We start from the raw sequence: 57,671 nt of genomic DNA on the forward strand, positions 1-57,671 counted from the left end.
CTTCGCCCTGCCGATTGACCGCCTGACAGGCAAACGCAAACTCAGCCAGAACCGCAGCGCGGCTGACATGGCCGGCGTTCGCGAAGGCCTGGCCGCAAGCCTGGACGTGCGCGACCAGACGCTCGCACGCTTTATTCCCCAAGGAGTTTCAGAATGAGCACGATCGACATCCGCCAGGTAACTGCCGCCGACCACGCCGCGTGGCTGCCGCTGTGGCAAGCGTATTTGAAGTTCTACAACACCGAACTGCCGGACCGGGTGAGCCAAAGCACCTGGCAACGCTTGATCGATGCCAATGAGCCAACCCACTCGGCGCTGGCCTGGCAGGACGGCAAGCCGGTGGGCATGGTCAACTTCATCTACCACCGCTCCAACTGGAGCATTGAAAACTCCTGCTACTTGCAGGACCTGCTGGTAGACCCCGCTCAGCGCGGTACCGGCATCGGCCGCCAGTTGATCGAATTCGTCTACACCACCGCCAAGGCCGATGGCTGCTGCAAGGTGCATTGGCTGACCCACGAAACCAACGCCACAGCGATCAAGCTGTACGAGCGCATCGCCGAACGCCCGGGTTTCATTCAATTTCGCAAAGGTCTTTAAGGAGCGCAGCATGTCTATTTCCCCCGCCGACTGGAAAGGCGTCCCGGCACCTACCGTGCAACGGCTTGAAGGGCGCTTCATCCGCCTGGAAAAGCTCGACCCGGCGCGTCACGGCGCTGACCTGTTCCAAGCACTTCAAGGCCCCGGGGCCGACCCGAAACTGTGGGACTACCTGCCTTATGGCCCCTTCCCTGAGCGCAGCGCCTTCAATGACTGGCTGAACAACCACGCGTCCCACAGTGACCCGTACTTTTTCAGCGTGATCGACCGCCTGTCAGGCCAGGTCCAAGGCATCCTCAGCTTGATGTCCATCGTCCCGGCCCAGGGCCGTATCGAGATCGGGCACGTCACCTTCGGCGCACCGATGCAGCGCTCGCCGAAAAGCACCGAGGCGGTGTACCTGCTGGCCAAGCATGCCTTCGAACAGGGCTATCGCCGCCTGGAATGGAAGTGCAACAACGCCAACGCCCGCTCCAAATACGCGGCCGAACGCCTGGGCTTCAGTTTTGAAGGCGTGTTCCGCCAGCACATGGTGGTCAAGGGGCAGAACCGGGACACGGCGTGGTATTCGATTCTGGACGGGGAATGGCCAAGCGTGGCCGCGGCATTTGAGCAATGGCTGTCAGAAGCGAATCAGAGTGGCTCGGGGCAGCTGAAAACGCTGGCCGAGTGCCGAGCGTAGACCGCACGACCGGTACTTGAGCCATGGAGGAACAGGCAAGCCCGCTCCCCCGTGTTTGATCGGCGGTGGCTCAGTCACCCAGTGCCTGGGCCAGCACCGCAATATGCTCAGGCCCGATCCCGCAGCAACCACCCAGATGACTGGCGCCGCGCTTGTGCCAATCAGCAGCCCAGTGCAGGTAGCCGGGCGGGTCCAGGTCGTCGCGCAACGGGTCGAGACCATCGTTGGCCGTGGCTTCCTTGGGCTGCGGAGGGAAGGCATTGGCGTAGGCGCCGATCTGGATCACTACGCCCAGTCGTTCAAAGGTCTGGCGCGCCGCATCAATGGCCGCGCCGATCACTTCCGGCTGGCTGCAATTGAACAGCAGCACTTGCACGCCCAATTGTGCAGCCGCCTCGGCCGCGTCCGCCACCGGCTCGCCGGAGCGCAGCCGTGGTACTTCGTCGGTGTCTTCATCCTTCAACGTAAACGACAACCAGAACGGCTTGCCATCCTGAGGCAGGCCCGCCTTGATCGCCCGCGCTTCGACGATTGAGCTCTGGGTTTCCGCCAGCCACAGGTCGACGTGAGGCGCCAGGCCTTGCACCAGAGGTGTGAGTAACTCAGACACGCGCTGTGCTTCAAACAAATCGGGACGATAGGAGCCGAACAACGGCGGCAATGAACCGGCCACCCGCACATGTTTACCCGAAGCCGTTACCGCCCGGCGGGCCAACTCACCCGCCAGATCCGCCAAGGCTTGGCCTTCAGCGGCAAACCGCGCCTCACCGATATGAAACGGCACCACTGCATAGCTATTGCTGGTGATTACGTTCGCGCCGCTGTCGATATAGGCCGCATGCACCGCCTCCACCGCCTGCGGCGCCTCGCTCAACGCCAGAGCCGACCATTCCGGCTGGCGGAACGGCGCGCCACGGCGCTGCAGTTCACGGCCCATGCCGCCATCGAGAATCACTGTTGCTGTGCCCATATGCTTTTTACTCATAAGCTTATGAAAATAACTCACTATGAGAGTCGTTTTTATAACTATTTAATACGCTCAATTCGGTACATAACAACTCTTTTTTCTAAAGGTGTCACTCATGAAACTTAACCCCTTGCTGGCCTTGGGCCTGTTGACACTGGTTGCGTCCACCCAAGCCTTCGGTGGCGCCACGCTGGATCGAATCGAGCAGAAAAAAGAGCTGGTGGGCGTGCTGATGGAAAGCTACCCGCCCTTCTCGTTCCTCAATGACCAGAACCAGTTGAGCGGCTTCGACGTCGATGTGGCAAAGGCCGTGGCGCAAAAACTGGGCGTGAAGCTCCGCCTGGAAACGCCCTCATGGGACGTGATCGCCGCCGGCCGCTGGAGTGGGCGCTACGACATTTGCATCTGCTCGATGACGCCAAGCAAGGCCCGCGCCGAAGTGTTTGATTTCCCGGTGGAGTACTACGCCTCGCCGGCGGTAATCGTGGTCAATGCCAAGGACGAGCGCATCCACGAGGCCAAGGACCTGAGCGGCAAGAAAGTCGGCCTCACCAGCGCCTCCAGTTACGAAAGCTACCTGAACAAGAACCTGGTGATCGAAGGCGCCGAAGACACGCCGTTGCAGTACCCGTTCGAGAACGTGCAGATCGCCCCGTACGACACCGACAACGTGGCCTTCCAGGACCTTGGCCTGGGGGCCGGCGTACGCCTGGACGCGATCCTTACCAACCTGGTCACCGCCCAGCCGCGCCTGACGCAGGACAAGCGCTTCAAGCTGGCCGGCGAGCCGCTGTACTCGGAGCCCAACTCGGTGGCCATCGAGAAAGGCGACGCGGAGTGGGACAGCAAGGTGCGTGAGGTGTTTGCCCAGCTCAAACAGGACGGCACCTTGAGCGCCCTGTCGCAAAAATGGATTGGCGCCGATATCAGCCGATGACCCCTTCAAAACCACCCTTGCTGCAGCGCCTGCTGGGCTTTCGCACACGGCTGTACCTCACTTGGGCGGCGCTGTTCGCCCTGTTTGCCAGCTTCTTCCTGAGCTTTGACCTGAAGTTCTCGATCATCCTCGACAAGTTGCCCAACCTGGTCGGCCTGCACTTGGCGCCCAACGGCTTCCTGCAAGGTGCGGCACTGACGGTGTTCCTGTGCCTGTGCTCAATGGTGGCGTCATCGGTGCTGGGTTTTATCACCGCCCTGGGGCGCCTGTCGAAAAGTGCCGTGGCGTTTGGCATTGCCAGTTTCTACGCCTCGTTCTTTCGCGGCACGCCGCTGCTTATCCAGATCCTGCTGATCTATCTGGGCCTGCCACAACTGGGCCTGGTACCGGGCGCGATCGTCGCCGGGATCATCGCGCTGTCGCTGAACTATGGCGCCTACCTGAGCGAAATCTTCCGCGCCGGTATCCTGGGCGTGCCCCATGGCCAACGTGAAGCCGCCCTGGCCCTGGGCATGCGCGACAGTGCGATCTTCTGGCACGTCACCCTGCCCCAGGCCATGCGCACTATTATTCCGCCCGCCACCAGCCAGTTCATCTCCATGCTCAAGGACTCGTCCCTGATCTCGGTGATGGGCGTGTGGGAAGTGATGTTCCTGGCGCAGTCCTACGGTCGTTCGAGCTATCGCTATATCGAGATGCTCACCACGGCGGCGATCATCTACTGGGTCATGTCCCTGGGCCTGGAACTGATCCAGGCACGTATGGAGCGGCATTACGGCAAGGGCTACACTCGGCGCGGATGAAGGCCATAAAAGTGACATCCGGCCTGAGCCTTAGCGCGCTGCCGGGGCACCATTTTAATCGCAGCAGACTAAAGACATCTCCCGCAAACGAGGGGTAGCCGGCCTGACAGTTATCCCCACCGCCTGCCGCTAAATTCCACCGCCTCATACATGAAGAGGTGGGTTTAGATGCCGTTTTTTATACACAAGCAACTCGGGCTCGCTATCACCCTGATGCTGGGAGCCACCAGCGCCCAACACACTCAGGCACGTGGCGATATGCGGCCAAACAGCGAATGGTTTGAGCCGGTCGCATTGAGCACCAACACCCCTGTCAAGCCGGTGGCTCCGGCGCCTGCAGCGTTTCATTTTGCCGACCATGCCGGCAGTCGCAACAGCTTGAGCGTCGCCCGTGTGTTGGACTCCGCAGTAGATGCACTGCTGGCGTCGGACGAATTGAGCGAATGGGAAAAGTACCACCTCAAGGCCTATGGCCAATACCTGGGCAGCCTGGCGCCAGGGCGGCTAGCTGCCACGCTCGAGCAATTGGCCGGTAGCCAGAATGCCAACCTGGGCACCGCGACTCAAAACAGCATGAAACAACTGAGCGCCAGCCTGCTGTCGGCGATACGTCAGTTGGATAACGATACCCATGAGGCAGGCCGCTTTTGGCTCCAAGGTCTGGGAAGCGGCGGCCGGCTCGGTGCGCAACACGGCAGCGCCGGCTTGAACCAAAGCAATCAAGGCTTACTGCTGGGTGCCGACTGGGCGCTCGACCACGCATGGCGGATCGGTGTCGTGGGTGGCAAGTCTGGCAGCGACCTGAGCGCCAAGGGTTTCAAGGGTGAATTGGACAGCTGGCACCTGGGTGGATATGCCGTGCGCCAGGACGGGCCGCTGGCGTTGCGCCTGGGCGCGCTATACAGCCGTCATACCGGGCAAAACAGACGCACGGTGGATTTTGGCTTCGTCGGCTACCGCGAGCGCCTCGCGGGTACTTACACCGCTCAGAGCCAAAACGCTTTCGCCGAACTGGGCTATCAACTGGACACTGGCGGCTTACGTGTCGAACCCTCTGCCGGCATCGGTTTCCAGCGTTACCACCGCGGTCGCTTCCAGGAAAAAGGTGGTTATAGCGCGCTGAACGTCGGTACACAGACCCAGCAAAACCTCAGCAGCACCCTCGGTCTTCGCCTGAGCCATGAGATTGCGCTGAGCAACCGAATTGCCCTCAAACCGCACCTGAGTACCCATTGGAAACATTTATATGGCAACGTCGACAGTCGCGTACGCCAGTCCTTCGCCCAAGAAAAACGCGAGGACTTCAACAGTGAGTTCACCATCGCCGGCACGTCCCTGGACCGTGACAACCTGGCACTGCGCACCGGCCTGGACATGGCTCTGTCGGCAGAACACAGCGTAGGCCTGGCCTATACCGCCGAAATTGGCAGCCACAGTCGCCATCACGGATTGATGGGACAGTGGGCGATGACGTTCTAAGGCAGAACCACCTGATCGCCGGACAAAAAAAAGGGGGCACATGCCCCCCCGAGGTTTAAACGGTAGTGTCAAAGGCTGTGTATCAGCCTTCGACTTCGATCAGGATTTCACCCGGGTTGACCCGGTCGCCCTTGGCTACATGAACAGCGGTCACCTTGCCGGCAATGGCTGCCTGCACTTCGGTTTCCATCTTCATGGCTTCGGTGATCAGCACGGCCTGGCCGGCCTTGACCACGTCACCTTCCTTGACCAGCACGTCGACGATGTTGCCCGGCATTGCCGTGCTCACATGGCCCGGAGCGCTGGCGTGCTTGCGCTTGCTGCCACCGCTGCTGACAAACTCGTTGAGCGGTTCGAACACCACTTCTTCCGGCATGCCATCAATGGACAGGTAGAAATGACGTTTGCCTTCGGCCTTCACGCCAACACCGGTGATGTCGACGCGGTAACTTTCACCGTGCACGTCGATGACGAACTCGGTCGGCACCCCTTCGCCACTGGCACGGGCCACGCCGCCGGCTTCAGGGATCGGCAATAACACTTCCGGCGCCAAGGTGCCGGCCTCACGTTCTTCGAGGAACTTGCGCCCAATGTCCGGGAACATGGCGTAAGTCAGCACGTCTTCTTCGGACTTGGCCAGCGCACCGATCTCGCCACGCAGCTTGGTCATTTCCGGCTTGAGCAGGTCGGCCGGACGCACATCGATCACTTCTTCACTGCCGATGGCCTGGCGACGCAGCTTCTCGTTCACAGTGCCCGGCGCCTTGCCGTAGCCACCCTGCAGGTACAGCTTCACTTCGTTGGTGATGGTCTTGTAGCGCTCACCGGCCAACACGTTGAAGAACGCCTGGGTGCCGACGATCTGCGACGTCGGGGTAACGAGTGGCGGGAACCCGAGGTCTTCTCGTACGCGCGGGATTTCAGCCAGCACTTCGCCCATGCGGTTGAGGGCGCCCTGCTCCTTCAACTGGTTGGCCAGGTTGGAAATCATCCCGCCCGGTACCTGGTTGACTTGCACGCGGGTGTCGACAGCCGTGAATTCGCTTTCGAACTGGTGGTACTTCTTGCGCACGGCGTAGAAGTACAGGCCGATTTCCTGCAGCAGTTCCAAGTCGAGGCCGGTGTCGAACTCGCTGCCTTTAAGGGCCGCGACCATCGACTCGGTACCCGGATGGCTGGTGCCCCAGGCGAAGCTGGAAATCGCGGTATCGATATGATCGGCACCGTTTTCAATGGCCTTGAGTTGGCACATCGCGGCCAGGCCGGCGGTGTCGTGAGAGTGAATGAACACCGGCAGGCTCTGCTCGGCTTTCAAGGCCTTGACCAGTTCGCCAGTGGCATAGGGGGTCAGCAGGCCGGCCATGTCTTTGATCGCAACCGAGTCGCAGCCCATGGATTCCATCTGCTTGGCCTGGGCCACAAACGCGTCGATGGTGTGCACCGGGCTTGTGGTGTAGGCGATGGTGCCCTGGGCATGTTTGCCGGCGGCTTTCACCGCTTCGATGGCCACGCGCAGGTTACGCACGTCGTTCATGGCGTCGAAGATGCGGAACACGTCGATGCCATTCACGGCGGCCTTGGCGACGAAGGCTTTGACCACGTCGTCGCTGTAGTGGCGGTAGCCCAGCAGGTTCTGGCCACGCAGCAGCATTTGCAGCCGGGTGTTAGGCAACGCGGCGCGCAATTTGCGCAGGCGCTCCCACGGGTCTTCTTTCAGGAAGCGCACGCAAGCGTCAAACGTCGCGCCGCCCCAGACTTCCAGGGACCAGTAGCCGACCTTATCGAGCTTGTCGCAGATCGGCAGCATATCGTCGGTACGCATGCGAGTCGCGAGCAGCGATTGGTGGGCGTCGCGCAGAATGGTGTCAGTAACGAAGATCTTTTTAGTCATTGGTATCTCCTCATAGCGGCAAGTTTCAAGCTACAAGCCGCAAGAAAAAGCCAATCTGCCTTTACTTGCAGCTTGCCACTTACAACTTGCCGCTGTTTATTCATAAACCCGCGTGGGCGGCGATGGCGGCGGCGATGGCCAGGGCCAGCTCTTCGGGTTTGCGCTTGATCGAGTAGTTGGTCAGCTCAGGGTGACTTTCCACAAAGCTCGTATTGAACTGGCCGCTGCGGAATTCCGGGTTGCGCAGGATTTCCTGGTAATAGGCAGCGGTGGTCTTCACGCCTTGCAGGCGCATGTCGTCCAGGGCACGCAGGCCACGGTCCATGGCTTCTTCCCAGGTCAACGCCCACACCACCAGTTTCAGGCACATGGAGTCGTAGAACGGCGGGATGGTGTAGCCGGTGTAGATCGCCGTGTCGGTGCGCACGCCAGGACCGCCGGGCGCGTAGTATCGGGTGATCTTGCCGAAGCTGGGCAGGAAGTTGTTTTTCGGGTCTTCGGCGTTGATCCGAAATTGCAACGCGAAACCACGGTGGTGGATGTCTTCCTGTTTGACCGACAGCGGCAGGCCCGAGGCGATGCGGATCTGCTCACGGACAATATCGATCCCGGTGATTTCTTCGGTGATGGTGTGCTCCACCTGCACCCGGGTGTTCATTTCCATGAAGTACACCTCGCCCTCGGCGAGCAGGAACTCCACGGTACCGGCGTTCTCGTAGCCCACCGCCTTGGCCGCACGTACCGACAGGTCGCCGATGTAGGCGCGCTGTTCCGGTGTCAGCTGGGGGCTGGGGGCGATTTCGATGAGCTTCTGGTTACGGCGCTGGATCGAGCAATCCCGCTCGAACAGGTGCACCACGTTGCCAAAGCTGTCACCGAGAATCTGCGCCTCGATATGCTTGGGGTTGACGATGCATTTTTCGAGGAACACTTCCGCCGAACCAAACGCCTTGGTGGCTTCGGAAATCACCCGCGGGAAGGCTTGTTCGAGTTCTTCGCGGCTGTTGCAGCGACGGATACCACGACCACCACCACCGGAAGTGGCCTTGAGCATCACCGGGTAACCAATGCGGTCGCCTTCGCTGAGGGCTTCATGGATGTCGGCAACGTTGCCTTCGGTGCCCGGCGTGACCGGCACGCCCGCCTTGATCATGCTGCGGCGCGCTTCAGTCTTGTCGCCCATGCGGCGAATCACTTCAGCCGATGGCCCGATAAATTTGATCCCACGCTCGGCGCAGATATCCGCCAGTTCGGCGTTTTCCGACAGGAAACCATAGCCTGGGTGCAAGGCGTCACAGCCGGTTTCCACGGCCAGGTTCACCAGCTTGCGCGGGTTGAGGTAGCCGGCCAGAGGCTCGGCGCCAATGCTATGGGCTTCGTCGGCACGTTTGACGTGCAGCGCATGGCGGTCGGCATCGGAAAACACCGCAACCGAACGGATCCCCATCTCGGCGCAGGCACGCACGATGCGTACGGCAATTTCACCACGGTTGGCGATCAGGATCTTTTTTATCACTTGGAAATTCCCTTGAGCCGATTGCTGCGTTCTTCAACCCACCAGACCCGGGTCGACGCGTGACCAAATGTTTCAAGCCAGTCGCGAGACACACACTAAGCCGCTCAAGGAATTAACAAAAATCAATAATTATTGGGTCAAGCATAAGTAAAGACTTATAGTTGGCCCGACGGCCCGACTCAAAAGGAACGAACTAATGCGTAAGTCATTGATGCGTATGACATTACGTCAATTGCAGATTTTCAATGAAGTCTGTGATTTGCGTTCCTACAGTCGCGCCGCCGAGGAAATGTCCCTCACCCAGCCGGCAGTCAGCCTGCAAATCCGTCAGCTGGAAGAGTTGATCGGGCAGCCACTGTTCGATTACGTCGGCAAAAAGCTCTACATGACCGAGGCCGCCGAGGCCCTGCAAAGGGCCAGTCGCGATATTTTCGGACGCCTGGAAAACCTCGACATGCAGCTGTCGGACATGCAGGGCTCGCTGCAGGGCCAGTTGAAGCTGGCGGTGGAGTCCAGCGCCAAGTACTTCGTGCCGCACTTGTTTGCGGCCTTCAAGCGCCAGCACCCCGAAGTGCAACTGCACCTGACGGTGGTCAACCGCGCCCAGGTGATTCGCAGGCTGTCGGACAACCGTGACGACCTGGTGATCATGTCCATGGTGCCCCAGGAAATGGGCCTGGAATTCCTGCCGTTTCTCAACAACCCGATCGTCGCCGTGGCGCCTCTCGACCATCCCTTGAGCCTGCAAGGCCCGCTGCGCCTGCAGGACCTGGAACCTTACACGTTGCTGCTGCGCGAACCCGGTTCCGGCACGCGACTGGCCTGCGAGGAGTACTTCAAGGAGAAACGCGTGCACTTCACCCAGACGGTGGAAGTAGCCTCGGCCGAAGCCCAACGCGAGTGCGTGACCGCAGGGCTGGGCGTGGCCTTGCTCACGCGCCACGCCGTCAACCTGGAACTGGCCACCGGTGGGCTCAAGGAGTTGCCGGTGGAAGAACTGCCGCTGTACCGCAGTTGGTGCCTGGTGCAGGCCAAGGCCAAACGCCTGTCACCGGTGGCGCATGCGTTCCTGGGCTTTATCCGCAGCGAACGGGTGCAGATCAGCGCGTTGGCTGAGCGCTTCGCTGGGCGGCCACGGGTGCCTGCCAGTGCAGTTCCGGGTAGTCACTGATGCTCTGGAGCAGTTGGCGCTCCTCGCAACGGTCTTCGATTGCGCGACGGAACGCCATGCGGCGTTGGTCTTCCTGCTGACGACGGGTCTTGACGGTGCTGTTGCTGTCTTCGTAGTGCCGGGTCATTTGGAGTCTCCCAATGCGAGTACGGGGAGCTCAGAATGATCACGAGGGATGACGAGGCGATGACAGCCTGATGAAGATTCTGGACAGGCAGGAAAATGAATCATGGAAGGGGGCAAGCCCTAATGCCAGTCAGTTAAGCGATAGAGCGGACAACGAGTAACCTGTGGCGAGGGAGCTTGCTCCCGTTGGGTCGCGAAGCGGCCCCAGCTTTGGGCTTGAAAAGACTGGGCCTGCTACGCAGTCCAACGGGAGCAAGCTCCCTCGCCACAGTGACTATGCTCCGCCTTAAACTGGCATTCGGGGCAGACCCCTCCCAAATTGGCCGAGCAAGGCCGAGGGTCAGTCGTCGAGGGCTTTGACGGACTTGGGCGACAACCGCAGGCTGCGCAAACTGCGCTTCACACTCTTGAGGTGGTTGACCAGGCTCGGCCCACGCGCCATGGCTACGCCCATCGCCAGCACATCAATCACCACCAGGTGAGCAATACGCGAGGTCAGCGGGGTGTAGATTTCGGTGTCTTCGTGCACATCGATCGCCAGGTTGACCGTAGACAACTCCGCCAATGGCGTCTGGCTCGGGCACAGGGTGATCAGCGAAGCGCCGCTTTCGCGCACCAGGTTGGCGGTGATCAACAGGTCTTTGGAACGGCCTGACTGGGAAATGCAGATGGCCACGTCGGTAGGCTTCAACGTCACGGCCGACATGGCCTGCATATGCGGGTCGCTGTAGGCCGCGGCGGTGAGCAGCAGACGGAAGAATTTGTGCTGGGCGTCAGCGGCAACGGCACCGGAAGCACCAAAGCCATAGAACTCGACACGCTGGGCCTGGGACATGGCGGTCACCGCCTTTTGCAACTCCACCGGGTCGAGCTTCTCGCGCACCTCCATCAACGTGTGCAAGGTGGTGTCGAAAATCTTCAGGCTGTAGTCGGCGACGGAGTCATCTTCGTGGATCGCAAACTGCCCGAAGCTCGCGCCGGCCGCCAGGCTCTGGGCCAGCTTGAGTTTCAAGTCCTGGAACCCGGAGCAACCGATTGCGCGGCAGAAGCGCACGATGGTCGGCTCACTGATCCCCACACTGTGAGCCAGGTCGGCCATGGAACTGTGCATCACGGCCGCAGGGTCAAGCAGCACATGATCGGCAACCTTGAGTTCCGATTTGCGTAACAGGTGGCGCGACTGGGCGATATGTTGCAACAGGTTCAAAGGACAGGACTCTTGTTATTGGCAGACGCCAGGGATGTAGCAAGCTTGTAGTTATACTACAAGAATTGCCGTTTTGCCCGTCCGATGCATCACTAAATCGCCCTGCTGCCCTCTGAATCAAAGGGCAGGTATTTTGGTAGCCACAAAAACGCACTCGCTGTGGCTAAGGAAAATCTGCATTTTTCCGTAACAACTCTGCCAGCCCTTGCGCCTGCATCGGCCGACTGATCAGGTAGCCCTGCACTTCGTCGCAACGCTCCGCTCGCAGAAACTCGAGCTGCTGCTGGTCCTCCACACCCTCGGCCACCACTTTCAACGACAACCCATGTGCCATGGCGATGATTGCGCGGGTAATCGCGGCGTCTTCACGGCCTTGACCAAGGCCGCGAATAAACGCCTGGTCGATCTTCACATAGTCCACCGGGATACGCTTGAGGTAGCTGAGGGACGAGTAACCGGTACCGAAGTCATCGATGGCCAGCTTCACACCCAAGTCCCGCAGTTGCTGGAAGGTGGCGATGATGTGTTCGACGCTGTCGAGCAACTGGCTTTCGGTCAGTTCCAGTTCGAGGTATTGCGGGTCCAGACCGGTTTCCTCCAGCACCTGGCGTACCAGGCTGACCAGCTTGCCCTGGCGCAACTGGTGCACCGACAGGTTCACCGACACCCGAATCGGCGCCAGGCCCTGACGCTGCCACTCGCACGCTTGCCAGCACGCCTGGCGCAGTACGAATTCGCCCAGCGGTGTGATCAACCCCGTCTCTTCAGCCAAGCCGATAAAATCCGCTGGCGGCACCATGCCCCACTGCGGATGCTCCCAGCGAACCAGCGCTTCGGCAGCGTTCAGGTTGCCAGTGGCCAGGCACAGTTTCGGCTGGTAGAACACCGTGAGCTGACGCTCGTCGATGGCCTTGCGCAACTGGTTTTCCAGCTGCAATCGCTCCAGGGTGCTGGCTTGCAGGCTGTCGGTATAGAACTGGAAGTTATTGCCGCCCAAGTGCTTGGCGTGCTGCATGGCCATGTTCGATTGGCTGACCAACGCGGAAATTTCCCGTGCGCTATCCGGCAATAGGCTGACGCCCATCGAGGCACTGACCACCAACTCGTGCCCTTCCACCGTCACCGGCACGCGCAGCTTGGCCAGCAGACGGGTGGCCACCCGCGCCAGGCTCGACAGGTTGCCGTAGGCATCGAACAGCACCGCGAACTCGTCACCGGACAGGCGCGCAATGGTATCGGCCTCGGGCAAGGCGTTGATCAACCGACGCGCTATTTTTTGCAGCAATTGGTCGGCGACTTCATGGCCCAGGCTGTCGTTGAGCAGCTTGAAGCGATCCAGATTGATATGCAGCAGTGCCAGGCTGCGCCCGCCCTGGCGTACCCGCACATGGGCCTCGCGCAGGCGTTCGCGAAACAGCGAGCGGTTGGCCAGGCCGGTCAACTCATCGTAGTGGGTGAGGTAGCGCATACGCTCCTCGGATTCGCGACGCGCCGACAAATCGGCGAAGAAGCCAACGATATGACTGACTTTTCCACGAACATCACGTACGACGTTCAGCTGTAGCCATTGCGGATACAGCTCGCCGTTCTTGCGCGTTTCCACCAGTTCACCCTGCCAGGTGCCGTGACTGAGCAGAGCCTGGCGGATCACCGGGAAGTGACGGCGCACATCGCGGCTGCAGGGTAACTCCACGAAATTACGGCCGATCATGTCGTCGATTTCAAAGCCGGTGACTCGGCTGAACGCCTGGTTCACCGCGATCAACACATAGTCGGGGTCGAGAATCACAATGCCCTCGCTGGCGGCTTCGAATACGGTCGAAGCCAGGCGCTGCTGTTCTTCAAGCGCCTTGTCGGCACTGATATCGCGGCGAGTACCGAGCATGCGCGTCACCCGCCCGCTCAAAGCCCATTCCACGGCACGACCACGGTCTTCGATCCACACCCAATGGCCGTCGCCGTGACGCACACGGTATTGCACCTGATAGTCCTCGCTGCGGCCTTTCAGGTGTTCCACCAGGGCGCGCTTGAGCAGCGGCAAATCCTCGGGATGCAGGCGCGGCTTCAGGTGGCTGAGCATCGCCGTGACGTACTCGGGTTCCAGGCCGAACAGCTCTTTGAGTTGGGTGTGGTGGACTTCGTCGGTTTGCAGGTTCCAGTCCCAGAGGCCCAGCTCGCTGGCCTGCAAGGCCAAGGCCAGGCGCGCTTCGCTTTTGGTCAGGGCGAGGCTGGCAGCGCCCAGTTCCTGGCTGCGTTGTGCCACACGGTCTTGCAGGCCGGTCTGGGCTTCGCGCAGTTCCTGCTCAACCTGGCGGCGCTGCTCGACTTCGCGTACCAACTCCTGATTCAACTGCTCGCTGCGTTGCTGCGCCTGCTGCAGGTGCTCGATCAGGGCCTGGTTCTGGAAGCGTCGCAGCAACCCGTGCTGGATCAGGCGGTTGACCTGCCAGGCGACCAGGCTCAAGGACGCCAGCAGGATCAGGCCCAGCACACCCCAGCCTTGCTGTTGCGGACCGCCGCTCCAGAACAGGTAAAGGATGGGCGGCACCAGGCACGGCATGGCAAACGACAGAAACGCCGGCAGACTCACGGCATAGGCCACGCTGGCCGACAACGTCGCGGCACCAAGCAGGCCGAACACCCAGGCCTGTTGCACAAAGCTGTCCGTCGGCACCAGGGCAATGGCGGCAGTGGCCAGGGTCAGACCGCTCACCGCCGAGCCGAGCATGAACATGCGTCGCCAGATCGGCTGAGCCTGGCGGCTGGGCATGGCCGACTCAAAGGCCGCCACCTGGATTACGCGCAGCGCCACCAGGGCCAGCAGCCAGACCAGCCAGATGCTGTCCAACACGTATTGCTTGGGGCTCCATAACAGCCAGGCGCAGACCAGGCCGTTGACCAGCATCAACAAGGTGGGCAGCAGAGAGCCCTGATACAACAGACGCGTACGTTCGACCGCCATCTCGGTTGCATAGTGTTTACGGATAACCTGCGCGGGCGCCGCCGAGGTGCCGAGCAGGTCGGTGCTGAGAATCATAGGCAGTGTTCTTATAATGGTGAGCCCGAAACGTCGACGGAGCATACACAAGCAAACGCCTGGGCCAAACTGCTCCCTGTCATAAAAGTCGCTTGTTATTTATGCGCAAACATCCGGGCCAGACAGCTTGAGCGAGACGCTGCGCGGGTTGCGGCCCATGACCAACCGGTCATCCCCCACGACGGAATGCCGACCGGCCGTCGCTGCGCCCCAGGCTTTGCGTCGACCATCCGGCAATGGGATTTGCCCGTCTCCCCCCGGCACCCTAGAATGCGCCGATGCGCGATGATCTCTCTCTTTTGCTGAACTCCCTCAACGATGCCCAACGCCAGGCCGTAGCGGCCCCCGTTGGCCGTCAGTTGGTCCTGGCCGGGGCTGGCTCCGGTAAAACCCGAGTGCTGGTGCACCGTATCGCCTGGTTGATCCAGGTCGAGAACGCGTCCCCGCATTCCATCCTGTCGGTGACGTTCACCAACAAGGCCGCTGCCGAAATGCGCCACCGCATCGAGCAGTTGATGGGGATCAGCCCGGCGGGCATGTGGGTGGGCACGTTCCACGGCCTGGCGCACCGCCTGTTGCGGGCACACTGGCAGGAGGCGGGCCTGAGCCAGACCTTCCAGATCCTCGACAGCGACGACCAGCAACGCCTGGTCAAGCGGGTGATCCGTGAGCTGGGCCTCGACGAACAGCGTTGGCCGGCGCGACAGGCGCAATGGTTCATCAACGGCCAGAAAGACGAGGGCTTGCGCCCGCAACATATCCAGGCCAGCGGCGATTTGTTCCTGGCCACCATGCGCAGTATTTATGAAGCCTATGAGGCGGCCTGTGTACGCGCCGGTGTTATCGACTTCTCCGAGCTGCTGCTGCGCGCCCTCGACCTGTGGCGTGACAACCCGGGGTTGCTGGCACATTACCAGAAACGCTTCCGTCACATCCTGGTGGACGAGTTCCAGGACACCAACGCCGTGCAGTACGCCTGGTTGCGCCTGTTGGCCAAAGGTGGCGACAGCCTGATGGTGGTAGGTGACGACGACCAGTCCATCTACGGTTGGCGTGGCGCGAAAATCGAGAATATCTACCAGTATTCCGAAGACTTCCCGGACGCAGTCACCATCCGCCTGGAGCAGAACTACCGCTCTACCGCCGGTATCCTCAAGGCCGCCAACGCCTTGATTGCCAACAACACCGGACGCCTGGGCAAAGAGCTGTGGACCGATGGCGGCGAAGGCGAGGCAATCAACCTGTACGCTGCGTTCAACGAGCACGATGAAGCGCGTTACGTGGTGGAAACTATCGAAAGTGCGCTGAAAACCGGCCTGGCACGCAGCGACATTGCGATTCTGTACCGGTCCAACGCCCAATCGCGGGTACTGGAAGAAGCGTTGCTGCGCGAACGTATCCCGTACCGCATCTATGGCGGCCAGCGCTTCTTCGAACGGGCAGAAATCAAGAACGCCATGGCCTACCTGCGCCTGCTGGAAGGTCGTGGGAACGATGCGGCGCTGGAGCGGGTAATCAACATACCGGCCCGCGGCATCGGCGAAAAAACCGTCGAAGCGATCCGCGACCACGCGCGCCATGCCGATGTGTCGATGTGGGAATCCATGCGCCTGCTGACCGCCAATAAAGGCCTCACAGGCCGCGCCGCCAGTGCGTTGGGCGCGTTTGTCGAGCTGATCGAGAACCTGGCCGCCAAGTGTGCAGACATGCCACTGCACTTGATGACCCAGACCGTGATCGAACAATCGGGGCTGATCGCCTATCACGAAGCGGAAAAAGGCGAGAAAGGCCAGGCTCGGGTAGAAAACCTTGAGGAACTGGTCAGCGCCGCACGCGCCTTCGAAAACACCGAAGACGAAGAAGAGCTGACCCCGCTCGCCGCGTTCCTCGGCCATGCTTCGCTCGAGGCGGGCGATACCCAGGCCGATGAGCATGAAGACAGCATCCAGTTGATGACCTTGCACAGCGCCAAGGGCCTGGAATTCCCGTATGTGTTCCTGGTGGGCATGGAAGAAGGCCTGTTCCCGCACAAGATGAGCCTGGAAGAGCCCGGCCGCCTGGAGGAAGAGCGCCGCCTGGCCTATGTGGGCATCACCCGCGCCATGCAGAACCTGGTGATGAGCTATGCCGAGACCCGACGCCTGTATGGCAGTGAGACCTACAACAAGGTGTCACGCTTCGTACGCGAGGTACCGAAGGGGCTGATCCAGGAAGTGCGCCTGTCCAACAGCGTCAGCCGGCCGTTCGGCGGCGGCCAGCAACAGAACTCCAGCAGCATGTTTGCAGGTTCCGAGATTCCGGAAACACCGTTCAGCCTGGGCCAGCAGGTCAAACATGCGATCTTCGGCGAAGGCGTGATCCTCAACTTCGAAGGTGCCGGCGCCCAGGCCCGGGTGCAGGTGAATTTCGCCGAAGGCAGCAAGTGGCTGATGATGGGTTACGCGAAGCTAGAAGCAATCTGAAACCCTTATATGGCGAGGGCGCCTGGCAAAACGCGCCCCAACGGGAGCAAGCGCCCTCGCCACATAAAGCCAGCATGATGAAACGCCGCGTTACATGAAGGTTATTGGCCCGCCCTTGTATTTAGCGAGCGCGGGCCAATATTAGTAACTAGTCCTACAGACCATTCTGAATCGGTCTTACGCAAAAGCCCGAAACATTATGTCGCTAGCCACTGTCACGACACCTGTGCAACATGGCGCGCGTGCAATCCACAAATGGGAATTCCCTTTATGAAACGTTTTCTTAGCATCGCCATGGCGTTGTGCATCGGCTTGACGATGAGCCTCGACGCCAACGCCAAACGCTTCGGTGGCGGCAAAAGCATGGGCTCGGCACCGACTCACCAGACCAGTCAGATGGCTCCATCCGCCGGTGGCATGGGCGGCGCTGCCGCAACCGCTGGTGCAGCCGGTGCCGCAGGCGCTGCTGCCAAGGCCGGCGGTGCTTCGCGCTGGTTGGGCCCGCTGGCCGGTATCGCCGCCGGCGGCCTGCTCGCTTCCATGTTCATGGGCGGCGGCTTCCAAGGCATGCAGATCTTCGACATCCTGATCATGGCGCTCATCGCCTTCGTGATCTTCCGCTTCATCGCCGCCCGTCGACGCAAGCAGCAGGAGCACCTGGCCCCGGCCGGCGCGCCGATGCAGCGTGAAGTGTTCGAACAAAAACCGGCCATGGGTTCGATCTTCGGCGGTTCGGCAGCGCCTGCGGCCGCCCGTCCGGTCATCAATGCACCGGCCTGGTTCAACGAAGAACGCTTCGTCGAAGCCGCGCGCAACCACTTCCAGTCCCTGCAGCAACACTGGGACGCCAACGAAATGGACAAGATTGCCGAGTTCGTGACCCCGCAACTGCTGGAGTTCCTCAAGCGCGAACGCGCCGACCTGGGCGACGGCTTCCAATCGACCTACATCGATGACCTGCGCGTACAGTTGGAAGGTGTGGATGATCGCGCCGACAAGACCATCGCCACCCTGACCTTCAGCGGTGTGTCGAAGACCTCGCGCTTCGACCAGGGCGAAGTGTTCAGCGAAAGCTGGAACATGGAACGCGCCCAGGGCGACAACCAGCCTTGGCTGGTCGCCGGTATCCGCCAGAACGGCTGATAGCTGCGCGTTCAAGCACCTGGTAATAAAACCCCGGACATGTTCCGGGGTTTTCTATTTCACGGTTGCACTTATAGCGAGCTACTGTATAAAACGCCTCTATAAACCGCGCCATCTAGCAAGAGGATCCCGGCCGTGGAAGAAATCATCGAACAATTGCGTGAAGCCAATGAACCGGTCCCGGTTCCTCTGGAATTGCCAGACGAAGACCAACTGGTAGAAGTCGAAGAACAGCTGTTCATCAACATTCCGTTTGTCTTCAAAGAGTTTCTGCTGACCGTCAGCGACGTGGTCTATGGCAGCCTGGAGCCGGTGACCATCACTGATCCGGGCTCCCACACCTACTTGCCTGAGGTGGCGGCAACGGCCTGGGACATTGGCGTACCGCGCGAATTGATCCCGATCTGCCAGGATGGTGACGACTACTACTGCGTCGAAGAAGACGGCACCGTGGTGCTATGGTCCGGCGAAGAAGAGCTTGTCACCGAAGAGTCCTGGGAGTCGGTGTGGCACTGGGCGCGGGATGTCTGGCTGGAAAGCTGAGCCCTGCTCCCTGGTCTCTAGTGCTCCGGCGTATCCTTGTGGTTATCCAGCGTCTCCAGCAAGGCGACCTGCATCCGCGTATGCACGCGGATGAACCACCGCCAGAGCACCGCCGCGACTGCCGCCGTGACCACGGCGATCAGTACCAGCAACTTGTTGGTCGGCAGGATACTGGCCGACAAGGCTGCCAATAGCAGAAAGATCACCAGCAACGACAGGATCGGGATCAGCTCGGCGATCACCCGTCGCACGCGATGCGTATGCCGCCCGGCCATCTCCGGCTTTACGCTCATCTCAGCCAGCAACATCGACAGCGCCTTGAGCTTTCGATAGGCCGCAATCAAAAACGGCAACGACAGCAACAACGCGCCCCCCCAGATCAATGCCTTCTGCCAGCTTGGATCACTGATCCAACCCTCCAGATACCCACCGATACGTGCTGCAAAAAAGCCACCGGCGAAGAAGATCGCCACCACCAATGCCAGGTTCACTCCCACCTGCAGGATGATCTTGCGGATCATCGACGCCAGCATCGCGCCTTCACCTTGAGGCTGAATGCTGCGCAGCCATTCGCCATACATCCCGAATACCCGGCTCAGGCGCTTGGGCATTACCGCGGCAATCTTCAACGACAGTGGGTCGGCCCCGCGAATCAAGTAAGGCGTGAGCAGCGTAGTGATCGCCGATACCGCCACGGCTACTGGATACAGGAAATCGCTGGTCACCTGAAGCGTCATCCCCAGCGCCGCGATGATGAAGGAAAACTCGCCAATTTGTGACAGCCCCATGCCCACTCGCAATGAAGTGCGGCCATCATTGCCGGCGATAAAAGCACCCAGGCCGCAGGACAGCATCTTACCCAGCACAACGGCCACGGTGATCACCGCGATCGGCCAGGCGTATTGCAGCAGAATGTGCGGGTCGATCATCAAACCGATGGCGACGAAGAAGATTGCACTGAACATGTCGCGAACAGGTTCGATCAGGCGCTCGATCTTAAGCAACTGCCGGGATTCGGCCATGATCGCACCAATCAAGAACGCCCCCAGCACCATGCTGTACTCAAGCTTTACCACCAGCAGGCAGAAGCCGAAGCACAGGCCCAGCACGGTGATCAGTAGCATCTCGTTGCTTTCGAACTTGGCCACATAGGCCAGCAGGCGCGGCACCAGCAAAATACCGATGACCAGCGCAACAATCATGAACAGTGAGAGTTTGCCGACGGTGGAGAACACCTCGCCGGAGCTGACCGTGCCACTGACGGCAATGCTCGACAACAAGGCGATAATGCCGATGCCGAGGATGTCTTCAACGATCAGCACACCAAAGATCAGTTGAGCGAAACGCTGGTTTTTCATCTTCAGGTCATTGAGCGCCTTGACGATAATGGTGGTCGAGGAGATCGCCAGGATGGCGCCCAGGAACAGCGAGTCCATGGTACTCCAGTCAAACCAGCGGCCGATTTCGTAGCCGATCCAGATCATCAGAATGATCTCCAGGAAGGCCGCGATAAACGCCGTGGCGCCCACCTTGAATAGCTTGCGCAGGCTGAACTCCAGGCCCAGGCAGAACATCAGGAAGATCACCCCCAGCTCGGCCAGAGTCTTGATGGTGTCTTCGTCGTGGATCAGGCCGAACGGCGGGGTATGAGGGCCGATGATAAAGCCGGCTACGATGTACCCCAGCACCACCGGTTGCTTGAGCCGGTGAAACAGGATGGTGACAACCCCTGCCACCAGCATGATCACGGCCAGATCCTGAATAAAGCTGATGGCGTGCATGGCGAGGGACTCCTTGAGGGTACCGGCGCTTTTCCCACTTCCGCCCACGCTTTGAACAGTCGTAAAAAACGGGAGGAAAAGTCTGCCTTGATCGTAAGAAATGCCCTGAGACGGGCTTTTGAAGGTTAACACCGCGACTTCCGGCAGAAAGCCGGTGCAATATATGGAAACAGATCGGTCCCGGCGTGACGGCGAGCCGCCCGCCGGCGTCCCGTTAGGGAGAGCGCTGCAAAGATTTCAGCACCCGCAGAGGTGCCCCCCAACCGATGCCTACAACCCGTGAGTGTGCTATGGAACCCGGAAACGCCCAGCTGTCGATGACGGTATTGATGACCCCTGACATGGCCAACTTCTCAGGCAATGTCCACGGCGGCACCCTGCTCAAGTACCTCGACGAAGTGGCTTACGCCTGCGCGAGCCGTTATGCCGGTCGCTATGTCGTCACGCTGTCGGTCGACCAAGTGATTTTTCGCGAACCGATCCATGTCGGCGAGCTGGTGACCTTCCTCGCCTCGGTCAACTACACCGGCAACACCTCAATGGAGGTGGGCATCAAAGTGGTGACCGAGAACATCCGCGAGCGCTCGGTGCGCCACACCAACAGTTGCTTCTTCACCATGGTGGCCGTGGACGACCAGCGCAAACCTGCCGCCGTACCGCCGCTGCAGCCCCAGAACAGCGAAGACAAACGCCGGTTCGTGCAGGCCCAGCAGCGTCGGCAGATTCGCCAGGAGCTGGAAAAGCGCTATCAGGAAATCAAGGCTGACGCCTGATCAAAGTTCGATCGGTGTCGCTTCGAAGCGCACCCGCGGATGAACGATACGATCCTGGGCTCGCACCAGTTCCAACTCGTAACTGGCGCAGGCCTGGGTTTCCAGCAGCACTTCATGCACCGCTGCCGCCGTGAACTCAAAGGCAGCCAACAGGCTGTCGCCCAACAACACCCGCGCCAGGAACAGCCCGGACGTCAGATCACCCACGCCCACCGGCTGGCGTGGGAAAGCCAACAACGGCCGACGCAGGTGCCAGCTGCCGTCAGCAGTAACCAGCAACATCTCGAAGCCATCCGGCAATTTGCCCGGGTAATCCAGGTGCTTGACCAGCACCGCCTTGGGCCCTCGCGCCAGTAACGCCTTGGCCATGCCCAGGCAATCGAACAGCGATTGCGGCTTGCGCCCGGCAAAGCTGTCCAGCTCCAGTTGGTTGGGGCACAGGAAGTCGGCCATGGCTGCAGCTTCATCCAGCAGGAAATCGCTGACTTCCTGAGGCACGATGCAGCCTTTTTCCGGATGCCCCATCACTGGATCGCAGAGGTACAGGGCCTTGGGGTTGATGGCCTTGATGCGCGCCACACCTGTGAGAATCGCACGACCCTGATCGGCACTGCCCAAGTAGCCAGACAGCACGGCGTCGCAGTTACCCAGCTCACCAATCGCGGCAATACCTTCCACCAGCGCCGGAATTTGCTGCGGCGCCAACACTTCTCCTGCCCACTGGCCATACTGAGTGTGGTTGGAGAACTGCACCGTATTGAGCGGCCAGACATTCACTCCGACCCGCTGCATGGGAAATACGGCGGCGCTGTTTCCGGCGTGGCCAAAGACCACATGAGACTGGATCGCAAGCAGATGAGGTGTGCGTTTCATGCGGGAGATTTCCGTAAAGCCATTGAAATTCTGGCCGCGCAGTATGCGGCTAAACGCAGCCTGTACGACAGACCAGCGACACAGTTAAGCTGCTCTCACTTTGTTGGAGTTCATCGCATGCTGACCCTGGGAAACATCTTCGTGTTGATGCTGCTGGCGACCGGTGCCGCCTGGGTATGGCACAACCACGGCCTGCGCGAGCGGGCACTGGAGCGGGTTAAACAGCATTGCGCCAAGCTCGACATCGAGCTGCTCGATGGCGCGGTGGCATTAAAACGCATCGGCTTTGTGAAGGATGCCAATGGTCGGCGCCGTCTGGCACGGATCTATAACTTTGAGTTCACCGTGACCGGGGAAACCCGTCATCCCGGGACCATTACCCAGTTTGGCGCCCACAGCGCCCAGATCGAACTGGCACCCTACCCGTTCGAGATCAAAACACCACTGCCCAGCGCCGAAGTGATCGAGCTGAGCCAGTGGCGTCAGGACCATGCCACCAAGCATCGTCACTGACGGCAGGCGGCCAGGGCCGTCTGCAACGCGGCTACGTCCTGTGGTTCGCTGAAAATCAATTCCATACGTGAATCGCGACGCCACTCGCTGGGCTGCCAAGCAAATGAGCTGTTATCCACAGCGTTAGCCGAGACCCACCCTTCAAGGCTGTGGATAACCAGCTTGGCACGTCGCCAATCAAGGCTTGCCAGCCAGTGATGCAGACGCTGCGTATTGAATTGCTGGCTTGGATGCCAGCGCCAACCGATGCTCCAACCGCCCTCTTGGGACTGGCTCAGGCAAATAGGCAGTGCGGGATCGCTCCAGATGGCCAGCATTTGCGCCAGGCTTTTGGGTATTTCGAAGTTACCCACAGCCGTAGCAGCTTTTGCATTCAGACCTGGCAATTGCGTCAACGGCATTTGCGCCTGCCGTGTCCAATAAAGCGCGCAGCCGGGTAATTGCCGCTCAATGGCGTTGCGCTGAGCGGCATCCAGCGACTCATCCTTGTTCAAGACCAGAAGCCCGGCATTGGCCAGTGTTTCTCGTTGCGCGTCAGGCAAGGCTTTGCCCGCCGCCAACGCCTGGGCGTCCAGCACCAGCACACAGGGTTGAACCGCCAGCACCTGCTGCCAAGGGGCCTCCCGCAGTTGCTTGAGCAACTGAGCGGGATGGCCCAGGCCCGAGGGCTCTATAAACAACCGATCCGGCTTGGCCTTACGCAGCAAACGGCCCAGGCCCACTTGAAACGGTGCCCCGTTCACACAGCACAGGCAGCCTCCGGCCACTTCGCCCAGGGCTATGCCATCGTCATCCTGGGTGAGCAACGCCGCGTCCAGGCCAATCTGCCCAAACTCGTTGATCAATACAGCCCAACGCTCGTTGGCCGGACGCTGGGCGAGCAGGTGCTTGATCAGGCTGGTCTTGCCGGCCCCTAAAGGCCCGGCAATCACATGGGTGGGAATGTTCTGCAGCATGAGTGGCATCATTCAGACCGTGTAGAGAGCTTGATCCTACGCGCTTATGCAAGCCAATCCAGCGTCAGGATCAACCGTCGCTCATCTGCATTGAGCGCTGGCGAGCGGTGAATCAAACCGTGGCCTTCATTACCGTGCCATTTAGTGCCCTTGAGCAGGGCGACTTCGCCACAGTGAAGCTGCTCGAAGCGCTTAACGGGCTCGGCCTCCGGCTGGCCCAACTTGAGGCGGACCATCTCCCCTTCACGCAACCATTGGCTACCGATCCCGGCATAGGTGGTGATCAGTCGCACCGGCACGTGGTCGACGTGAAAGCGTGGGCACATAGCCTTGTCCAATAGCCGCAGGCGTACGCCAATCCGCCTGGCCCCCAACAGACACGCAAACGCGTCGACCAGCCACGACACATCGGCGATAAATCCTTCATAGCCTTCCAGATCGCGGCAACTGGACGCCAAACCCTGCACGTTCGGCACGGCGTTCTCGTGGCTGAGCTCAATCACCAAAGACTCGGCCAACGGCTCATCGAGCGCCACCAGCAAAGCACCAAATTCAGCGATGTGCAGCGGTAACTGGCGCTGCCACACCGCCAGATTGACGCCGTCTTCGAGAATGTCGGACAGCACCAGCGGCGTTTCGCCGCGGGTCTGACGGATGACGGGCCGCGACGGGATAACCGAGGCGAGCATCACGCGGCGGCCTCCTCATACCAAGGGCCAAAGGGGTCGGGCAGTTGGCGCCACTCTTCGACGCCCAGGGCCATTTCTTCATCGCTGAGCAGGCACGCGTCCAGCTCTGCGCGCATCTGGGCAAAGTTAATGTTTTGTCCGATGAAGACCAGCTCCTGGCGGCAGTCGCCGGTGCTCAATTGCCAGTTGCCCATGATCGCCGCGATGCTTTCTTCATCTTGAGGCCACTGGCTTTTCGGCACAAAACGCCACCAGCGACCGGCAAAACCATGGCGCATCAAGCCTCCCGCCTGGGACCAACTGCCCGCATCCCGATGTTTGCTGGCCAGCCAGAAAAAGCCTTTGGAGCGCAACAGCTTGCCGTTGACCCACGGGCGATCGATAAAATCGAAAAAACGCTGCGGATGAAACGGACGACGTGCGCGGTAAGCCGTGGAGGCGATGCCGTACTCTTGCGTTTCCGGCACATGCTCACCGCGCATTTCCTGCAACCAGCCCGGCGCCTGGGAGGCGCGCTCGAAGTCGAAGCGCCCGGTGTTGAGAATCTTCGGTAGCGGCACCTCGCCCATGACCATCGGGATGATTTCCGCCTGGGCATTCAGGCGTTCAAGAATGGCGATCAGCTCTTCGCGCTCGCGACTGCTGATCAGGTCGATTTTGCTGATCAGGATCACATCAGCGAATTCGATCTGCTCGATCAGCAGGTCGGTGATGGAGCGCTCGTCTTCTTCGCCCAGGGTTTCGCCCCGTGAAGCCAGGCTTTCGGCAGCCTGGTAGTCGAGCAGGAAGTTCACGCCGTCCACCACGGTGACCATGGTGTCCAGGCGGGCAATATCGGCCAGGCTTTGCTCGTTTTCATCGCGAAAGGTGAAGGTTTCCGCCACGGGCAACGGTTCGGAAATACCGGTGGATTCGATCAACAAGTAATCGAACCGCCCCTCCTTGGCGAGTTTTCCGACTTCTTCCAGCAAGTCTTCACGCAAGGTGCAGCAGATGCAGCCGTTGCTCATTTCCACCAGTTTTTCTTCGGAACGATTGAGCGTGACGTCACGCTGAACCTCGCTGCCATCAATGTTGATTTCGCTCATGTCGTTGACGATCACCGCTACCCGCAGGTTCTCGCGGTTGCGCAGGACATAGTTGAGCAGCGTGCTTTTACCGGCGCCGAGAAAGCCGGACAACACAGTAACGGGGAGACGGTTGATCATCAGGTAATCCTCATAAAGGGAGGCCGGTCAAATCGCCCGTTTATGGCGTTCGCGCAGCTCTTCACGTTCTTTGGCTTCGATACACAGGGTGGCGGTTGGGCGCAGCAGCAGGCGTTGCAGGCCAATAGGCTCGCCGGTTTCACGGCACCAGCCGTATTCGCCGCGGGCCAGCAGCTCCAGGGCGTCGTCGATCTTGTCCAGCAGCTTCTTTTCCCGCTCCAGCAGGCGCAGTTGCCATTGGCGCTGTTCTTCGGCGCTGCCGACATCTGCCGGGTCGCTGTTGGTTTCCTGCTCACGTAGCGCCAGGAACTCGGCATCGATACGCGCTTGCAGCTCGTTGCGCTGGGCGAGCAACAGCCTGCGGAAGAAGCCTTGTTGGGCCTCATTCATGTAATCGGCGGACGATTGGGCCAGGAGGTCTTGCTCAGTCATGGGAAACGGTTCACGGGGCAGGCGGTTTTTAATGTTATAGTATAACAACACAAATAAGCCAATCCCCCTTGCTCGTCACGACGAAGGGCATGATGCTGGAGCACGTTCTTGCTACGAGAAGGCCCGATGAAACACCTGGTGTGCGTCCTGTTATTGGCTGCGGCAAGCCAAGCCTGTGCTCAAGCACCGAGCCTGTTGGCCAACTGCACGCGCAGCGCCAACTTGCTGGCCTGTGTGGACCCATTGGGGAACGCCTACAGCGTGGCGACTGTCGGCAGCACCACGTATTTGCGGGGTTTCGAGGTGATCGGCAAACGCTATTGGGCGCAAACCAACAGCCGCTATGGGCAGCTGACGTTCTTTACCGGGTTGGCGTCCGATGGTGAGGCATGGGTCGGCTACACGCGGCGTGTGGGCTGGACCACCATCAACCGGTTCTCCAGTTCAGGTGGCGCCAGCGCCAAGTTCACGTGCAGCCGCATCACCGGCTGTTAGACCTGGCCGCTCTTCTGTTCCTGAACCCAGGCCATGTAGCTGTTCATCGGCGGATTCTTCTGGAAGTATTTTTTCAAGCCTTCGAACAGGCCATCCGCCACCGCTTGTTGATGACGTGCCGTCACCAGCCGTTGGGCGTCTTGAGTGTTGGAGATAAACCCGGTCTCCACCAGGATCGATGGCACATCCGGTGACTTGAGCACCGCAAACCCGGCCTGCTCCACGCGCTTCTGGTGCAGCGTCGTGATGCTTTGCAGGCTGCCCAACACCGAGCTGCCCAATTGCAGACTGGAAGCAATGGTGGCGTTCATCGACATATCAAGAATAACCCCGGCCAGCATCGGGTCCTTGTCCTTGAGATTGAGCAACGTGGTGGCGCCGAGCAGGTCCGCGCCGTTTTCGCGCTGAGCCATGAAGCGCGCCGTGGCAGATGTGGCGCCGCCTTCAGACAGCGCATACACCGACGCCCCCGAGGCCGTCAGCCGTGGCGCGGCATCGGCATGCACCGAGATGAACATATCGGCCTTGTGCTGACGGGCGATGTCCACGCGCTTGCGCAGCGGCACAAAGAAGTCGTCATTGCGCACCAGTTTCACGGCGAAGCCCTTCTCGCGCTTCAAACGTTTAGCCAGCAATTGGGCAATGGACAGCACCACGTCTTTTTCGCGCTGGCCTTTGGAGCCGATGGCACCCGGATCTTTGCCGCCGTGGCCGGGGTCCACCACCACGATGATGTCACGCTTGGGATGCGCTTTATCTGCTGTCGCCGTTGATGCGATCGCTGGGGGCACCGTTTCTGCGGCAATTTGCCGAGGTGCGCGGGTGGCATTGGTCAGGTCCAGCACCAGGCGATGCCCCTGCCCATCCTGCGGCGGTAATACAAAGCTGTTGAGCTGCATCGGCGTGGCCAGATCCAGCACGATGCGTGTGTCGTTTTTGCCGAAATGCCCGGAGCGGATCGAAGTGATCCCGCTGTTTTTCAACACCAGCTGAGAAAAATCACCCGTGAGCCCGGCACCGCTCAGGTCGATGATCACGCGTTCCGGCGAGGTCAGGGAAAAAGTCTTGTATTGCACCGGACCGCTGAGATCCAGCACCAGTCGCAGTTTGTCGTCCGAGCGCCATAGGCGCGCATTGCGAATCTGCGTGGCGAAAGCCCCCAAAGGCAAGGTGAACAGAGGACTGACCAACAGCAGGTTAAGGAGCTGACGTCTGTGCATGGCAAATACCGCAAATGAAGGAGCGTCCCTGCTCGACTTGACTAAAGAAACACGGATGCAGAAAAATCATCGTCGACTCAATAGTTATAATATAACATGTCTTTTTATTTCCAACGATGGATCTGCTCATGAATGCGCTGACTCTGCCGGATATCGCCGCGCAGGCTTCACGCCAAGCCTTGCCACTCGACTGGGTGGGCATGTGCGGCATCGCCTTGCCCGTCCTTATCGACGGCCAGCGCCTTACCGCTACGGCTGACGCCGGCGTCAGCCTGGACGATGGCTCGGCCCGTGGCATTCACATGTCACGCTTGTACCTGGCTCTGGAAATGTTGGATCAGCAGCTTCTTACACCTGCACTTCTGCGTAATGTACTTCAACGTTTTCTCGACAGTCATGAAGGATTATCTAAGAACGCTTACCTGCGTATTCACACCGATCTCATGCTGAAACGCCCGGCACTGGTCAGTCCATTGGCTGGCTGGAAAAGCTATCCCATGTGCATCGAAGCGCGTCTGGAAAACCAGATGTTCCACGTGGAACTAAAAATTGACGTTACCTACTCGTCAACCTGCCCATGCTCAGCTGCCCTCGCCAGGCAGTTGATTCAGCAGCAATTTCTTGAAGACTTTGCCAATACACCGTTGCAGCATGAGGACGTCTTGACCTGGCTCGGCAGCGCCAACGGCATCGTCGCCACCCCCCACAGCCAACGCAGCACCGCGCAACTGCACGTCCAACTGCAAGGCGACCATCTGCCGTTGACCGACCTGATCAACGACGCGGAAGCCGCCCTTGGCACCGCCGTACAAACCGCTGTGAAACGCGCGGACGAACAAGCCTTCGCACTGGCCAACGGGCAGAACCTGATGTTCTGCGAAGACGCCGCCCGCCGCCTGAACCTCGCCTTGAAACGCTCGGATGCCGTCAAAGCCTTCCACCTCAAAGTGATCCACGCCGAAAGCCTGCACGCGCACGATGCCGTGGCTGAAAGCCGTTGGACGAGACATTCTGCATGATCACCTGCACCGCTTTGCGCTGGGGCGCCCCCGGCCAGCCACTGACTCCCGCCGTTGATCTGACGCTGGCAAAAGGCAGTCTGACCGGAATCATTGGTGCCAACGGCACTGGAAAAAGCAGCCTGCTCAAAGTCATCGCCGGCCTGCAAAAGCCGCTGGCGGGAAAAGTCACCGTGGATGTCCCACGCCGCGGCGGCTTGTCGTTTCTGCCTCAGCAACAACACCTCGATCGCCAGTTCCCCATCAGCCTGCAAGAGTTAGTCGCGGCCGGCTTCTGGGGCACCAGGCTCACCCCGGAGCAGCGCAGCCAACGCCTGCAAGCGGTACTGGAAGACTGGTGCCTCGGCGGCCTTGAACACCGCCCATTGATGGCGTTGTCGGGTGGCGAATTGCAGCGCGCCCTGCTCGCCCGCATGAGCCTGGCTGAAGCGCCGGTATTGCTGCTGGATGAACCCCACGCAGCGCTCGATGAAGAAGGTCAGGCCCTGTGCTGGAAACACGTACACGCCTGGCACGATGAAGGCCGCACCGTGGTGATCGTTTGTCACGACCTCGCCTCCGTGCGCCATCACACTCAACACGTGGTGCAAATCAAAAGCACCGGCTGCGTGTACGGGCCAAGTAAAGAGCTGATCCGCCCGCAACCGCACATGCAGGTGGCTTGATGCACTTCGCCGCCCACCTGTGGATGCCCTTCCATGACTTCGTTTTTATGCGCCGTGCACTGATCGGCGGGCTGGTGCTCGCCTGCAGCACCGCGCCGCTCGGTGTATTCCTGATACTGCGACGCATGAGCCTGATCGGCGACGCCGTGGCGCACGGCATCCTGCCTGGCGCCGCTCTCGGCTTCTGGTTCGCCGGGCTCAGCCTGCCCGCCCTGACCATCGGCGGCCTCGGTGCAGGTCTGGGCATGGCCGGCTTATCCGCATGGATTACCCGCCGCACCGGCCTGCGTGAAGACGCCAGCCTCGCCGCCATCTACCCCATCTCACTCGCCGCCGGCGTGTTGATTCTCGGCATCGCCGGCAAGCGCCTGGACCTCTTGCACCTGCTGTTCGGCTCTGCCCTGGCCGTGGATGAAACCACCTTGACCGGCATGCTCTGGGTCTCCGGTTTCAGCCTGATCGCCATGGCACTGATCTATAAGCCGCTGCTGCTGGACACCCTCGACCCACTGTTCCTGCAAACCGTCAGCCGCCTCGGCCCCCTCGCACACGGGTTGTTCCTGACCCTGGTGGTGCTGAACCTGGTGATCGGTTTCCAGGCCATCGGCGCGCTGATGGTAGTGGGTCTGATGATGTTGCCGGCCATTGCTTCACGCTTCTGGAGCCGGCGCCTGCCCGTGTTGATCGCAGTCTCGGCGGCACTGGGATGCCTGTCGGTGTGGTTGGGCCTGTTGCTGTCGTTTTACTACTCGCTGCCCAGCGGCCCGGCCATCGTGCTGGTGGCTGGCGGCGGGTATCTGCTGTCCGTGGTCTTCGGTCCGGTGCACGGTTTGCTGCGCCGCCCACCTTCGCTTACATCCCAATGAGGTGTTTCCCGATGCGCGCTCTACTCGTGCTGTTCAGTCTGCTGCTACCGCTGTCGATGGCCCAGGCTGCCGATAAACTCCAGGTGGTTACCAGCTTCAGTATCCTTGATGACATCACCCACCAGATCGGCGGCGATCACATCCAGATCAGCAACATGGTCGGCCCCGACGCCGACGCCCATACCTACGAACCCACCCCGGACGATGCCAAGGCGCTGCTCAAGGCCAGGCTGATCATCAAGAACGGGTTGGGTTTCGAACCCTGGCTGGACCGCCTGGTAACCAGCACCGAAACCAAGGCCACCGTCGTCACCGCCAGCAAAGGTGTGATCTCCCACACGATGGAAGAAGACGGCGAAACCATCCCCGACCCGCACGCCTGGCACAACCTGGCCAATGCCGAAATCTACGTGAACAACATCACCAAGGCGCTGGTGGCGGCCGATCCGGCCAACAAGGCCGACTACCTGCACAACAGCCAGGCGTACCTGAAAGAAATCTACCGCCTGCTGGCCGAAGCCAAGACCAAGTTCGGCGCACTGCCGGCGGGCAACCGTCGTATCGTCACCTCCCATGACGCCTTCGGCTACCTGGGCCAGGCTTATGGCATCCAGTTCCTGGCACCGCAAGGTCTGTCGACTGAACGTGAACCTTCGGCCGCCGAAGTCGCCGCGCTGATCACCCAGATCCGCAAAGACAAGGTCAAGGCCGTGTTCATGGAAAACATCAAGGACTCGCGCCTGCTCAAGCAGATCGCAGACGAAAGCGGCGCGCAGATCGGCGGCACCCTGTACTCCGACGCCCTCGCCGCAGAAGGCCCGGCCAGCACCTTCACCGGGCTGTTCGAATACAACCTCAACACCCTGTGCGCCGCCCTGAGCAAACCATGACGTTGAGCATGCTCGATCTGGAAAAGGCTGCCCTTGGCAGCCGCTTCCCACTCAACCTTGTGCTGAATGCTCTGCCGTGGAACAGCGATGGCCTGATTGCCGCCATCGCCCAGCAACACGGCACTGGCGAGGTGTTGATGCTGGCCTGGATGAACCGCCAGGCCCTCGACGAAACCCTGTCCACCGGTCAGGTTTGCTACTGGTCGCGTTCGCGCCGACAGCTGTGGCGCAAAGGCGAAAGCTCCGGCCACTGGCAGCAGTTGATCGAAGCGCGCCTGGATTGCGACGGCGACGCCGTACTGCTGATCGTCGATCAACAAGGCCCGGCCTGCCACACCGGCCGGCCGACTTGCTTCTACAACGCCATCGACGGCAATTACGTTCATATCATTACGGAGCCTGCAGCATGATCCGCAAGAACCCTTCCGGCGATCTGCCAGTGATTGCCGAATCGGCCTACGTCGACAAAACCGCAATCATCTGCGGCAAAGTCATCATCGGTGAGAATGTGTTCGTCGGCCCCTATGCCGTCATCCGTGCCGACGAAGTCGACGCGACTGGCGACATGGACCCGATCACCATCGGCGCCAACTCCAACATCCAGGACGGCGTAGTCATCCACTCTAAATCCGGCGCGGCGGTGACCATTGGTGAGTTCAGTTCCATTGCGCATCGCTCCATCGTCCACGGCCCCTGCACCGTCGGCAATCGGGTGTTCATCGGCTTCAACAGCGTGCTGTTCAACTGCGTCGTGGGCGACGGTTGTGTGGTGCGCCACAACTCAGTGGTCGACGGACGCGACTTGCCCGCGGCCTTCTACGTGCCGTCCACCACCCGCATCGGACCCAACACCGACCTGTCGCAGTTCCCGCCGGTGAGTGTCAGCGCGTCTGAGTTTTCCGAAGATGTAGCCCGCACCAACGTCGACCTGGTGCTGGGTTACAAAGCCCTGCAAAACGAGTTCTGAACCATGAGCCGCCTGCTGATTCGCAATGCCCGCCTGGTCAATGAAGGCGTGGAGTTCGACGCCGATATACTGGTTGCCAATGGTCGTATCGAGAAAATCGCCGGCAGCATTGAAGGCTGCAACGAACCGGTGGAAATCGACGCCCAGGGTCAATGGCTGCTGCCGGGCATGATCGACGACCAAGTGCACTTTCGCGAACCTGGGGCCCCGGACAAAGGCAGTTTCTACAGCGAGTCCCGCGCGGCGGTGGCCGGTGGCATCACCAGCTTCATGGACATGCCCAACACCCACCCTGCCACACTGACTCTGGAGGCGCTGGCCGATAAAAAGCGCCGCGCCGCCTTGAATTCGGTGGCCAATTACGGCTTTCACTTTGGTGTGAGCAACGACAACCTCGATACCGTGGCCGCCCTCGACCCACGGGAAGTCGCCGGGGTCAAAGTGTTCATGGGCGCCTCCACCGGCAATATGCTGGTGGACGACCCTCGTCTCCTGGAGCGGCTGTTTGCCGAAGTACCGACCATCCTGCTGGCCCACTGCGAACACACGCCCAGCATCCTGGCCAACGAACAGCGCCTGCGTGAACGCTTCGGTGAACGGATTCCCGCCGTTGCCCACCCGCTGATCCGCGATGCCGAAGCCTGCTATCGCTCATCTTCTTTTGCCGTGGAGTTGGCCCAACGTCACGGTACGCGGTTACACGTGTTACACCTGACCAGCGCCCTCGAGCTGGATCTGTTCGAAGACAAACCCTTGGCCGAAAAACGCATCACCGCCGAGGTCTGCGTGCACCACCTGCTGTTCGATGACCGCGACTATCACCGCCTCGGCCACCAGATCAAATGCAACCCGGCGATCAAGACCCGCGCCGATCGCGATGCCCTGCGCCTGGCCTTGTTGAGTAATCGTCTGGATGTCATCGGCACCGACCATGCACCGCATACCTGGGCGCAGAAAACGCTTGCCTATCGCGAAGCGCCGGCCGGGTTGCCGCTGGTGCAGCACGCGTTGCCGGCGTTGCTGGAGTTGGTGGCTGACGGGCACCTGCCGCTGACTACGCTGGTGGCAAAGACCAGCCACCGGGTGGCTGACCTGTTTGCCATTCCTGAACGTGGGTATCTACGCGAAGGCTATTGGGCCGATCTGGTGTTGATCCAACCCGAGCCTGAAGGCAAGCCCGTCAAAACCCAACCTATCCTGGCCCGCTGCGGCTGGACGCCGTTCGCCGAACGCAGCTTTCGCCACAGCGTCAGCACCACATTGGTGTCCGGCCATCTGGCGTGGCACCGAGGCCAGGTCGTCGACAGTTGCCAGGGCTTGCCCCTGCACTTTTTGCGTTAAGCGCGAGGTTTGACCGTACCGCAATCGTTGCCCAGCCACTGGGCGTGGGTGTCGAGGCTGCCCTTCTGCTGGATACCCGTGGCATTGAAGGTGCCGTTGACGGTGGTGGTGAATTCCTTCTGGCTCTGGAAGGTGGCGATGCCACTGCCTTGGGCTTTCGGGCAGCTGAAACGGAATTTCCACTGGTTGCCGGTCTTGTCGGTCACTTCCTGCTTACAACCCGACTGCGGGTCGGTCAGCGGGATCGAATCGGACGCGACCTGGGCGGGAGTGAGGCATACCTGCACGCCTTTACCGGCCATGGTGATGCCCTGTTTTTCCAGCATCGCACGTTGCTCGGGCGTCATCTGTTGCTTGAGCTGACCGAGGATCAGCGAAAGGTCCGGCAGGTCCTGGTTATCAACTTTCATATTGCTGGTGGTCAGTTCCCACAACCCCGGCGCCAGCATCTGCGCCTGAGCCGCCACGGGCAGCGACAATCCAACAACCATGGCCAAACCAAGCAGACGAGCATTCATCGAGTAACTCCTGGGTAATTGTGGGCGTTAGACGCCGCAGAGGCGCCAGTGTTGCACGGCAAATAAAATAGCGACATTCGCAGCCGTTCATGGTCTGTTAGGCACTCGATTGCCTGGAGATATGTCGTTCATGGATTTCTTTGGCCCGCACCTGCTCGCCTACTTCATTGCCACGCTGCATTTTCTCGGGACCCTCGCCGCGATCCATGCGGTGCTGACCGTCAGGACCGCCCAAGGCTCGATCGCTTGGGCGTTGTCATTGATGTTCATGCCCTATCTCACATTGATTCCTTACCTGATCTTCGGCCGCAGCACCTTCGACGCGTACATCCAGGCGCGCCGCCAGGCCAACCAGGAAATGCACGCCGCCATTACCGAGCTGAACTGGCGCCCCTGGGTCGAAGAAGCCCTCGCCGCACGCAACTCCAGCGCCTACGCTTCACTGCGTGCCATGCCCAAACTGGGACGCATGCCGTGCCTGGCCAACAATCAAGTACGCTTGTTGATCAATGGCGACGCCACCTTCAGCGCAATCTTCGACGCGATCCGCAACGCCAAAACCGCCGTGCTGTTCCAATTCTTCATCATCCATGACGACGAACTGGGCAGACAGTTGCATGCCCTGCTGAAGGAAAAGGCAGCTCAAGGCGTAACCCTATACGTGCTATATGACCGCATCGGCAGTCACGCCCTGCCCCATCACTACGTGCAATCACTGCGCGACGCAGGCGTGCAGGTCAAGGCGTTCGCTACTCGTGGCGGCTGGCTCAACCGTTTCCAGGTCAACTTCCGCAACCATCGCAAGATCGTAGTGGTGGACGGCATCACCGGGTTTGTCGGTGGGCATAACGTCGGTGACGAATACCTGGGCAAAAAACCGCCGCTGTCGCCCTGGCGCGACACCCATGTGCAAGTTACCGGCCCGGTGGTTGCGTGCCTGCAAGAGTCGTTTGCCGAAGACTGGTTCTGGGCCGCGCGCAAGTTACCGCCACTGATTCTGCCGGACGCCTACCCCGAAGACGGCGTGCTCTGCCAATTACTCGCCAGTGGCCCCGCCGACCCGTACGAAACCTGCTCACTGTTTTTCGTCGAAGCCATCCACGCCGCGACCGAGCGGGTGTGGATCACCAGCCCGTATTTCATCCCCGATGAGGCCGTCTTTTCCGCTCTGCGCCTGGCCGTGCTGCGCGGCGTCGACGTACGCCTGTTGCTGCCGTCGCGTCCCGATCACCGCATCGTCTATGCCGCATCCAGCCTTTACGCAATCGAAGCCGTGCGCGCCGGAGTGCGCGTCTTCCGCTACACGCCGGGCTTTCTGCATCAGAAAGTGGTGTTGGTGGACAGCGAAATCAGCGCCATCGGCAGTGCGAACATGGATAACCGTTCCTTCCGACTGAATTTCGAAGTGATGTTACTGACGGTGGATGAGGCGTTTGCTGGCGAAGTTGAACGAATGCTGGTGGACGACTTCGCCCTCGCCCACGAAGTCAGCCAAGAAGAAAGCCGCGAGACGCGCCGCCTGCAACAACTGGGCATGCGGGTCGCGCGGTTGATCTCACCGATTCTCTAACAAACGACGCAAAAAAATGTGGGAGGGGGTTTTGCCCCCTCCCACGTCTGGATCTTCTTGCGGTGGAACATCGGCTCAGCGGTAGAGATCCTCCCGCGTCCACGGCAGTTCATGGCTGCCATCGGCATGGGGTTTTACCGCCAGGATCTGATGCAGGTTGATCCAGCCCCGCGCAAACGCATAAGCGCAGCCGGCCAAGTACAACCGCCAGATACGCAACGCTTGCTCCGGCACCATTTTCGCCGCCGCTTCCAAGTTATCTTCCAGGCGTTCGCTCCAGTGGTCGAGGGTGCGCGCGTAGTGCAGGCGCAGGCTTTCGACGTCGACCACTTCCAGTCCGACTTCGCTGATCTCCTTCACCATCATCGCCAGGTGCGGCAACTCGCCATTAGGGAACACATAACGCTCGATGAAGTCCCCGGCGCCACGGCCGACAGGGCGACCGTCAGTGTGCTTGGCGGTAATACCGTGGTTCATCACCAGGCCGCCTTCACGTACCGCGCCAAACAGGGTCTGGCAGTACTGCGCCAGGTTGGCGTGGCCGACGTGTTCGAACATGCCCACGCTCACCACTTTATCGAACCGGCCATCCTGCGGCAGGTCACGGTAGTCGAGCAGTTGCAGGTCCACTTGGTCTTCCAGGCCCTCGGCGCTCACACGTTCCCGGGCCAGCGCCAACTGCTCCTTGCTCAAGGTGATGCCAAACACTTTGACGCCGAACTCCCGTGCGGCAAAACGCGCCAGCCCACCCCAGCCACAGCCTACATCGAGCAAATACTCACCCGGCTGCAACCGCAGTTTGCGGCACAGGTGGCGAAATTTGTCTTGTTGGGCCTGGTCGATGGATTCGCTGCCGGTTTCGAAATAACCGCAGGAGTACACCATGTCCTGATCCAGCCATAGCTGGTAGAACGCGTTGGACAGGTCGTAATGATAGGAAATGGCCGCTGCGTCGGTGGCCTTGTCGTGGATCGAGCGCACCGGACGACTCCCCTCGTCGTCGTCGACCAGGGCGTGACTCAGTTCGTCACACACCCGAATGACCTCGGAGATGGAGCCTTCCAGCTCCAATTTGCCCTCGACGAAGGCTTCGCCCAGTAAGTCGAGCGTTGGATGGGTCAGCTGGGACACGACCGTGGGGTCCTTCACCACGATGGTCACACTGGGCTCAGGGCCCAGGTTGAATTCATGGCCGTCCCAGAGTCGAAGACGCAGCGGTAGCTGAAGATTCTGTAAGGCCGGTGGAAGTTGCGCGAGCATGAGTAGTCCCCCCTTGTTTCAGACGTCTGGAGTGAGGGTAGACCATCAGAAGACAAAGTAGGAGGCTATCGAATTCATAGCGCTCTTCTATGGGGCTCTGCGCTCGAGCAAACCGTCCTGGACCCACTGTTTCATCCACGTCACCGCCTGCAGTGGCGCACCCTCTGCATAGGTGACTGCCAATTGCGCGCACAGTTCTGAAAAATTCCAGCCGGTGGTCACCATTCCCATCAGGGCAAAGGCCTCAGCGGGTTCAAGGCTGCGGTATTGGCACACGTTATCGTGGCGCCATACCAGGCAGACCTGGGCCGGCTCCAGCGCATGGCTATCGGGAAAGTCCGAACCACCCTTGCTCGCACGCCATATCGCCACCGTGTTGAAGTGGCACAGCATCTGCTGCACCGAAGGTGCCAGGGTGAACTGCAAGCCGGGCCAGTCTTCAGGCGGCAGTTGTGCCATATCATCCAAGCCAAGCGGCTCACCCTGCGGCGCATCGAATGCCAGGGTAAACGCCCACTCGAGGCGCGCCAGTTCGGCCAGCGGCTCGCTCTGTTCAGCCACCAGGTGCTCGACAATAAATGAAGGGAACCGCTCGCCCAGCCAGCGCAAGCTGAAATCCGCAGACGGATAACGGCGCACGTAGGCTTCGGTCAGTGACGCGAACTCATCATCCCCCAGCCAATACCAGATGGCGCCGAAGTCATGCCGCAGCACTTCCTGCAGGCGCGCCAGGTAGGCGTTGTGATAGATCGCCAGCCCCGTGTCGACGTCCAGCGTCGGCCCGCCCAGCAACGTGGCGGCAAAACCACTGTTGGCCGTCGGGGTTTCGGATAACAGATGCTGCTCAAAGGCCAACTGCCAATCGGTCAGGCGCATAGCGATCTCCTGGCCAGCGCAGTAGCACCCAGCTCACGGGCCTTGCTCAGTTCGGTGAGCAACTCTTCGAACGGTGGGAAATGATCGTCGCGCTCCAACAGCGTCGAGATCGGCCCCAGGTGCTCCAGGGTTTGTTGATAAAGCGCCCACACCGGATCGCACACTGGATGGTCATGGGTATCGACCACATAGTCGCCATAGTCCATATGCCCAGCCAGATGCAGTTGACGAATGCGCTCGGGCGGCAGGTTGCGGATAAAAGTCCAGGCATCGAAACCGTGGTTGCGTGAGCTGACGTAGACGTTGTTGACGTCCAGCAACAACTGGCAGCCCGTCAGGTGGGCCAAGGCATTGAGGAATTCCCATTCGGTAAATTCATCGGCCTTGGAGCGCACATAGCTGGAGACATTTTCCAGCACCAGCGGACGCTGCAGCACGTCCTGCACTTGCAGAACGCGAGCCGCCACGTGGTAAAGGCTCTCCTCGGTGTAGGGCAACGGCAGCAGGTCATGCAACTGATGCGCACTGCCATGGCTCCAGCACAGATGATCGGAAATCCACGCCGGTTCGATACGTGCGGCGAGCTGTTTGATTTGCTTGAGGTAATCGGTATCGAGGGCATGGGGCCCACCGATGGACAAGGACACACCATGCATTACCAGGGGATAGCGCTCGGCTATCGCGTCCAGGTAATACAAGGCTTTACCGCCCTGGACCAGATAATTTTCGGAGATGACTTCGAACCAATCCACAGCCGGCGATTGTTCAAGGATCTGCTGGTAGTACTCACTGCGTAGGCCCAGGCCGTAACCCAGACTTGGAAGGGAAGCGGACATGATTCACTCCTGGGGAAAGTGCCCGCAGCGGCAAAGGGCATCCGCTGCGGTAGCACTCAGTCGCCGGTTACTCGCCGACTTTGCCGCCAGCCGCGTCGCACGCAGACTTGCTCATGGCCTTGAAGCCGTGGCCTTTGCAGACAGCCTGGCCTTTGCAGGCGTTTTCAGCGGTTTTGCAGTCATTCATGCCTTTGCAGGACGTCACGCCATAGCAATGAACAGCAGCGTCGGCGGCCTGTACCTGGGTAGTAACACCCGCAAACATAGTGGCGGCAGCGATGGCCAGGGCAGCACCGGAAACGGCGTTTTTGATGTTCATTTTTGTTTCCTCAGAGATCAATAGTGGGTATCGGTCTGAACGGTTTGTTCAGTCTCGATACACCACTAGAGTGAGCTCCCTTGTCGGCGTTACAGCCTTTGGAAAAAACTTCTGAAAATTATTCCTCAAGCTTCAAAAGCGGCTCCTGGAAACGCAATAAACGTCCGGCATTGCCCAGTACCAACAACGTACTGAGGTTATGCAATACCGCCGCAATCATTGCTCCCGCAGCCCCCAACCAGCCAAATGCCGCGAACACCACGATCGCCAGGGTCCACCCCAGGCCGATAACGACGTTGACCTGCAGGGTGTGTCGACACTGACGGCTCAAGCGCACACAGGTACCCAGGCGCCGCAAGTCGCTGCCGATCAGCACCACATCCGCCGACGCCAGGGCGATGTCCGCGCCACCCGCGCCCATCGCCACGCCGACCACGCCGGCCTTAAGCGCCAGAGAGTCGTTGATGCCGTCGCCCACCACCATCGGGCGAAAACCGTTGCCGATCTCTCCCAGCACGCGGTTGAGCTTGTCTTCCGGCAAGGCCTGCGCTTCGACATCGCTGATGCCCACATCCAGCGCCAGGCTGTCGGCGACGCTTTGCCGGTCGCCGGTCAGCAGCAATTGGCGACCCAGGCCCAGGTCGCGCAGTTCCTGCAGCGCCTGGCGTGCTTCCGGCTTGACGCTGTCGGCCAGCAACAGCCAGGCCAGGAACTGCCCGTTCAATGCCAACCCGGCAATCGGGCCGTCGTGGTTCGGCACAGCCGTTGTAGCAATGCCCAATTGTTCGAACAACTCCGGCCGCCCAAGCGCGGCTTCGCCCTGTTCGGTCTGCGCCACCACACCCAAGCCCTGGCGTTCGCGGATGTCGGTCAGTACACGCATTTGATCCTGGGTTGCCAGGCCCGCCAACGCACGGCTGACCGGATGACTGCTGGCAGAACCCAGGCTGGCCGCCAGATTCAACAACTCCTGCCGGTCCGCGGCGGTGGTTTCGATGGATTGCAGGCGCAACGTACCAAAGGTCAGCGTGCCGGTCTTGTCGACCACCAACGAGGTCAGGTCCGCCAACTCCTCGAGGAATGCCGAGCTGCGGATCAGGATTCCATGCCGGGCCGCCACGGCGATCCCGGCAATCGCCGTGGCCGGCGCCGACAGCACCAAGGCACACGGGCATGCCGCCACCAGCACCGCCAGCATCGCCTGGGCGTCGTTGGTCACAAACCAGGTCACCGCCGCCAGCAACAGCACCAGCACCATATAACTGCCGGCATAACGTTCCAGCAGCCGTGTGATCGGCGGCTTGGAGCGCTCGGCGTTCTGCATCAGCGCGATCACCTTGCCCAAGGTCGACTCGTTACCGGTGCGAGTCACTTCAAGGCGCAGCAAGCCGTCGAGGTTGATCGCTCCACCAAATACCTGCACGCCCACACTCGCCTCCAGTGGCACCGACTCCCCGGTGATCGGCGCCGTATCCAGGCTCGCCTGGCCCGACAGCACCACGCCATCAGCCGGTACCCGATCACCGGCGCGCACTTCGACGATATCGCCGGTACTCAACGTGCCGTTATCCACTTCCACAATGTTGCCGTCGGCCTGCACCAGTCGCGCATGACTGCGAGTCAGTTTGCCCAAGGCATGGATCGCCTCCTGGGAGCCGATCACACTGCGCTCCTCCAGCACATGACCGAAGATCATGATGATCGGCAGCAACGCAGCCGTCAGCAGATCGCCCGTGGCCCAGGCGCCGAGCATAGCCAGGGCGATCAGTTGATCGGTGATGCCGTGCAGGCTGGGAAAACGCAGGCTGTACCAGGCCGAGCGCATCACCGGCACGGCCACCAGCAAGGACGCCACACCCAGCAGCAACTGGCTCACGCCGGTCTGGTCCGGCGCCAGCCAGCGCCACACCAAGCCCAATATCAACAACCCCAAGGCCAGCATGGCCAAGGTCAATTGCCGGGCAGCACTGCGCTGCTCGGCCGACGTCAGCATGGATGCGCTCATTGTTCGGCTCCCTGGATGATCAAGCGGGAGTCGTCTTTCGGATCGACCGTGGTCACGGAGCCAGCCTGGCCGAGAATTTTCGGTAACCGTTCGCGGTACAGACGCAACAGCAAACCGGGGTCTTTCACCTGGGCCAGGCTGGCGACGGTGGCAGTCTGCGCCTGGGCATTGGCCAGGCGTTCACTGGCCTGGGCGTGGGCGACCTGCACCAGGCGGTCAGCCGTCTGGTTGGCGGCCTGGGTGAGTTTTTCCGCGTCCGTGCGCGCATTGGCCACGGCTTTGTCAGCTTGCTGACTGGCCGTCAGCACCGCATTGAAGGCATTCACGGCCGGGCCCGGCAGACTCGATTGCACGTCGACGCGAGTGACCTCGATACCCAATCCCAAGCCTGTAGAAGCCAACTCGGCCAGACGTTTATTGATGCCCTGCACCAGATCACCACGCAGTCGCTCGCGGCGTTCGGCGGCGCCGTTGTCGGCGCCGATCAATTCGGGGCGCGCCACCAGGATCGTGTCCAGGTCGCGCGCTGCGGTCAGGGCCAAGGCGCTGCGGGTTACCAGCCGATCCAGGGCCGGCAGCACATGCTCACCCTGCAGCACAAACGCGTAGGGCTCGGTGACCTTGTAGAACACCCGCACATCCAGCTGCACCACGCCCGCGTCACCCGTCAGCAGGTAACCGGAGCCGGCCAGGGAATCGCTTAATGGTGTGGCGAAACTGGCAACGCGGTCAGCCTGCGTCGCCGCGTCGGAGCGCAGCAGGTTCTCCACTCGACGCTCGATCACGCGGTCGGCCGCCGGCAGCAGCACCACCTGTTCGAACGGCTGCGGCCAAGCCAGCAGCAGGCCGGCATTCTGAATCCGATCCAGCGCGCCGAAGTGCAACACCACCGCACGGTTCTGCGGGTCGATCTGGCGCACGTTGGAAAACGCCCAGGCCAACGCCGCCAACACGGTCACCGCGTACAGCGCCAGGAACGCCAGGCGCCCGGCCTGGATCCATGGGCTGTCCGGGCTGTCACGCTCGATCATGGCTGAATGTCCTTCGGCCCATCCACCAGCGCGCGGAACGGCGCAGCGTCGGTGCGCAAGATGATCTTGGTGCCTGGCGTGACCACGGTGCCCAACGTATCCAGCGAACGCAGCAAGTTATACAGCTGCGGATTACCTGCATAAGCGCGGCCATAGATCTGCGCTGCTTCGACCCGCGATTGCGCTTCGATATCGGCCGCTTTCACTGTGGCGTCAGCCTGCACGATCCGCGCATCGCGCTCGGCAGCCGAGCGAATCTGCGCCGCTTCACGCTTGCCTACGGCCGTGCGTTCGGTGGCGATGGTTTCACGCTCGGCGCGCATACGGTCGACGGTAGCGGTGAGGGTCACCGACGGCAAGGTCAGGCGTTCCACGCCCACTTGCGCCACGCGCACGCCATAGGTGGTGAGCAATTGTTGATCAATCTGCTGACGCAACTGCGCTTCGAAATCGGCGATGCGTACCTGGCTGGCGTCAGTGTTGATCAGGCTAGACAGATCGAAACTGGCCGCCGTGGTTTCCAACGCTGAGCCCACGAAGGTGCGAATCTGCCGCGCCGCTTCATCCGGCTGGTTCTGCACGGCACGCATGAAGCGCTGCACATTGTCGGCATCACCTTGCACCTGCCAAGCCACGTAGGCCTGCACGATGATGCGCAAGCCATCGCGGGTGCCCACATCCTGCAAGCCGCTGGAGGTCGTGCGCAGGCGCAGGTCCACTGGGATCGCCGCTTCGAACGGCGCCGGCCAGCGCCAGCCCAGGCCCGGCTCCAGCAGCACCCGCGACGGGTTGCCAAAGCGAGTGATCACCGTGGCCTCGCCGGAGCGCACCTGCACCAGGCTCGCCGCCGCCACCGCAAACAGCACCAGTAAAACGGCCCAGGCCATGCGCCGCCAGGGGAAGGGACCGGCGGCGTGTTCATCACCGTGATGATGGTGGTGGCCATGATGATGGTGATGACCGTGATCATGATCGTGAGAATGAGCGCTCAACAGACAGACTCCTTATTGAACGGCTTTGCGCGGCACCACTGGGTCGGCCGGCAAAGTAAAAGAACGCAGATCGATCGTCGGCGCGCCATCGGCGCCCAGGCGGTGATCCAGAATAAGCAACTTGGCATTGGCCAGGCCCTGGCTCAGTTGGCCGAGGTACTGTTCCAGCACGAACGCTTTGCCTGCGGTGGCATAGGCTTTTTGCTCAGCGGCAAAACGCAGGTCGGCGGCCTGGGCCCCGGCATTCACTTCGTGGGCGCTGGCCTGGGCCTGATCGCGGACAGTGCTGGCTTGCAGCAGCGCCTGGTTGGTTTGCTCGCTGGCCGCACCCCGCTCACGGGAGATCAGTGCCTGAGCGCCGATCTGCGCCGCCTGCACGCCGTGGTAGGCGTTGGCGGCACCGGCTGGTGGGTGAATGGCTTCCACCACCGTGGCAAGAATTTCCACGCCGCTGTCGAGCGTGTTCAGGTCTGCCTGCACCGCGCGGCCCACCTCGTCAGCGAGGCTGGTACGTTGTTCACCCAGCAATTCGTCGAGCGTGCGTGAGGCAAAGTCATGCACGAGGATGCGGCTGGCGGTGCTGCGGATCAGCGTCGGCACATCCGCGCTGTTATAGGTGGCGGCGAGCGCGGCCTGATCGTTCAGGCCAATACGGTAGACAAAACGCACGTCCATATTGACGATCTGAAAGCCCTGCTTGTCGCTGCTGCTGCTGGCGATCACCTGGGACTTATCATTCACATGGCTGGCGTCCCACAAACGGTTGGCAACCGTCGGCGCCGGGCCTTCAGCAGAGGCCAGTTCGGGTACGGCGGCTTCGCTGACGCTGGTGGCCAACTCATGCACCACGCCATTCTCCACACTCAATACGCGGCCCAGCGGCCACGGCAAACCGGCATGCAGGCCAGGGCCGAAGACTTCGACAGGCTTACCGAAACGTTCATAAATCCCACGGCCCTGCAGGGGCACTTCATGCACGCCGGTCAGCGACCAGCCCACGGCCAGCACCACCAGTAACACCGGTAGAAACGCTCGGCGCATGTAGGTAAACGCCCAGATCTGGCGCAGGTCGATGCCGAAGCGGTTGTGTAATTCATGCTGCAGGGCGAGCAAGGGCTGCGGCGGCCAGCGCAGCAGCCCGGCGATAAAGCTCTGGGCCATCAAGCGCGGCTCGAGGCGCGGTTGGTGTGGGCTGAACAGCGACAACACGCCCCTGAGTACAAACTCCAGCGCCACCAGCGCCGGCAAGAGGCCCATCAGCGTCGCCAGGCGCAGCGGCCATACCGATTCGGCACCGGCAAACAACAGGCAAATCGCACTGATCACCAGGCAGATGATCGCGACGCGGCTCAACTGCGCCAACTGCGAGGCTTCCGGCCATTGCGTCATCGTTTCCTGAGCGAGGCGGCGCTCGAACACCAGCAAACCAAAGGCCAGCGCCAACGCCAGGGCAGCGCCGATGCTGGCGGACTGACCTACCGCGGCGGCGGGCAACGCCAGGTTCCAGAACTCGATGATGCTGACCAGCACCAGCAGAGAGGCTCCACACAGCCATATCACCGGGGCACCGATCTGCGCCAACAGGCCACTGCCGAAACGCCCGATCAGCCCCGCGTAGCCGCCCGCCTCCGCCACAGGCTCGGCGTCGACGGAGGGCTCTTCAAGCGCCTGGGCACGCCAGTCGGCCACCCACCACGCCGATTGCAACCCGGCCACCAGCACCATCAACGCCGAAGAACAGTTGATCAGCACCACGGGCCAGATCGACAGCGGTGCGAATAAAGCGACAAACAACGCCAGCACCCAACCGGCGACCGCCAAGGTCGTCAGGCTGATGCCGGCTTTGCGCAATCGACGGGCCTGGAACAGCCCCTGCTGAAAACGCGGCAGGCCCTCAACCGAAGCGCCGTCCGCTTCTAGATCCACTTGCATCCACTTAACGCCCGCATACATACAATTGGTTACGATATAACACAAGGCGTGAAATTTTTGTTCTCTTAGAAGCAGATCGTGACTAAACCCCCATAAACACGAGTCATCACTGGTGCGGGCCAGGATTAATCGGCACACTTCAAAACTGTTTCTCGCGGGTTCACGGACAAGGAAGCGCCACCTTCATGATTTCCATCTACCAACTCAAGCCGCGGTTTCAAAACCTGCTGCGCCCCCTCGTGCAACGCCTCTACGACAACGGCACCACCGCCAACCAGATAACCGTCCTGGCCGGAGTCGTTTCCTTGCTCGTGGGCCTGCTGATCGCCGGTTTCGCCCAACATCTGTGGCTGTTTGCGCTGATCCCGCTATGGATGGTCCTGCGCATGGCCCTCAATGCCATCGACGGCATGCTCGCCCGCGAGTTCGGCCAGCAATCGCGCCTGGGTGCCTACCTCAACGAACTGTGCGACGTGATCGCCGACAGCGCGCTGATCCTGCCGTTTGCGCTGATCCCCGGCGTGAGCCTGGCGCCAGTCTTACTGGTGGCGTTGCTGGCGGTGTTCAGCGAATACGCCGGTGTCCTGGGTCCGATGGTGGGCGCTTCGCGGCGCTATGACGGGCCGATGGGCAAGAGTGACCGGGCATTTGTATTGGGTGTGCTGGCCACCGGCGTGGCGCTGGGCTGGTTCGCCGCTGCCTGGGTCGATGCGGTGATGTGGCTGGTTGCCGCCCTGCTCGCCTACACCCTGGTCAACCGTGTGCGCCAGGGCCTCAAAGAAGAACAAACCTCTCCGATTGCATAAGGATTTTTGCGATGCGCGAACAGCAAGAACACACCTTCAGTACCCATGATGGCGTCGAGCTTTTCTACCGCCACTGGCCAGCCGCCGCTCCTTCAAGCGGTGAACCGCGCAAGGCAATCCTGCTGTTCCATCGCGGCCATGAGCATTCGGGGCGCATTGCCCATCTGGTCGACGAACTCGACCTGCCGCAATTCGATTTTTTCGCCTGGGACGCCCGTGGCCATGGCCAATCGCCCGGCGAGCGTGGCGACAGCCCCAGCTTCGCCACCAGCGCCCGCGACGTGCAAACCTTTTGCGAGCACATCCGCAGCGCCTACGGCATTGATGAGGAAAACTTCGCCGTTATCGCCCAAAGCGTCGGCGCGGTGATCGCGGCGACCTGGGTACATGATTACGCGCCGAAAATCCGCGCGCTGGTGCTCGCCTCCCCAGCCTTCAAGGTCAAGCTCTACGTGCCCTTTGCACGGCCGGGCCTGGCGCTGCTGCGCAGGTTTCGCGGCAATTTTTTCGTCAACAGTTACGTCAAGGCCAAGTTCCTCAGCCACGACCCGGAGCGCGTGGCGTCCTATGACAGCGACCCGCTGATCACCAAGGCCATCTCGGTGAATGTGCTGCTGGGTCTGTACGAAGCCGCCGACCGGGTTGTCGCTGATGCCCAGGCGATCCAGGTACCGACGCAGTTGCTGATCTCCGGTTCCGACTTTGTGGTGCACCGCAAACCCCAGCAGCAATTTTTCGATCGCCTGGGCAGCCTGAAGAAAGAGCTGCATATCCTCCCCGGTTTCTTCCACGACACCCTTGGCGAACGCGACCGTGCCACGGCCGTGAGCAGCGCCAGACGCTTTATCCTGCAGAACTTCACCCAGCCACTGGACCGCGCATCATTGCTCGATGCCGACAAGCTGGGCGCCACCTGCGCCGAATCCGAAGCCCTCGCCGCGCCGCTGCCCCACAACTCCCTGCGTGACCTGTACTGGCGTATGACCCGCGCCAGCATGGGCCTGGGCAAAAATTTGTCGGACGGGGTGAAACTGGGCTTCGACACCGGTTTCGACTCCGGCAGCACCCTGGATTACGTGTACCGCAACCAACCCAGCGGCAAGGGCGCGCTGGGGCGGATGATCGACACCCATTACCTCGACTCCATCGGCTGGCGCGGCATTCGCCAGCGCAAGCTCAACGTCGAGGAGTTGCTGCGTTTGGCCATGGCCAAGTTGCGTGACGATGATCGCCAAGTGCGCATTGTGGATATCGCCGCCGGCCACGGGCGCTACATTCTCGAAGCGTTGCAGGGGGTGTCGCCGCTGCCGGAATCGATCCTGCTGCGTGACTACAGCGATATCAACGTGCGCGACGGTGGCGCGCTGATCCGCGAGAAAGGCCTGGGAGATATCGCGCAGTTTATCAAAGGCGATGCATTCGACCGGGCGGATCTGGCGGCTTTGGAACCCAAACCGACCCTGGCGGTGGTGTCCGGGCTGTATGAATTGTTCGCCGATAACGCCATGGTCGGCGGTTCGCTGGCCGGTCTTGCCGAAGCGGTGGAGCCCGGCGGTTACCTGGTCTACACCGGCCAGCCGTGGCACCCGCAACTGGAGTTGATCGCACGCGCACTGACCAGCCACCGCCAGGGCCAGGCCTGGGTGATGCGCCGGCGCAGCCAGGCGGAAATGGATCAACTGGTCGAGGCGGCGGGCTTTCGCAAGATCACCCAGCGCGTGGATGAGTGGGGTATTTTCAGCGTGTCCCTGGCACAGAAGATCTGAACATGCGCGAGCCCGGTCTACTGAAGCCTGCCGTCCTGTGGCTGCTGCTGTTGGCGCCGCTGTTTTTCAGCACCTACGGCTTTGCCACTTGGGTGACCAGCCAGCGCAGCGACGTCGGTACCCTGGTGTTCGATTGGGAAACCCACATGCCGTTCTGGGCATGGACCATCGTGCCTTACTGGTCAATCGACCTGCTTTACGGGTTTTCCCTGCTGCTACCCAATAGTCGGCATGAGTTGAAACAACATGCGCTGCGGCTGCTGTCCGCCCAAGCTATTGCAGTCAGTTGCTTCCTCATCTGGCCGCTGCGCTTTACCTTCGAGCGGCCAGAACTGGATGGCGTATTCGGCTGGCTGTTCGCCGTACTCGCAGGCTTCGATAAGCCCTTCAACCAGGCGCCATCGCTGCATATCGCATTGCTGGTGATCCTGTGGGTCATGTATCAGCGGCATACCCAAGGCGTATGGCGTTGGCTGGTGCACGGCTGGTTCGCCTTGATCGGCATTTCGGTGCTGACCACTTATCAACATCACTTTATCGACTTACCCACAGGCGCCCTCGCCGGTTGGCTTTGCGTTTGGTTGTGGCCGCTGGAGCATCCGAGCCCGCTGCGCAATGCACGACTGACGCGGGATAACCAGCGCTGGCGCATAGGCCTGCGGTATGGCCTGGGCGCAGTGGCGCTGCTGGTCCTGGCATTGGTATTGGGCGGGTGGTGGCTGTGGTTGATCTGGCCAGCGGTGTCCCTGGGTTTGATCAAGGCGAATTACCTGGTGCTCGGCGCACCGGGCTTTCAGAAGCGTAACGATGGTCGCCTGACCCCGGCGGCACGCTGGCTCTACGCGCCCTACCTGGCTGGCGCGTGGATAAACTCGCGATTGTGGACACGCAAGCATCCACAACCTGACCTGATTGTGGATAACGTTTGGCTCGGGCGAATTCCCACAACGCACGAGCAAGATTCATTCAAGGCCATCGTCGACTTCTGCGCCGAATTGCCGATTAATCCACAGGGCCGCGCCTATCGGTCCATCCCTGTGCTGGACCTGATCGCGCCCACCCCAGCCGAATGCCGCCAAGCCGCCGACGCCATCGAGCAATTACGCTTGAACGGCCCACTGCTGGTGTGTTGTGCCCTCGGCTATTCGCGCAGCGCCACCGCCGTTGCCGCCTGGCTGCTGCACAGCGGACGGGCCGCTACGTTGGATGAGGCGCTGGCTATTATTCGTACAGCGCGGGCCGATGTGGTCCTGCACCCTGCTCACCGTGAAGCTTTGGAGGGTCTAGCCCATGCCCGCTGATATGGAACTCCAGGTAACCGCCAGCCTGCTGCGCCGTGGCCGTTCGCTGGATCAGTTATCCACAGGTCTGACGGTACTCGGCTTTTTGCTCGGTCTGGCGCAACTGCTGATGGCCAGTATCTCGACCATCTGCCTGTTGCTGGCCCTGTGGATGGTTGTCCTCGGGCTGCTGCAAAAGTACTGGGCATTGCGCGTGGCGTTCGACGCCGACCTGTTCGCCCTGTTGGCCCGCGACACCACGCGCACCCCGGACCTCGATCAGGCCCTGGTGAGCCTGGGCCTGCAATCGGCCAAGCGCGTCGGCCGGCCCTGGACCGAACGCCGGCGTGGCGCCCTCAAACTGCTGCGCAAACAAGCCTGGTTGCTCGGCGCGCAAGCGCTGCTGACCCTGGCCGTGATTCTCGCCAGCCCTTGGCTACCTTTCGCCGGATAAGGAACTCCCATGTTCGAACCCGTAGTCGCCACGCTGATTACCTCGATGGCCCGCACCGTCACCGGCGCTCGCAGCCTGTGGCTCGGTTGCGCCCCGGTGCCGGTGCAACGCATCTACTTCGCCAACCACAGCAGCCACGGCGATTTCGTATTGCTCTGGGCCTCGCTGCCGCAGAACCTGCGCAAATTCACGCGCCCGGTGGCCGGCAGCGATTACTGGAACGCCAGTGCCCTGCGCCGCTACATCATCCACCGCGTGTTCAACGGCGTGCTGATCGACCGTGAGCGCAAAGACCCTGTGGATAATCCATTACAGCCCATGCTCACGGCCCTGGAAGGCGGCGACTCGCTGATCATTTTCCCAGAAGGCACGCGTAACCTGGAGGACGGCCTGCTGCCGTTCAAGAGCGGCCTGTACCACCTGGCAAAAAGTTACCCACAGGCCGAACTGATTCCGGTATGGATTGCCAACCTCAACCGAGTCATGCCCAAAGGCCGCGTGCTGCCGCTGCCGTTGCTGTGCACCACCAGCTTCGGCGCGCCTCTGCAATTGGCACAAGACGAAGACAAAGCCACTTTCCTCGCCCGCAGCCGCGACGCCCTGCTCGCCCTTGCCCCGGAGCACGTCTGACATGGATAGCCAAACCCTGGTGTTGTTCGGCGGCATCGGCGCGATCCTGGTGCTCGCTTCGCTGATTGGCCTGATCCTCAAGCTGCGCACCCGCGACACCCCGAACGCGGTGATCGACAACCTCAACGCCCGCATCAATGCGTGGTGGGTGATGGTGGTAGTGATCGGCATCGCCTTCTGGCTCGGCACCGGCGCGGTGATCCTGCTGTTCTACGCCGTGTCGTTCTACGCCCTGCGCGAATTCCTTACCCTTACGCCCACGCGCCGCAGCGATTATCCGGCCTTGGTGGCCGCGTTCTACCTGGCGCTGCCGCTGCAATACCTGCTGATTTATTCGGATTGGTACGGGCTGTTCTCGATCTTCATTCCGGTGTACGTGTTCCTGCTGCTGCCGATCCTCGCTTCGCTGGGGGGCGACAGCACGCACTTCCTCGAGCGCGCCTCCAAGGTGCAATGGGGCTTGATGATCGCCGTGTTCTGCGTGTCCTTCGTACCGGCGTTGCTGACCCTCGACATCCCAGGCTATGAAGGTCGCAACCTGTTGCTGATCGCCTATCTGGTGATCGTGGTGCAACTGTCGGATGTGCTGCAGTACGTGTGCGGCAAGCTGTTCGGCAAACACAAGATCGCGCCCAACCTCTCGCCTTCCAAAACCGTGGAAGGGTTTGTTGGCGGTATCCTGTTGTCGTCCCTGATTGGCGCAGCGCTGTGGTGGACCACACCGTTCAATCCGTGGCAATCGTTCTTGATCGCGCTCTTGATCAACTTGCTCGGGTTTGCCGGCGGCATCGTAATGTCGGCGATCAAGCGCGACCGGGGGGTGAAGGACTGGGGCCATATGATCGAAGGCCACGGAGGGATGCTGGATCGGCTGGATTCCGTGTGTTTCGCAGCGCCGATCTTCTTTCATCTGGTGCGCTACTGGTGGACGTGATGCCGCCGTTCCAAGGCGCGATGAAGCTCACAAATGTGCGAGCGACTGCGCTCCCACATTAGCGTTTTTTACGCTGTATTCACGTCATCTTTTATATCAAATACGCGTGTAAGATAAGCCGCACTTTGCCAGGGATGCTCACCATGTTCGACTCGTTGAAAGCGATCAGCCGCCGTATTAGCGGTGCCTTATTGACCGTGGTGGGGGCCGTTTTCGGTCAATGGCATCCGCCGCTCTGGCTACGCAGCATCGGCCATGGCCTGGCCAACCTGGGCCGCAAGGCGCGCGCTTATCCTCGCCAGGCCGGCGCAGGGGTGTTGGGCCTGGCCCTGTTGGCCGGTGCCGGTTTTTATGGCTGGCAGTGGTATTCGCACCTGCCCAAACCCCATACCGTAGGTTATTCGCTGCACAAACCGAACCTGACCGATTACACCCAACCTCAACCGGTTGTGGATAACTTGCAGGTGCGCTTCGCCGAGTCCGTGGCTCCGCTGGCCGCGATGGGCAAACCGGTCACCGCTGGCATCACCCTCAAACCAAACATCGCCGGTACCTGGCGCTGGTCCGATGACCACACATTGCTGTTCGTGCCGGAAAAAGACTGGCCCATCGACGCGCATTACACCGTCGATATGAGCAAGAAAAACCTGCTGGCCGACGGTGTGCTGCTCGATCAATACAGCACGCAGTTCTCCACCCAACCGTTCCGCGCCACCCTGGCGCAAAACGAGCTGTATCAGGATCCGTCCAACCCGACATTGAAACAGCTGGTGGCGACCTTTCACTTTTCCCACCCGGTGGATGAAGACAACCTGCGCAAGCGTGTATCGATAACCCTCGGCAAAGGCTTGGCCTACCGCGACGCGCAGTTACCCAACCGCCCGGAAATCACCTTCGACGAAAAGAAGCTCAACGCCTACGTACGCTCCGCTGCCTTGGCTACCCCGCTGGAAAGCACGCCGGTCAGCGCCAAGCTCGACGAGGGCATCAAAGCCCGCGACGGCGGCAACGCCAGCACCGCGCCCCTGGTGTCGGAAGTCACCGTACCCGGTCGTTACCGCCTGACATTTACCGGCGCCGAAGTGAGTTTCGTCGACAACGAACGCGGCGAGCCCGAACCGGTATTGATGTTCAGCAGTTCCAGCGCCGTGGCCGATGAGACCATCGCCGGTAAGGTCCAGGCTTGGCTGCTGCCGGCAAAAGCCCAGGACGATACGCGCCCCTACTCCGCCAACGATATCGACGACGCCCTGCTGGCCCGCAGCACCAAGGTCAACCTGACCCATGTGCCCAGCGTCGAACCTCTGAACACGCTGCACGCCTTTAAATTCAAGGCCCCGGCCGGTCGCGCACTGTATGTGCGCGTTCCCGCCAACCTGGAAGCCATCGGCGGCTATCTGGCGAAAAATCCTACGGCATCGCTGATCAGCATGCCGGCGTACCCTCGCACGTTGCAGTTCCTGTCCGATGGCGCACTGCTCAGCCTCAACGGTGAAAAACGCCTGGGGTTCATGGCCCGTGGCGTACCCGGCGCCCATGTGGAAATTGCCCGCCTGCTGCCCAACCAGTTGCAACACCTGGTGGACCAGAGCAGTGGCAGCTTCGCCCGGCCGAATTTCAGCAACGAGTATTTTGATCGCATGGTCGAGCGCCAGTCGCTGGATATCCCGCTGTCATCCAGTGACCCGGCCAAAACCGTCTACGACAATGTCGACCTCAGCCACTACCTCACCGCCAATGGCGGCCGGCGCGGCATTTTCGTGCTCAAACTCAGCCCGCAGGATGATCCGGCCACGCGCACGTTCGAGTACGACCGCAGCAGTACCAGCGACCTGCGTTTCATCGTGGTGACGGACCTGGGCATCATCGCCAAACGCTCCAGCGATGGGAGCCATGATGTGTATGTGCAATCCATTGGCAATGGTTCACCAGGGGCCGATGTACAAGTCGACATCATGGGCCGCAACGGCCTGCCGGTCGCCAGCGGTCATACCGACAGTGAAGGCCACGCGCATTTCGCCAAGCTCGATGAACTGCGTCGTGAGAAAACGCCGCTGATGTATGTGGTCACTCGCGGCAACGATCAGTCGTTCCTGCCGATTGCCCGTCAGTCCCAGCAGCTGGATTTGTCGCGCTTCGATGTAGGCGGCTTGGAAGAGGACGGCGCGATTGATCGCCTCAGCGCCTACCTGTTCACTGACCGCGGCCTATATCGCCCGGGCGAAACCGCGCACCTGGGCATGATTGTACGTAGTGGCAATTGGAAAGGAGCCCTGCAGGGCGTGCCGGTGGAACTGCAAATCACCGATCCGCGCGGCCTGGAAGTGATTCGCCAGCCGCTGAAGCTGTCCGCCAGCGGCTTTGAGAGCTTTGATTTCCCCAGCAGTGAAGTCGCCCCCGCCGGGGAATACACGGCGACCTTGCAGTTGATTGGCCAGAAGCAGACACGCACCGACCTGGGCAGCGTGAGCTTCAAGGTCCGCGACTTCGAGCCCGACCGCATGAAGGTCAGCCTGAGCCTGCACGACACCCCCGTGCAAGGCTGGATTCCACCGGACCAGGTGGTGGCCAAAGTCACCGCCATGCACCTGTTCGGCGCCCCGGCAGCCGGCAGGCGCGTCACCGGAAAAATGTCCCTGAGCCCGACGCTCGCGGCGTTTGACCGTTACCCCGACTACCGCTTCCGCCTCAACAACGGCCTGGAAGAAGCCAGCACCGAAGACCTCGCCGAAACCACCGTCGACGACAACGGCCAGGCCGTGCTCGACCTCAACCTGCAACGTTTCGCCAACAGCACGTATCGTTTGCAAGTGATGACCCAGGTGTTCGAGGCCGAAGGTGGCCGTAACGTGGCTGCGCAAAGCGCCTTGCTGGTGTCGCCCGCACCTTACCTCGTCGGTGTGAAAAGCCAGGACTCCCTGTCGTACGTCGCCAAGGACACCCCGCGTGAAGTGCAATGGCTGGCCGTGGCGCCAGACCTGACGCCGCTGGCGGTAGACGGCCTGACCACGGAAGTGGTCGAGCACCGCTATGTGTCGGTGCTGGTGAAACAGTCCAACGGCACCTACAAGTACGAGTCGCGCATCAAGAACATCAGCCAGCCGGCCTCGCCGCTGGCGATGACTGCGCAAGGTGCCATGCAGACCCTGAACACCGGCACGCCGGGGGATTTCACCCTGCAACTGAAAGACGCCAATGGCAACCTGCTCAACCAGATCGACTACAGCGTGGCCGGGCGTGGCAACACTTCGCGCTCCCTGGAACGCAACGCCGAACTGCAACTGCGCCTGGACAAGCGCAGCTACGCCACGGGTGATGAAATCGCCATCAGCCTTCGCGCGCCGTACACCGGTGCCGGTTTGATTACCATCGAGCGCGACAAGGTCTACACCCAGCAGTGGTTCAAGGCCGACAGCACCAACAGCGTGCAACATATCCGCGTGCCGGAAGGGCTTGAGGGCAATGCCTACGTCAACGTGCAGTTTGTGCGCGACATGGGTTCGGCTGAGGTGTACATGAGCCCGCTGTCCTACGGTGTGGTGCCGTTCAGCATCAACCTGGATGCGCGACGCATGGCGCTGAAAGTTGAAGGCCAGGAGAAGATCGAGCCGGGGCAGACCCTGGACATCAAGGTCACCGCCGACCGCCCAGGTCGTGCGGTGGTGTACGCAGTGGACGAGGGCATCCTGCAAGTCGCGCGCTATCAGGCGCCGGACCCGTTGGGCTTCTTCTTCCAGAAGCGTGCGTTGGAGGTCGGTACCAGTCAGATTCTTGACCTGATCCTGCCTGAATTCAGCCGACTGCTCAGCGGGGCGGCGCCCGGTGGTGATACCGACGGCGCACTGGCCAACCACCTGAACCCGTTCAAGCGCAAACATCAGCCACCCGTGGCGTGGTGGTCCGGCCTGGTGGATCTGCCGGCCGGTGAAACCGTGCTGCATTACCAGGTGCCGGACAGCTTCAACGGCAAACTGCATATGTTCGCCGTGGCGGTGGACAGCGACAGCGTCGGTGTCAGCGAGGCCAATACCGAAGTACGTGGCCCGATTGTGATCACGCCGAACGTGCCCGCCTTTGTGGCGCCGGGGGATGTGTTCAACGTCAGCGCCGGGGTGTTCAGCAACCTCGATGCGGCGGCGGATGTGAAGTTTGAAGTGCAGACCAGCGACGGCCTGGCTGTGCAGGGCGATAAAGGCAGCACCATGTCACTGCAACCGCGCAAGGAAGGCACCGCCGAGTTCAAGATCAAGGTCGGCGAAACCCTGGGCTCCGCAGACCTGCGCTTTGTCGCCGTGCTGCCCAATGGCAAACGCATCCAAGTTGCCGAGACCACGTCGATCCGTCCACTGAGCGAGCACCGCGTCGCCCTGAGCCTGGGCCGTTTCGACAGCGCCAGCAAAGAGCTCAAGCCGACTCGCGAGTTGTTCAGCCAACTGCGCGACGTGCAACTGGGCGTAGCGGCATCGCCCCTGGTGTGGGCCAACGGGCTTAAGCATTACCTGGACGACTACGGCTACGCCTGCACCGAGCAATTGGTGTCCAAGGCCATGCCGGCGTTGATCTGGGGCGGCACCGCACCCGAGGCCGAGCAGGCCTTCAGCGGCGCGGTACGTATGCTGCGCCAGCGCCAGAATTCGGCCGGCGGCTTCGGTTTGTGGGCCGCCAATCCGGACGTGGCGCCGTACGCCAGCCTGTACGCCACCGACTTCCTGATCGAAGCCAGGGAGCGCGGGCTGCCCGTTCCGGAAGATCTGCTGGTGCGCTCCAATGCGTACCTGACCGACCTGGCCAATGGTCCTAGCGAAGGTCTGTCGGAATTGCGCAACCGGGCCTATGCCAGTTACCTGCTGAGCCGTCAGGGGATTCTGGTGAGCGGTGCCCTGAGCGACATCCGCGAGCGCTACGAGAGTTACTTCAAGGACAGCTGGCAGAACGACCTGGGCGCGGCATACCTGGCCGCCAGCTACAAGTTGCTCAAGCAGGATCGCCAGGCCGATACGCTGTTCCGCAAAATCCCATGGCGCTCGCTTGTGGATAAGTGGGACAGCGACGGCCTGTATTACGACCCGCTGGTGCACGATGCCGAACACCTGCACCTGCTGGCGCGGCATTTCCCCGAGTTTCTGGACGATGTGCCGACAACCTTGCTGGATAAGCTCGGCAAACGCCTCAACGAGCAGCGCTACAACTCACTGTCGGCGGCACTCTTGCTGCGCGCGCTGGATAACTATGGCCAGCGTGCTCAGAGCGACATGACCCTCAAGGCCACTGCCTGGTTGGGCGACAAGCAGCAGCAACTGCTGGAGATGGCCGGCCAGCCGCCACGCGCCGCCGTGCCGCGCACCACGCAAAAACTGGTAATGGAAAAAACCGACGGCCCCGCCGCGTTCTACATGCTCAGCGAGGCCGGTTTCGACAAGGGTGCCAAGCTCAAGCCGATCAACAATGGCCTGGAAATCATCCACGAATACCTCGACCTCAAGGGTGAGCCGGTGAGCAAGGTCGCCGTGGGCGATGAGTTCCTGGTGCGCCTGCGCCTGCGCGCCACCGACCGTGATCAGGTGCAACAAGTGGCCGTGGTCGACCTGCTGCCAGGTGGCGTCGAGCCTGTGTATAACTTGCCGCCGGAACCTGAGCCCGCCAGCACCGCGCAAAGTGAAAGCGACGATTCCGAGTACGTGGAAACTGCAGACGGTGACGAAGAGGCGGATGCCTGGCAAGCGCCGATCGGCGAAACCGAGTTGAGCAACTGGCAGCCCGACTACGTGGACGTGCGGGATGATCGAGTGGTGCTGTACGGCACTGCGCTGCGCGATGTAGGCACCTTCGTCTACCGTGTACGTGCCACCAACGCTGGCACCTTCAACACGCCGCCGGCTTATGCCGAAGGCATGTACGAAACCACCCTGCAAGGGCGAGGCAAAGTAGGCCAGCTTGAAATTACCAAGCCTTAAACGCCTGACGCCGCTGCTGGCAACGGCGGCGTTCTTAGTGGGAGGGCTGGTGGGGCTGCGGTTGTGGCCCCACGCCTCGCTTGAGCAAGCGGTTACGTCGTCGCGGGTGGTAGTGGCCGACGACGGCTCGCTGCTGCGCATGACCCTGGCGGATGACGGGCAATATCGCCTCTGGCTGCCGCTGGAGCGTATGTCACCGTCACTGGTCGAAGCCTTGCTGCTCAAGGAGGACCGCAACTTCTACTGGCACCCGGGGATCAATCCCCCGGCGTTGCTGCGCGCGGCCATGGCCACCTACAGTGGTGGCCAGCGCCAGGGCGGTTCGACCTTGAGCATGCAACTGGCGCGACGCCTGTGGGATCTGAACACTCGCCAAGTGCCCGGCAAATTGCAGCAGATGGCCTTGGCCGTGTGGCTCGAAGCGCGTTACAGCAAGCACGATATCCTTGAGGCCTACCTGAACCTGGCGCCCATGGGCGGCAATATTGAAGGAGCCGAGGCGGCCAGCCGTATCTACTTCGGTAAGTCGGCGGCGCAGTTGTCGTTGTCCGAGGCCTTGGCGTTGGCGGTAATCCCGCAACAACCGGGGCGGCGCGCCCGTTTCGGGCCATCATTGCAAAACGCGCGGCTGCGGTTGATGGCCGACTGGCGCGAGACTTATCCACAAGACCCCCGCAACGACAGCTTGCTGGATCTGCCTCTGGAAGCACGCAACCGCCAGCAGATCCCGTTTCTGGCGCCGCACTTGAGTGAACAGCTGCTGGCGTCCCAAACCGGCAACGAGTTGAACACCACCCTCAGCCTGCCCCTTCAGCAATTACTGGAACGCCTGATCACAGGCTTTATCGCGGAGCGACGCGGCAACGGTGTGGAAAACGCCACGGCCATCCTGATCGACAGCCGCGACCAGAGCGTCAAGGCATTGGTGGGCTCGGCGGATTACTTATCCACAAGCATCCATGGTCAGGTCAACGGCGTGTTGTCACGACGTTCGCCGGGGTCGACGCTCAAACCGTTTCTGTATGGACTGGCGCTGGATCAAGGGGTGATTCATCCCATGAGCATCCTCAAGGACCTGCCCAGTAACTTCGGTTACTTCCAGCCAGAAAATTTCGACGGCAGTTTCGTCGGCCCACTGACGGCTCGGGATGCATTGATCCGCAGCCGTAATATCCCGGCCGTATGGCTGGCCAGCCAGCTCAAATCGCCCACGCTGTACGGTTTACTGCAACGTGCCGGGGTCAAGGGCCTGCGCA

51 protein-coding genes (2 of these 51 cut by a window edge) are annotated in these 57,671 nt (G+C 61.1%); 29 read left to right on the top strand and 22 right to left on the bottom strand.

Going from position 1 to position 57,671, the window contains the following annotated elements; genetic code table 11:
- The 3 genes in view from M5B97_RS10530 to M5B97_RS10540 are tightly spaced (at most 10 nt apart) and all read left to right on the top strand, a layout consistent with a single transcriptional unit that may run on beyond the window.
- Positions 1-157, top strand: partial view of an FMN-binding negative transcriptional regulator gene (locus tag M5B97_RS10530; RefSeq protein WP_248731433.1) — the end only. Its footprint begins 482 nt before the window's first position; 157 of the gene's 639 nt are visible here — the last part of the coding sequence; its start codon lies off the left edge, out of view; its stop codon occupies positions 155-157.
- Positions 154-600 carry a GNAT family N-acetyltransferase gene (locus tag M5B97_RS10535; protein ID WP_248731434.1) on the top strand — a complete coding sequence of 149 codons (447 nt, stop codon included), beginning with the start codon at positions 154-156 and terminating at the stop codon, positions 598-600. Before M5B97_RS10530 ends, M5B97_RS10535 begins: the two co-directional genes overlap by 4 nt.
- A 10-nt stretch (positions 601-610) precedes the next feature.
- Positions 611-1,282, top strand: a complete 672-nt coding sequence (locus tag M5B97_RS10540; protein ID WP_248731435.1) for a GNAT family protein — start codon at positions 611-613, stop codon at positions 1,280-1,282.
- A 70-nt stretch (positions 1,283-1,352) separates the two neighbouring features.
- On the opposite strand, the gene M5B97_RS10545 is transcribed toward M5B97_RS10540, so the two are convergent.
- Positions 1,353-2,252, bottom strand: a complete 900-nt coding sequence (locus tag M5B97_RS10545) for a homocysteine S-methyltransferase family protein (RefSeq protein WP_248731436.1) — start codon at positions 2,250-2,252, stop codon at positions 1,353-1,355.
- Between the two features lie 112 nt (positions 2,253-2,364).
- Here M5B97_RS10545 and M5B97_RS10550 point away from each other — a divergent pair, with 112 nt between their 5' ends.
- The 3 genes from M5B97_RS10550 to M5B97_RS10560 all read left to right on the top strand — a co-directional run bounded on the left by M5B97_RS10550 (position 2,365) and on the right by M5B97_RS10560 (position 5,468).
- The gene (locus M5B97_RS10550) at positions 2,365-3,186 is read left to right on the top strand and encodes an ABC transporter substrate-binding protein (RefSeq protein ID WP_123716612.1); all 822 of its coding nucleotides are present in this window, start codon (positions 2,365-2,367) and stop codon (positions 3,184-3,186) included.
- Positions 3,183-3,989 (top strand): amino acid ABC transporter permease, encoded by an 807-nt coding sequence (locus M5B97_RS10555; protein WP_248731437.1) that lies wholly within the window; start codon positions 3,183-3,185, stop codon positions 3,987-3,989. Before M5B97_RS10550 ends, M5B97_RS10555 begins: the two co-directional genes overlap by 4 nt.
- A gap of 168 nt (positions 3,990-4,157) precedes the next feature.
- Positions 4,158-5,468 carry an autotransporter outer membrane beta-barrel domain-containing protein gene (locus M5B97_RS10560; RefSeq protein ID WP_248731438.1) on the top strand — a complete coding sequence of 437 codons (1,311 nt, stop codon included), beginning with the start codon at positions 4,158-4,160 and terminating at the stop codon, positions 5,466-5,468.
- A gap of 82 nt (positions 5,469-5,550) precedes the next feature.
- Here M5B97_RS10560 and oadA read toward each other — a convergent pair whose 3' ends face one another.
- A complete protein-coding gene (gene oadA / locus M5B97_RS10565; protein WP_248731439.1) occupies positions 5,551-7,359 on the bottom strand; it encodes a sodium-extruding oxaloacetate decarboxylase subunit alpha in 1,809 nt (602 codons plus the stop codon).
- A gap of 100 nt (positions 7,360-7,459) precedes the next feature.
- On the bottom strand, positions 7,460-8,875 hold the full coding sequence (locus M5B97_RS10570) for an acetyl-CoA carboxylase biotin carboxylase subunit (RefSeq protein WP_090367886.1): 1,416 nt from the start codon (positions 8,873-8,875) through the stop codon (positions 7,460-7,462).
- Positions 8,876-9,071: 196 nt separating this feature from the next.
- Between M5B97_RS10570 and M5B97_RS10575 the strand changes: the two genes are divergently transcribed.
- Complete coding sequence (locus M5B97_RS10575; protein WP_123716614.1) at positions 9,072-10,046, top strand: LysR family transcriptional regulator; 975 nt, start codon at positions 9,072-9,074, stop codon at positions 10,044-10,046.
- Here M5B97_RS10575 and M5B97_RS10580 read toward each other — a convergent pair.
- From M5B97_RS10580 to M5B97_RS10590, 3 genes are all read right to left on the bottom strand, one after another.
- Positions 9,976-10,173: a hypothetical protein gene (locus tag M5B97_RS10580; RefSeq protein WP_123716615.1), complete on the bottom strand. Its 198-nt coding sequence runs from the start codon at positions 10,171-10,173 to the stop codon at positions 9,976-9,978. The genes M5B97_RS10575 and M5B97_RS10580 overlap by 71 nt on opposite strands.
- A gap of 339 nt (positions 10,174-10,512) precedes the next feature.
- Positions 10,513-11,379 (bottom strand): transcriptional regulator HexR, encoded by an 867-nt coding sequence (gene hexR, locus M5B97_RS10585; RefSeq protein WP_003177007.1) that lies wholly within the window; start codon positions 11,377-11,379, stop codon positions 10,513-10,515.
- Positions 11,380-11,542: 163 nt separating this feature from the next.
- A complete protein-coding gene (locus M5B97_RS10590) occupies positions 11,543-14,416 on the bottom strand; it encodes a GGDEF domain-containing phosphodiesterase (RefSeq protein WP_123716616.1) in 2,874 nt (957 codons plus the stop codon).
- 278 nt (positions 14,417-14,694) lie between these two features.
- Here M5B97_RS10590 and uvrD point away from each other — a divergent pair, with 278 nt between their 5' ends.
- The 3 genes from uvrD to M5B97_RS10605 all read left to right on the top strand — a co-directional run bounded on the left by uvrD (position 14,695) and on the right by M5B97_RS10605 (position 18,564).
- Positions 14,695-16,878 (top strand): DNA helicase II, encoded by a 2,184-nt coding sequence (gene uvrD, locus M5B97_RS10595; protein ID WP_248731440.1) that lies wholly within the window; start codon positions 14,695-14,697, stop codon positions 16,876-16,878.
- A 270-nt stretch (positions 16,879-17,148) separates the two neighbouring features.
- Positions 17,149-18,021: a Tim44 domain-containing protein gene (locus M5B97_RS10600; protein WP_123716618.1), complete on the top strand. Its 873-nt coding sequence runs from the start codon at positions 17,149-17,151 to the stop codon at positions 18,019-18,021.
- A 135-nt stretch (positions 18,022-18,156) separates the two neighbouring features.
- The gene (locus M5B97_RS10605) at positions 18,157-18,564 is read left to right on the top strand and encodes an SMI1/KNR4 family protein (protein WP_123716619.1); all 408 of its coding nucleotides are present in this window, start codon (positions 18,157-18,159) and stop codon (positions 18,562-18,564) included.
- 17 nt (positions 18,565-18,581) lie between these two features.
- Here the strand turns inward: M5B97_RS10605 and M5B97_RS10610 are convergent, their stop codons facing one another.
- Positions 18,582-20,345 carry a cation:proton antiporter gene (locus tag M5B97_RS10610; protein WP_123716620.1) on the bottom strand — a complete coding sequence of 588 codons (1,764 nt, stop codon included), beginning with the start codon at positions 20,343-20,345 and terminating at the stop codon, positions 18,582-18,584.
- A 290-nt stretch (positions 20,346-20,635) separates the two neighbouring features.
- Here M5B97_RS10610 and M5B97_RS10615 point away from each other — a divergent pair, with 290 nt between their 5' ends.
- Complete coding sequence (locus M5B97_RS10615; RefSeq protein WP_016978672.1) at positions 20,636-21,118, top strand: acyl-CoA thioesterase; 483 nt, start codon at positions 20,636-20,638, stop codon at positions 21,116-21,118.
- Here M5B97_RS10615 and pdxY read toward each other — a convergent pair whose 3' ends face one another.
- Complete coding sequence (pdxY, locus tag M5B97_RS10620) at positions 21,119-21,991, bottom strand: pyridoxal kinase PdxY (RefSeq protein WP_248731441.1); 873 nt, start codon at positions 21,989-21,991, stop codon at positions 21,119-21,121.
- Positions 21,992-22,108: 117 nt separating this feature from the next.
- On the opposite strand from pdxY, the gene M5B97_RS10625 reads away from it, so the two are divergent.
- Positions 22,109-22,504: a DUF3301 domain-containing protein gene (locus M5B97_RS10625; RefSeq protein WP_060756613.1), complete on the top strand. Its 396-nt coding sequence runs from the start codon at positions 22,109-22,111 to the stop codon at positions 22,502-22,504.
- Here M5B97_RS10625 and M5B97_RS10630 read toward each other — a convergent pair.
- Genes M5B97_RS10630 through dksA form a run of 4 tightly spaced genes read right to left on the bottom strand, consistent with a single transcriptional unit; the run spans position 22,498 to position 25,789 of the window.
- The gene (locus tag M5B97_RS10630; RefSeq protein WP_248731442.1) at positions 22,498-23,460 is read right to left on the bottom strand and encodes a CobW family GTP-binding protein; all 963 of its coding nucleotides are present in this window, start codon (positions 23,458-23,460) and stop codon (positions 22,498-22,500) included. The genes M5B97_RS10625 and M5B97_RS10630 overlap by 7 nt on opposite strands.
- A gap of 44 nt (positions 23,461-23,504) precedes the next feature.
- Positions 23,505-24,149: a DUF1826 domain-containing protein gene (locus M5B97_RS10635; protein ID WP_248731443.1), complete on the bottom strand. Its 645-nt coding sequence runs from the start codon at positions 24,147-24,149 to the stop codon at positions 23,505-23,507.
- The gene (zigA, locus tag M5B97_RS10640; protein WP_248731444.1) at positions 24,149-25,357 is read right to left on the bottom strand and encodes a zinc metallochaperone GTPase ZigA; all 1,209 of its coding nucleotides are present in this window, start codon (positions 25,355-25,357) and stop codon (positions 24,149-24,151) included. Before zigA ends, M5B97_RS10635 begins: the two co-directional genes overlap by 1 nt.
- A 27-nt stretch (positions 25,358-25,384) precedes the next feature.
- Positions 25,385-25,789, bottom strand: a complete 405-nt coding sequence (gene dksA, locus M5B97_RS10645; RefSeq protein ID WP_248731445.1) for an RNA polymerase-binding protein DksA — start codon at positions 25,787-25,789, stop codon at positions 25,385-25,387.
- A 126-nt stretch (positions 25,790-25,915) separates the two neighbouring features.
- Here dksA and M5B97_RS10650 point away from each other — a divergent pair, with 126 nt between their 5' ends.
- Positions 25,916-26,284: a glutamine synthetase gene (locus M5B97_RS10650; RefSeq protein WP_123716626.1), complete on the top strand. Its 369-nt coding sequence runs from the start codon at positions 25,916-25,918 to the stop codon at positions 26,282-26,284.
- Here the strand turns inward: M5B97_RS10650 and M5B97_RS10655 are convergent.
- The gene (locus M5B97_RS10655; protein ID WP_248731446.1) at positions 26,281-27,504 is read right to left on the bottom strand and encodes an N-acetylmuramoyl-L-alanine amidase; all 1,224 of its coding nucleotides are present in this window, start codon (positions 27,502-27,504) and stop codon (positions 26,281-26,283) included. The genes M5B97_RS10650 and M5B97_RS10655 overlap by 4 nt on opposite strands.
- Before the next feature lie 128 nt (positions 27,505-27,632).
- On the opposite strand from M5B97_RS10655, the gene folE2 reads away from it, so the two are divergent.
- From folE2 to M5B97_RS10690, 7 genes are read left to right on the top strand one after another with little or no spacing between them, the layout of a single operon-like run.
- On the top strand, positions 27,633-28,523 hold the full coding sequence (gene folE2, locus M5B97_RS10660) for a GTP cyclohydrolase FolE2 (protein ID WP_248731447.1): 891 nt from the start codon (positions 27,633-27,635) through the stop codon (positions 28,521-28,523).
- On the top strand, positions 28,520-29,188 hold the full coding sequence (locus M5B97_RS10665) for an ATP-binding cassette domain-containing protein (RefSeq protein ID WP_248731448.1): 669 nt from the start codon (positions 28,520-28,522) through the stop codon (positions 29,186-29,188). The genes folE2 and M5B97_RS10665 overlap by 4 nt, the downstream gene beginning before the upstream one ends.
- Entirely contained in the window at positions 29,188-30,054 is an 867-nt protein-coding gene (locus M5B97_RS10670; RefSeq protein ID WP_248731449.1) for a metal ABC transporter permease, read from the top strand. The genes M5B97_RS10665 and M5B97_RS10670 overlap by 1 nt, the downstream gene beginning before the upstream one ends.
- An 11-nt stretch (positions 30,055-30,065) precedes the next feature.
- Positions 30,066-30,944: a metal ABC transporter substrate-binding protein gene (locus M5B97_RS10675; protein ID WP_134661144.1), complete on the top strand. Its 879-nt coding sequence runs from the start codon at positions 30,066-30,068 to the stop codon at positions 30,942-30,944.
- Entirely contained in the window at positions 30,941-31,354 is a 414-nt protein-coding gene (hisI, locus tag M5B97_RS10680; protein WP_248731450.1) for a phosphoribosyl-AMP cyclohydrolase, read from the top strand. Before M5B97_RS10675 ends, hisI begins: the two co-directional genes overlap by 4 nt.
- Positions 31,351-31,911, top strand: a complete 561-nt coding sequence (locus M5B97_RS10685) for a carbonate dehydratase (RefSeq protein ID WP_134661142.1) — start codon at positions 31,351-31,353, stop codon at positions 31,909-31,911. The genes hisI and M5B97_RS10685 overlap by 4 nt, the downstream gene beginning before the upstream one ends.
- A 3-nt stretch (positions 31,912-31,914) precedes the next feature.
- Entirely contained in the window at positions 31,915-33,252 is a 1,338-nt protein-coding gene (locus tag M5B97_RS10690; protein WP_248731451.1) for a dihydroorotase, read from the top strand.
- Here M5B97_RS10690 and M5B97_RS10695 read toward each other — a convergent pair.
- On the bottom strand, positions 33,249-33,770 hold the full coding sequence (locus tag M5B97_RS10695) for a DUF3617 domain-containing protein (protein WP_248731452.1): 522 nt from the start codon (positions 33,768-33,770) through the stop codon (positions 33,249-33,251). The genes M5B97_RS10690 and M5B97_RS10695 overlap by 4 nt on opposite strands.
- A 130-nt stretch (positions 33,771-33,900) precedes the next feature.
- Between M5B97_RS10695 and cls the strand changes: the two genes are divergently transcribed.
- Positions 33,901-35,340 carry a cardiolipin synthase gene (cls, locus tag M5B97_RS10700; protein ID WP_134661160.1) on the top strand — a complete coding sequence of 480 codons (1,440 nt, stop codon included), beginning with the start codon at positions 33,901-33,903 and terminating at the stop codon, positions 35,338-35,340.
- A 75-nt stretch (positions 35,341-35,415) separates the two neighbouring features.
- Here cls and cfaB read toward each other — a convergent pair whose 3' ends face one another.
- From cfaB to M5B97_RS10740, 8 genes are all read right to left on the bottom strand, one after another.
- Positions 35,416-36,600, bottom strand: a complete 1,185-nt coding sequence (gene cfaB / locus M5B97_RS10705; protein ID WP_134661139.1) for a C17 cyclopropane fatty acid synthase CfaB — start codon at positions 36,598-36,600, stop codon at positions 35,416-35,418.
- A gap of 87 nt (positions 36,601-36,687) precedes the next feature.
- Positions 36,688-37,476 (bottom strand): DNA-binding domain-containing protein, encoded by a 789-nt coding sequence (locus tag M5B97_RS10710; RefSeq protein WP_248731453.1) that lies wholly within the window; start codon positions 37,474-37,476, stop codon positions 36,688-36,690.
- Positions 37,467-38,312 carry a DUF692 domain-containing protein gene (locus M5B97_RS10715; protein WP_248731454.1) on the bottom strand — a complete coding sequence of 282 codons (846 nt, stop codon included), beginning with the start codon at positions 38,310-38,312 and terminating at the stop codon, positions 37,467-37,469. Before M5B97_RS10715 ends, M5B97_RS10710 begins: the two co-directional genes overlap by 10 nt.
- A 67-nt stretch (positions 38,313-38,379) precedes the next feature.
- Entirely contained in the window at positions 38,380-38,631 is a 252-nt protein-coding gene (locus tag M5B97_RS10720) for a hypothetical protein (RefSeq protein WP_123716638.1), read from the bottom strand.
- A 118-nt stretch (positions 38,632-38,749) separates the two neighbouring features.
- The gene (locus M5B97_RS10725) at positions 38,750-40,636 is read right to left on the bottom strand and encodes a cation-translocating P-type ATPase (protein WP_248731455.1); all 1,887 of its coding nucleotides are present in this window, start codon (positions 40,634-40,636) and stop codon (positions 38,750-38,752) included.
- Entirely contained in the window at positions 40,633-41,667 is a 1,035-nt protein-coding gene (locus M5B97_RS10730; protein WP_134661135.1) for a protease modulator HflK, read from the bottom strand. Before M5B97_RS10730 ends, M5B97_RS10725 begins: the two co-directional genes overlap by 4 nt.
- Complete coding sequence (locus M5B97_RS10735) at positions 41,664-42,662, bottom strand: protease modulator HflC (protein WP_167659685.1); 999 nt, start codon at positions 42,660-42,662, stop codon at positions 41,664-41,666. The genes M5B97_RS10730 and M5B97_RS10735 overlap by 4 nt, the downstream gene beginning before the upstream one ends.
- A gap of 9 nt (positions 42,663-42,671) precedes the next feature.
- Positions 42,672-44,591, bottom strand: coding sequence for a protease modulator HflK (locus M5B97_RS10740; protein WP_248731456.1), 1,920 nt, complete (start codon positions 44,589-44,591; stop codon positions 42,672-42,674).
- Positions 44,592-44,776: 185 nt separating this feature from the next.
- Here M5B97_RS10740 and M5B97_RS10745 point away from each other — a divergent pair, with 185 nt between their 5' ends.
- From M5B97_RS10745 to pbpC, 8 genes are all read left to right on the top strand, one after another.
- Positions 44,777-45,397, top strand: coding sequence for a CDP-alcohol phosphatidyltransferase family protein (locus tag M5B97_RS10745; protein WP_134661133.1), 621 nt, complete (start codon positions 44,777-44,779; stop codon positions 45,395-45,397).
- A gap of 11 nt (positions 45,398-45,408) precedes the next feature.
- Positions 45,409-47,163: a bifunctional alpha/beta hydrolase/class I SAM-dependent methyltransferase gene (locus tag M5B97_RS10750; RefSeq protein ID WP_248731457.1), complete on the top strand. Its 1,755-nt coding sequence runs from the start codon at positions 45,409-45,411 to the stop codon at positions 47,161-47,163.
- Positions 47,164-47,165: 2 nt separating this feature from the next.
- Positions 47,166-48,464 (top strand): phosphatase PAP2/dual specificity phosphatase family protein, encoded by a 1,299-nt coding sequence (locus M5B97_RS10755; protein ID WP_248731458.1) that lies wholly within the window; start codon positions 47,166-47,168, stop codon positions 48,462-48,464.
- Positions 48,454-48,897, top strand: a complete 444-nt coding sequence (locus M5B97_RS10760; RefSeq protein ID WP_134661130.1) for a hypothetical protein — start codon at positions 48,454-48,456, stop codon at positions 48,895-48,897. Before M5B97_RS10755 ends, M5B97_RS10760 begins: the two co-directional genes overlap by 11 nt.
- Positions 48,898-48,906: 9 nt before the next feature.
- The gene (locus M5B97_RS10765; protein ID WP_134661129.1) at positions 48,907-49,527 is read left to right on the top strand and encodes a lysophospholipid acyltransferase family protein; all 621 of its coding nucleotides are present in this window, start codon (positions 48,907-48,909) and stop codon (positions 49,525-49,527) included.
- A gap of 1 nt (position 49,528) precedes the next feature.
- Positions 49,529-50,461 (top strand): phosphatidate cytidylyltransferase, encoded by a 933-nt coding sequence (locus M5B97_RS10770; protein WP_123716648.1) that lies wholly within the window; start codon positions 49,529-49,531, stop codon positions 50,459-50,461.
- Between the two features lie 143 nt (positions 50,462-50,604).
- Entirely contained in the window at positions 50,605-56,415 is a 5,811-nt protein-coding gene (locus tag M5B97_RS10775) for an MG2 domain-containing protein (RefSeq protein WP_248731459.1), read from the top strand.
- Positions 56,396-57,671 carry the 5' portion of a penicillin-binding protein 1C gene (gene pbpC / locus M5B97_RS10780; protein ID WP_248731460.1) on the top strand. Its footprint extends 1,034 nt past the window's final position, so only the first 1,276 of its 2,310 coding nucleotides appear in the window; it begins with the start codon at positions 56,396-56,398; its stop codon lies off the right edge, out of view. The genes M5B97_RS10775 and pbpC overlap by 20 nt, the downstream gene beginning before the upstream one ends.

Source organism: Pseudomonas sp. MWU13-2517, from assembly GCF_023242545.1.
Lineage (GTDB): Bacteria > Pseudomonadota > Gammaproteobacteria > Pseudomonadales > Pseudomonadaceae > Aquipseudomonas.

Coding starts and splice junctions, on each gene's coding strand:
- M5B97_RS10535 (WP_248731434.1), top strand. CDS start 154: ATGAGCACGATCGACATCCGCCAGGTAACTGCCGCCGACCACGCCGCG.
- M5B97_RS10540 (WP_248731435.1), top strand. CDS start 611: ATGTCTATTTCCCCCGCCGACTGGAAAGGCGTCCCGGCACCTACCGTG.
- M5B97_RS10545 (WP_248731436.1), bottom strand. CDS start 2,252: ATGGGCACAGCAACAGTGATTCTCGATGGCGGCATGGGCCGTGAACTG.
- M5B97_RS10550 (WP_123716612.1), top strand. CDS start 2,365: ATGAAACTTAACCCCTTGCTGGCCTTGGGCCTGTTGACACTGGTTGCG.
- M5B97_RS10555 (WP_248731437.1), top strand. CDS start 3,183: ATGACCCCTTCAAAACCACCCTTGCTGCAGCGCCTGCTGGGCTTTCGC.
- M5B97_RS10560 (WP_248731438.1), top strand. CDS start 4,158: ATGCCGTTTTTTATACACAAGCAACTCGGGCTCGCTATCACCCTGATG.
- oadA (WP_248731439.1), bottom strand. CDS start 7,359: ATGACTAAAAAGATCTTCGTTACTGACACCATTCTGCGCGACGCCCAC.
- M5B97_RS10575 (WP_123716614.1), top strand. CDS start 9,072: ATGCGTAAGTCATTGATGCGTATGACATTACGTCAATTGCAGATTTTC.
- M5B97_RS10580 (WP_123716615.1), bottom strand. CDS start 10,173: ATGACCCGGCACTACGAAGACAGCAACAGCACCGTCAAGACCCGTCGT.
- M5B97_RS10590 (WP_123716616.1), bottom strand. CDS start 14,416: ATGATTCTCAGCACCGACCTGCTCGGCACCTCGGCGGCGCCCGCGCAG.
- uvrD (WP_248731440.1), top strand. CDS start 14,695: ATGCGCGATGATCTCTCTCTTTTGCTGAACTCCCTCAACGATGCCCAA.
- M5B97_RS10600 (WP_123716618.1), top strand. CDS start 17,149: ATGAAACGTTTTCTTAGCATCGCCATGGCGTTGTGCATCGGCTTGACG.
- M5B97_RS10610 (WP_123716620.1), bottom strand. CDS start 20,345: ATGCACGCCATCAGCTTTATTCAGGATCTGGCCGTGATCATGCTGGTG.
- M5B97_RS10615 (WP_016978672.1), top strand. CDS start 20,636: ATGGAACCCGGAAACGCCCAGCTGTCGATGACGGTATTGATGACCCCT.
- pdxY (WP_248731441.1), bottom strand. CDS start 21,991: ATGAAACGCACACCTCATCTGCTTGCGATCCAGTCTCATGTGGTCTTT.
- M5B97_RS10625 (WP_060756613.1), top strand. CDS start 22,109: ATGCTGACCCTGGGAAACATCTTCGTGTTGATGCTGCTGGCGACCGGT.
- M5B97_RS10630 (WP_248731442.1), bottom strand. CDS start 23,460: ATGCTGCAGAACATTCCCACCCATGTGATTGCCGGGCCTTTAGGGGCC.
- M5B97_RS10635 (WP_248731443.1), bottom strand. CDS start 24,149: ATGCTCGCCTCGGTTATCCCGTCGCGGCCCGTCATCCGTCAGACCCGC.
- zigA (WP_248731444.1), bottom strand. CDS start 25,357: ATGATCAACCGTCTCCCCGTTACTGTGTTGTCCGGCTTTCTCGGCGCC.
- dksA (WP_248731445.1), bottom strand. CDS start 25,789: ATGACTGAGCAAGACCTCCTGGCCCAATCGTCCGCCGATTACATGAAT.
- M5B97_RS10650 (WP_123716626.1), top strand. CDS start 25,916: ATGAAACACCTGGTGTGCGTCCTGTTATTGGCTGCGGCAAGCCAAGCC.
- M5B97_RS10655 (WP_248731446.1), bottom strand. CDS start 27,504: ATGCACAGACGTCAGCTCCTTAACCTGCTGTTGGTCAGTCCTCTGTTC.
- folE2 (WP_248731447.1), top strand. CDS start 27,633: ATGAATGCGCTGACTCTGCCGGATATCGCCGCGCAGGCTTCACGCCAA.
- M5B97_RS10665 (WP_248731448.1), top strand. CDS start 28,520: ATGATCACCTGCACCGCTTTGCGCTGGGGCGCCCCCGGCCAGCCACTG.
- M5B97_RS10670 (WP_248731449.1), top strand. CDS start 29,188: ATGCACTTCGCCGCCCACCTGTGGATGCCCTTCCATGACTTCGTTTTT.
- M5B97_RS10675 (WP_134661144.1), top strand. CDS start 30,066: ATGCGCGCTCTACTCGTGCTGTTCAGTCTGCTGCTACCGCTGTCGATG.
- hisI (WP_248731450.1), top strand. CDS start 30,941: ATGACGTTGAGCATGCTCGATCTGGAAAAGGCTGCCCTTGGCAGCCGC.
- M5B97_RS10685 (WP_134661142.1), top strand. CDS start 31,351: ATGATCCGCAAGAACCCTTCCGGCGATCTGCCAGTGATTGCCGAATCG.
- M5B97_RS10690 (WP_248731451.1), top strand. CDS start 31,915: ATGAGCCGCCTGCTGATTCGCAATGCCCGCCTGGTCAATGAAGGCGTG.
- M5B97_RS10695 (WP_248731452.1), bottom strand. CDS start 33,770: ATGAATGCTCGTCTGCTTGGTTTGGCCATGGTTGTTGGATTGTCGCTG.
- cls (WP_134661160.1), top strand. CDS start 33,901: ATGGATTTCTTTGGCCCGCACCTGCTCGCCTACTTCATTGCCACGCTG.
- cfaB (WP_134661139.1), bottom strand. CDS start 36,600: ATGCTCGCGCAACTTCCACCGGCCTTACAGAATCTTCAGCTACCGCTG.
- M5B97_RS10710 (WP_248731453.1), bottom strand. CDS start 37,476: ATGCGCCTGACCGATTGGCAGTTGGCCTTTGAGCAGCATCTGTTATCC.
- M5B97_RS10715 (WP_248731454.1), bottom strand. CDS start 38,312: ATGTCCGCTTCCCTTCCAAGTCTGGGTTACGGCCTGGGCCTACGCAGT.
- M5B97_RS10720 (WP_123716638.1), bottom strand. CDS start 38,631: ATGAACATCAAAAACGCCGTTTCCGGTGCTGCCCTGGCCATCGCTGCC.
- M5B97_RS10725 (WP_248731455.1), bottom strand. CDS start 40,636: ATGAGCGCATCCATGCTGACGTCGGCCGAGCAGCGCAGTGCTGCCCGG.
- M5B97_RS10730 (WP_134661135.1), bottom strand. CDS start 41,667: ATGATCGAGCGTGACAGCCCGGACAGCCCATGGATCCAGGCCGGGCGC.
- M5B97_RS10740 (WP_248731456.1), bottom strand. CDS start 44,591: ATGCAAGTGGATCTAGAAGCGGACGGCGCTTCGGTTGAGGGCCTGCCG.
- M5B97_RS10745 (WP_134661133.1), top strand. CDS start 44,777: ATGATTTCCATCTACCAACTCAAGCCGCGGTTTCAAAACCTGCTGCGC.
- M5B97_RS10750 (WP_248731457.1), top strand. CDS start 45,409: ATGCGCGAACAGCAAGAACACACCTTCAGTACCCATGATGGCGTCGAG.
- M5B97_RS10755 (WP_248731458.1), top strand. CDS start 47,166: ATGCGCGAGCCCGGTCTACTGAAGCCTGCCGTCCTGTGGCTGCTGCTG.
- M5B97_RS10760 (WP_134661130.1), top strand. CDS start 48,454: ATGCCCGCTGATATGGAACTCCAGGTAACCGCCAGCCTGCTGCGCCGT.
- M5B97_RS10765 (WP_134661129.1), top strand. CDS start 48,907: ATGTTCGAACCCGTAGTCGCCACGCTGATTACCTCGATGGCCCGCACC.
- M5B97_RS10770 (WP_123716648.1), top strand. CDS start 49,529: ATGGATAGCCAAACCCTGGTGTTGTTCGGCGGCATCGGCGCGATCCTG.
- M5B97_RS10775 (WP_248731459.1), top strand. CDS start 50,605: ATGTTCGACTCGTTGAAAGCGATCAGCCGCCGTATTAGCGGTGCCTTA.